Consider the following 57671-nt stretch of genomic DNA (forward strand, 5'->3'; position numbering starts at 1 on the left):
AGGATCAAACTCTCCATAATAGAGAACTTAAAAAGCTCATTTTGTTTTGCTGGCATCATCATTAAATGATGTCAAAAATTGTTTTGCGTCAATACAACCGAAGTTGTTTGATGCTATATGTCTTAACGTTTTGCATGTTCAGTTTTCAATGTTCATGTGTTTTTTTCGTCTTGTTTTGACGACTTCTCTATATTATCAAGGTTTCAAAGATAAGTCAACACTTTAATCAAATAAAACTTAAAACTATTTTAAGAAAGAGATATTCTTTAAATAGTTTTAAGTTTTTAGTCATGTTTCCTAATGAATCTATATAATTATCGACTACTTTTATAATGCTTGGTAAGTCTTTCTGGTTCTCAAAGTTTTACTTCTATACTTACATATAGATAACTCTAAAAAGATTATTAATCAATTATACTTTCTATATGTAAAGATCGTTTAGCTGCTAAGTCTAAGATTTGGCCAGTTTCAGACAATCGTATCATAGGTCTCATCGGAGAATCTCTATGGATAAAGATAATCTCTCCTAGCTCTCCATCTGATAATCTCACTCGAGTGGATATTGGTAAATCGCATACAAGAGAGATGAGTGCATTAACTGCTTCAATATTGTATTTTCCAAACTCTTCTTCCTTAATCATTTCCAATACTTTAAAAGAAGAGGCTCTTGCTCGATATATTCTCTCAGAGGTCATTGCATGGTATACATCTGCGACTGCAATTATTTGAGCAACCAAAGAGATATTTTCCATTTTTTCTCCCTTAGGATAACCACTACCGTCTAGACGTTCATGGTGTTGGAAGATTCCTAATTTTGTCTCTGGCTTTAACAGCGGACTATCTTTGATAGCTTGAAAGCTAAAAATAGTATGTTTTTTAATTTCTGAGAATTCATTTTCTGTAAGAGGAGTCTTCTTTTCTCTAATCTTCTGATCAATCTTAGCCATTCCTACATCAGCTAAAAGGCCTGCGGTAGCTATTTGATTGATTTGTCCAGAAGTGTATTGAAGTTTCCTGGCAATTGCTCCAGATAGCATCCCCACTGCCAACGAATGATGTGCTATGTATTTATCAATGGATGAATAACTATTTAGAAGAGAAAATATTTGTTTTTCTTGCATCGCTCGATCTATTAAAGGCATTACTATATGCCTTAACTTTGCAACATCCACCTTCACTCCAGCTTCCCAGGAAGAAAATTCTTTATAGAAGTTACTTACAGATTCATTATATAACGTTTTAAAGTTAGTTTTATTAAGGGATAGAGAATTACTTTTTTCTACAATAACACGTTCCTTGTTATTAAGTTCTAGAATTTCTTCTTCTGACCTATTAAAGATATTTTCAATTGACACAGGTACTTTAGTAACGTTGAAGGCTCTTAGTACTTCTAAATGCTCTCTTGTCAGCCTTGTATCTTTACGCATAATTGGGTATTTAGTGTTCACAAAAAGATCTTCGGCAACGATACTACCAATTCTAATTTCATCTAAATTTTGTAAAGTATATTCCATTTTATACCCTGCTTTTCTTTTATTTTCCTTAATTATACTAAATTTTTTTCAATTTTGTATATGTAAAAAAATCACCCTTAAACTAAGTTTAAGGGTGATTTAGTAATTATTCTTCTATTGAGGTAGAATCATCTTCATTGTTAGAAGCTACTTCTTCTACAATTTCATCGTCTGTTTCTTCTTCCTCATCTTCTTTTGCAACTTTAGCAACGGTAGCTATTAACTCATTATTTGATAATCTCATCAGGCGCACTCCTTGAGTGCTTCTTCCTGTAATTGAAATGTCATTAACATCCATACGGATTAACATTCCATTTATCGTGATTAACATTAAGTCTTCTAAACCTTCCACTGCCTTCACAGCACATAAAGGTCCATTTTTCTCAGTGATTTGGCATGTTTTCACACCCATCCCACCTCTAGTTTGTAATCGATATTCTGATTCTGGGGTACGTTTTCCATATCCCTTCTCAGTTACTACTAGGATTTCTTGACCAGGTTCAATAATTTCCATACCGACAACGTAATCGTCATCCTTCAAGCGAATTCCTCTTACTCCACCAGCTGTACGACCCATAGAACGAATATCAGTTTCTTCAAATCTTACAAGCTTGCCTTGTCGTGTACCAATTATAATTTGTTTTTTACCGTCTGTTAAACGAACTGCAATGAGTTCGTCCTCATCACGTAAAGAGATAGCTATTAAGCCATTAGCACGAATATGAGCAAAACCTGACACTGGTGTACGTTTTGTTACACCATGCTTAGTTGTGAAGATAAAATAGCTATCTTCCTCAAACGTTGCCATTGGAATCATAGCAGTAACATGCTCGTCTTTTTCAATTCCTAATAGATTAATGAGTGGTAGACCTTTAGCTGTGCGTCCATACTCTGGTATCTCAAATCCTCTTGCACGATAAACCTTACCTTTATTAGTAAAGAATAGAATTGTGTCATGAGTTGATGTATTCAATAAATGTTCTACGAAGTCATTTTCATTGGTGCCCATTCCTTGAACTCCACGACCACCACGTTTTTGACTCTTGTACGTATTTGCAGGCAAACGTTTAATATACCCTTTATTTGTTAAAGTAAGCACAGAGTTTTCAACCGGTATTAAATCTTCGTCCTCAAATACCTCTACTCCACCAGCTACAATTTCTGTTCTACGATCATCAGAGTATCGATCTCTAATTTCAGTAATTTCTTCACGAATAATTTCTATCACTCGATATTCATTAGCTAAAATGAATTTAAGTTCTTCAATTAGTTCTACTAAAGCTTTATATTCTTCCTCAATCTTATCGCGTTCTAATCCTGTCAAACGTTGTAAACGCATATCTAGAATAGCTTGTGCTTGGCGTTCTGATAAATTAAATTGTTCAGTTAAGCCTCTTTTAGCTTCCTCACCTGTTTGAGATGAACGGATCAATTTAATAATTTCATCGATATGATCTAAAGCAATACGTAAACCTTCTAAGATATGTGCTCGATCTTCCGCTTTATTCAATTCAAATTGTGTACGTCGGCGAATAACCACTTTTTGATGTTCTAAGTAATAGTAAAGCATTTCTTTAATGTTAAGTACTTTAGGTTGGTTATCTACTAAAGCTAACATATTGATACCAAAGCTGGATTGAAGAGCTGTTTGTTTATATAAGTTGTTAAGTAAAACGTGAGAGTTAGCGTCTTTGCGTACCTCAATTACAATACGCATACCATTACGATCTGACTCGTCGGCCAAATGAGTAATTCCATCAATCTTTTTATCGCGTACTAGTTCAGCGATTTTCTCTATTAAACGAGCTTTGTTAACTTGATAAGGTATTTCTTTAACAATGATAACTTCTTTTCCACTAGGTTTTTGCTCAATTTCCACTTTTGCTCGGATTAAAATAGAGCCCTTACCAGTTTCATAAGCACGACGAATACCGCTTCGACCCAAAATAATCCCGCCCGTTGGGAAATCAGGACCAGGAATAATATTCATCAATTCCTCTATAGTAATAGCAGGATTTTCAGATAAGGCTAAAACACCATTAATAACTTCTCCCAAATTGTGAGAAGGAATATTTGTAGCCATTCCTACTGCAATACCTGAAGCACCGTTTACTAGTAAATTAGGATATCTACTTGGTAAGACAACAGGCTCTCTTTCTTGTCCATCATAATTGTCTTTATAATCAATTGTATTTTTATTTATATCTCTCAATAACTCTAAAGCAATTTTGGACATACGCGATTCCGTATAACGCATCGCAGCTGCTCCATCTCCATCTACGGATCCAAAGTTACCATGACCATCTACGAGCATATAACGATAACTAAAATCTTGTGCCATACGTACCATTGCTTCGTATATAGATGAGTCACCATGAGGATGGTATTTCCCCATAACATCCCCAACGATACGAGCAGATTTCTTATGAGGCTTATCTGGTGTATTTCCTAACTCTTGCATCCCATATAAAATTCGACGATGTACGGGCTTTAATCCATCACGAACATCTGGTAAAGCACGGGACACAATTACACTCATCGCATAGTCAAGAAAGGATGTTCTCATTTCTGTACTAATATTGATCCCTTTGACACCTTTATTCGGTATTTCTGACATCCTAAAGACCTCCAGTTAAACACATTCTTAAATATCTAAATTTTTCACATAAACAGCATTATCTTCAATAAATTGACGTCTTGGCTCTACTTCTTCCCCCATTAATTGTGTGAAGACTTCGTCTGCCTCCATCGCATTGTCAAGGTTTACCTGAAGTAATGTACGATTGTCAGGATCCATAGTAGTTTCCCATAATTGAGTAGCATCCATTTCTCCTAGACCTTTATATCGTTGAATATTTGGTTTTGAAGTTTTCGGCAATCTATCTATAATTTCTTTCAATTGCTCATCATTATAACAATACTCCACATGTTTACCTTGTTTCACTTGGTATAGAGGCGGCTGTGCAGCATATACATAACCTGCTTCAATCAATGGTCTCATAAATCGGAAGAAAAATGTAAGTAATAATGTTCGGATGTGTGCTCCGTCTACATCGGCATCCGTCATGATTATAATTTTATGATAACGTGCTTTTTCCAATATAAATTCTTCACCGATACCTGTACCAAGCGCTGTTATCATTGTACGGATTTCTGCATTACCTAGGATTCTATCTAATCTAGCTTTTTCTACATTTAGGATTTTACCTCTTAAAGGTAGAATGGCTTGGAAATGTCGATCACGACCAGACTTAGCAGAGCCTCCTGCAGAGTCACCCTCTACAATATATAATTCACTTTCAGCTGGAACTCGGGAAGAACAGTCCGCTAGTTTACCAGGTAGACTTGAAACCTCTAGTGCAGATTTGCGACGGGTTAACTCACGTGCTTTTTTCGCAGCAACACGAGCACGTGCAGCCATCAGCCCCTTGTCGACAATTTTTCGAGCAATTTGAGGATTTTCTAATAAAAATCTATCGAAACCTTCAGCAAATAAACTATTTGTTATAGTACTTACCTCTGAGTTACCTAGCTTCGTTTTTGTTTGGCCTTCAAATTGAGGATCTGGATGTTTTACCGATACGATAGCTGTTAAACCTTCTCGTACATCATCTCCAGATAAATTAGTATCTGCCTCTTTTAGCAATCCATTTTTTCTTGCATAGTCATTGATAACGCGTGTAAGCGCAGTTTTAAAGCCAGACTCATGTGTTCCGCCTTCATACGTATTAATATTATTTGCGAAAGAAAGAATATTAGATGAATATCCGCCATTGTATTGCATAGCAATTTCTATAGATATTCCATCTTTTTCTCCCTCTACAAATATTGCTTCTTCCGTAATAGGCTCTTTTGATTTATTTAAATCTTCTACGTAAGACTTAATACCGCCTTCATATAGATACTTAACTGATTTTTCTTGGCCATCTCTTTCATCTGCAATCGTAATAGATAATCCTCGGTTCAAATAAGCCAATTCTCTTACACGGTGAGCTAGAATATCATACTCATACACTGTAGTTTCAGTAAAAATCTCTGGGTCTGCTTTAAATCTTGTAGTAGTTCCTGTTTCTGATGCATCTCCAATGATTTCAAGAGAAGAAACAACAGCACCACGTTCAAATTTAATACTATGCATTTTTCCATCACGTTTTACATATACTTCTGTATGTTCGGACAAGGCATTTACAACTGAAGCACCAACACCATGAAGTCCTCCTGAGACTTTATAGCCTCCGCCGCCAAATTTACCGCCGGCATGGAGCACTGTCATGATTACTTCAACTGCTGGTTTTCCCATTTTTTCTTGATTGTCTACTGGGATACCACGGCCATTGTCTTCTACTCGAATCCAATTTTCTTTTTCAATCGTCACTATAATGTGATCACAATACCCAGCAAGAGCTTCGTCAATACTATTATCAACAATTTCCCATACAAGATGGTGAAGACCCTTAGAGCTAGTAGTACCTATATACATCCCTGGACGTTTTCTTACTGCCTCTAAACCTTCTAATACTTGTATCTGATCAGCATCATAAGATGGTTGTAATTCTTTTTCTTCCATTGCCAACTTGCTCACCCACTCTTTCATCACTTCAATAATGGTGAATCTTTACTTTATAACTGCTCCTTGCTCCACGTGGAACATTCTCGCCTGTTGAATAGTATCATGGGCAATTCCTTCTACACTTGTAGTCGTAACAAAGGTTTGAACATCGCCATGAATAGTCGTCAATAGATGAGATTGTCTGTAGTCATCTAATTCCGATAATACGTCATCCAGCAATAAAACAGGAGCTTCACCTACCTCCTGTTTTATCAATTCGATTTCAGCTAATTTAAGAGATAAAGCCGTGGTTCGTTGTTGTCCCTGTGATCCGTATGTTTGGACATCATAGTTATTCACAAAAAATTGGAGGTCATCACGATGTGGTCCATATAATGTAACTCCCCGATCTAACTCTCTTTTTTGACTATCAAATAACTTCTTTTCCATGCTGGCCTTCATAGCATCTTCAGACCAATCCGCTTTGATACCTATAGTAGAGTCATATACAACTGTGAGTTTTTCTAACCCTCTAGAAATACCGAAATGTATCGGTTCCGCCCACTTTTGAAGCAAATCCATAAATTGAAATCTTTTTTGGATAACTTTTACCGCTGCATCTATATATTGTTCTGTATATACGTCGAACATGACATCCGTTAACTTAGGTTTTCCTTGATTTTGTTTTAATATATGGTTTCTTTGTTTCAATATCTTTTGGAATTGAAGCAAATCATGTAAATATCTTGGAGATATTTGTCCAATTTCCATATCTAAAAATCGTCTTCTAACTAGCGGACTTCCTTTTACTAAAAATAAATCTTCTGGAGCAAACATCACTACGTTCAATTGACCAATATAGTCACTGAGTCTGCTTTGTTCTAAATGATTAACTTTAGCCTTTTTACCTTTTTTAGACAAGATCAATTCCAAAGGGATTCGCCCATATTTTTTTTGAATATCACCTTTTATTTTACCATACTCTGCTTCCCAACGTATCAATTCTTTGTCATTGGAAGTTCTATGAGATTTTGCCATAGATAAAACGTAAAGGGATTCCATTAAATTCGTCTTTCCTTGAGCATTTTCTCCAATAAGAACATTAATCTTCGAGGAAAAATCCAGCTCGATTGAATCGTAGTTACGGAAGTCATTTAATTCGAGTCGTTCAATATACATATTACTCTCCGTTCTCAGGTCCAATCATTAGAAATTTTCCTACTCCTGGAATATTCACTACGTCTTTGTTTCTTAATTTTCTTCCTCTTCTTTGATCTACTTCTCCATTTATATATACTGGATTTTCGCTCAAAAACCATTTGGCCATTCCACCTGAATCTATAGCGTCTGTCATTTTAAGTAATTGACCAAGCGTAATATATTCCGAGTCAAATCGAATCTCTTCCACTAATCATCCAACCTCTTCTCATTTTCTTTATCCCTTCATTTTACTCTAATAAAGTAAATAAGTAAAAAAGATAGCCACAATTAGTGACTATCTCTGCTTATATTGTTTTTTTAAAGATAAAAAAGTTTTCTCTTATCGGAGCAAACAAGGGTGCTTACATGTTTCTTAGTAAGTTCTTACCGGTAATATCAGTTGTAAAATAGAATCGTCATGGACAGACTTCAATACAAATGGTCTCATTGCGCCTGAGAATAGAATTTTTACGTCTTGTCCATCGATTGCCTTTAAAGCATCCATCATATATTTAGCACTGAAAGATATTTTAAGTTCTTCACCATCAATTGTTTCTGCTTGAATTTCTTCTTCAACTTTACCTATTTCGGGAGAGTTGAAAGAAACTTCTACTGAGCTTTGATCGATTGTGGAAAAGCGAACTACGTTGTTTCTTTCTTCACGAGCCAACAATGAAGCTCGGTCAATTGCTTGTAACAATGATTTACTATTTACGACAATGGTGGTTTTATATTCACTTGGGATTAAACGAGATGTGTCAGGATAATTTCCTTCTAACAATCTAGAATAGAACAATACATCTTCAGTTTTAAATAAGATTTGTTGTTGTGTCATAACAATAGCTACTTCTGAAGAAGTTTCTTCTAAAATTTTGTTCAGTTCATTTAAGCTTTTCCCTGGAATAACCACACTGTATGCTTCTTCAGGTAAATCTTTTAAAGCTGTTTTTCTTTTAGCAAGGCGATGGCTGTCTGTTGCAACACAGTGTAATTCTCCATCGTTAACCTGCCAGTTTACACCGGTTAAAACAGGACGGTTCTCAGATGTGGAAACGGCAAAAACAGTTTCTTTAATTATTGACTTTAACAAATCAGACGGAATAAAGAATTGATGTTCCTCTTCTAATTGTGGAAGCAAAGGATATTCACTAGCGTCTAGACCAATTAAGTTAAATTCTGATTTACCTGAGCGAATATATGTTTGAAATTGATTTGTTACTTCAATTTCAACATCATTGGTAGGTAATTTACGTACAATCTCATTAAATACTCTAGCTTGTAATACAATAGATCCTATTTCTATTACTTTTATTATTTGTTCTCCGTTTTTCTCCACTGGTATGAAAGTTTGAATTGTAATATCTGAGTCACTACCAGTTATATATAATCCTTCTTTTGTTACTTCTAATTTTAGGCCAGTTAATATTGGAATAGTTGTTTTAGAACTAACTGCTTTCATAACATCATTTAGTCCATTCAATAAACTATCTCTCATTACATCGAATTTCATTTTTATACCTCACTTATATAATTATTATTTATTAAAAGATTAATAGATATAGTAATAGGGCCTGTGGATATGTTGATAACTACATATTTCGCTATAATCCGCCACATATCCCCATGTGTATAAGTTGTTCTTAAGTATAGCACCTAAAATACAACTTATCCACAATGTGATTATCTTCCGAGGATAGATTTAATTTGCTTTACATCGTCCTGCAAATTCATATCTACCTTTAGCATTGTGGAAATCTTCTCATGAGCATGGATCACAGTTGTGTGATCTCTTCCCCCAAATTCTTCTCCAATTTTAGGTAAAGAGAAGTCGGTTAATTCTCTAGAGAGATACATTGCTACTTGACGAGGAAAAGCTATAGATTTTGTACGCTTTTTAGCAGTAAAATCCTCTAAGCGAATATGGAAATGTTCTCCTACAACCTTTTGAATATCTAATATAGTAATGATTCTTGGACGTGCGTTTGGCAATATATCTTTTAATGCTTCAGCAGCTAAATCTATATTTATATCTTTATTGACAAGTGAAGAATAGGCCACCACACGTATTAGGGCGCCTTCTAGTTCACGTATATTTGAGTCTATCTGATTTGCAATGTAGGCCATTACTTCATCGGAAATATCTAAGCCGTCCGCGCGGGCTTTTTTACGTAAAATTGCAATTCTCGTTTCTAGATCTGGAGGAGCTATATCAGTTATTAATCCCCACTCAAAACGAGATCGCAAACGGTCCTCTAATGTCGGTATTTCTTTTGGTGGACGGTCACTTGAAATAACAATTTGCTTCGATTCTTCATGTAAAGCGTTAAAAGTATGGAAAAATTCTTCCTGAGTTGATTCTTTTCCTGCAAGGAATTGAATATCATCTATAAGAAGCACGTCGACATTTCGGTATTTGTTACGGAAATCAACTGCTTTGTTATCTCTAATGGAGTTGATAAATTCATTTGTAAACTTTTCAGAAGATAAATAAACCACTTTTGCATTCGGATTGTGTTCTTGAACATAATGTCCAATCGCATGCATTAAGTGGGTTTTTCCTAATCCTACCCCTCCATATATAAAAAGAGGATTATATGCTTTTGCTGGTGCCTCTGCGACTGCCAAAGAAGCTGCATGGGCAAAACGGTTGCCGGAACCAATGACAAAGGTATCAAAGGTGTTCTTGGAGTTAAGCATCCCAGGTGAAAAGTCAGGTTGATTGTCTGGAGGTACCGGTGTTTTTGGCTTTGGTACATCAAAATCTTCAAAGTCTTGTCCTTTTGGAACTACAAAAGAAATAAGTAGTTCATTGCCAGTCAACTCTGTGAGAATACCAGCAATTAGGTGAACATAATGATTCTCTAGCCAATCCCTTGCAAAGGAATTTGGCGCAGCTATGGTCACAGTCTCTCCTTTGTAAGAAAGCATCTTAGTAGATTTTAACCACGTTTCAAAGCTTGGTTTGGATGTTTTCTTTTCAACTTCAGAGAGAACCTTAGCCCAAAGTTCTTCTAAGTGTTCCAATAACATAAACTCCTTTTCTATAGATTAATAAGAGATAAATTCTCTCTTACCTTTTACGAGCATTATTTTTCCAATAAAGAAAATGAATAATTTTACTTTATATTTATATGTATAATTTAGGTTATATACACAAATCCACGACCTGTGGATAAACTTTATAAACGTATGGGGAAAAACTTGTCCACAGATTACTAACAGTTGTGGATAATAAAAAATCGCATATTTCGTTTGAAAAAGTAAAACACAGATATCGTATCAAAAAAACGTAGTGATTACAAGATATTTTAAAGTTATCCACAATATTAAAATAATTAACAGTTAGAGTTGTCCACAGCATAGGAGTATGTTAAAAACATGTTCATAAGCTATGTGGATAATTTTTCTGTCGAAAATTGTTATTCACAGGAGTTTGGGAAAAAGCTATAAAGAATGTGGATAAGAATAAGAGAGAGGTTAGACTTGCGGTGTCTAAATAAATATTGACAAATATAGTATAGTTTTTATATAATATCGGAGACTGTCTAAGGAACATTTTAAAGATGATCACTCAGGAGGTGTCATATAGATGAAACGTACATTCCAACCAAATAGCCGTAAAAGAGCAAAAAATCACGGTTTCCGCGCACGTATGAGTACTAAGAACGGTCGCCGCGTAATAGCAGCACGTCGTGCAAAAGGAAGAAAAGTATTATCAGCATAATCATAAGTCCACTGACCAATTCAGTGGTCTTTTTTTTCTTTCAAAACGATTAGTTGGAGCAGGTGAATGGATGAATAAGAAACAACGTATTAAAAAAAATGCTGAATTCCAGCAAATTTTTAAAAAAGGCAAATCATTTGCGAACAGACAATTTGTTGTTTATAAGCTAGAAAACGAACATGACTTTTTTCGTATAGGGTTATCTGTCAGTAAAAAAGTTGGTAACGCAGTAGTTCGTAATCGTATTAAACGGTATATTCGCCAATCTTTTTTAGAGTTGAATGATTCAGTAGATACAAGCAAAGACTATATTATTATCGCCCGAAACTCGGCGGCCACATTAGATTTTCATGAAACGAAAAAGAGTCTGGAGCATGTTTTGAAAGTAGCAAAGGTTATAAAAAAGAAAAGCTAATGAAGTCTTTTCATTGAAGTGTTAAGATAGTGAGAGATAGAATGTATATTAATAGGGGGAAGAAGGTTGAAAAGAAAATTACCTTTACTATTATTATTAATAGTAATGACTGCTTTACTAGCGGGTTGTACGGAATTCAATGAGCCGATCTATAATACTTCGGAAGGCTTCTGGAATGAATACATCGTTTGGCCATTAGTGTCAGCCATAACGTTTTTTAAAGGAATTTTAGGAACGTATGGTTTGGGCATTATTGCTGTTACGATTATTATTCGATTAGTAATCTTACCATTAATGATCAAGCAAACAAAAAACTCTAAAGCAATGCAAGAGATACAGCCAGAGATGCTTAAGCTGAAAGAAAAATACAGTTCAAAAGATGCTGTAACACAACAAAAGTTCCAACAGGAAATGATGGCTTTATACAAAGATAGAAAGATTAACCCTGCTGCAGGATGTCTACCAGTCTTTATACAAATGCCAATCTTAATCGGTTTCTACCACGCAATTAGCCGAATGAATAATACTCCTGAGATTAATCTGGGAGATTTCTTAGGCTTTGCTTTAGCAGAACCGAGTATAATTCTTGCAGTATTAGCTGGTATTATGCAATTAATAGTGTTAAGAACTGGTCCAGCGATGGACAATCCTCAAATGAAGATCATGATGTATATAATGCCATTTATGATTATGGGATTTGGTATCGTATTACCGGCCGCATTAACATTGTATTGGGTAATCGGTAATATCATTTCTATAATCCAAAATTTATTCATTTATAAACCTTGGAACAAAGAAAAGAAAGTACCTGTTAAAGTAAAAACGGGAGGGGCCAAAAAATGAAGCAGATTACACAGACTGCACCTACGAAAGAGGAAGCTATAAACGTTGCACTAAAAAAACTTGAAGTATCGAGAGAAGATGTGTCAATTACCGTAGTGGAAGAAGGTAAAAAGGGCTTTTTAGGATTTGGAGCAAAGCCTGCAGTTGTTGAAGTAACTGTTTTAATAAAAGAAGAGCCTTCTAAGGAAGTTATAATTGAGGAACATGTAAAAGAGTCAATAACTGAAAAGACATTTCCGGATGAATCCTCTTTAAAAGAAGATATGAAGGAAATGATAGAATCAAGTGAGACACCAAGTAACGAAGAAGCGGTAGCAGAAACTATCCAATATATCAAAACTATCGCTAAGGAAATGGAAATAGAGGATTTAGTCATTACAGAAAAAAGAGAAGGCAAATTTATTTATCTCCACTTAAATAGTGAGAAAGCAGCATTGTTAATAGGGAAACGAGGACAAACATTAAATGCTTTAGAAAAACTATCCCAATTAGTTGCTAACAAATTTTCTCAATCATTTATCCTTATAAAGCTAGATGTTGGTAATTACCGTGAAAGAAGACAAGAATCTTTAGAACAATTAGCTGAGCGTATGGCAGATAAAGCAGTACGTACAGGGCAACCAGTTGAATTTGAGCCTATGTCCTCATCGGAGAGAAAGATTATTCACAATGCTTTATCTTCGAGAGTAGATATAGAAACTTACTCAGTGGGAACTGAGCCAAACAGATATTTAGTTATAGAATCAATAAAATAAGCAAAACGGGTTTTAGCTTAATTACAAGCTGAAATCCGTTTTCTTCTTTTGAGTGCACGCTTTGTTCTTGAATACAACTCGGCAAAAGCTCTATACTTTAAAGTCAAACTTTTATATAAAGCGTAAAGGAAACCAATATGGAGGGATGTACTTTTGAATTTCATAGAGCGTCCATAATTTTTGTTAAATATGTATATAGTGAAGCGTAAACTCAAGTATGTTGGGCAAAATATAATTTTAATAGGAAAAATAATAAAATTTCTTGGAGTTAACAAATAATTACTTGGAAGCGTGCTATTTTTGTTCACATAATTAAAAGTAACTATGCTTCTGATTTAGGCTAAAATATGTTATTGTTATATGTTAGATAGTCATGTTCGTTTTAGTTATTCACATGTGGATAACTAAATGTGCAAGGAGGTGTACGTTGATGGAATTTGATACAATAGCTGCAATTTCTACTCCATTAGGAGAAGGAGCAATAGCTATAGTTAGACTTAGTGGGACAGAGGCGATTTCAATAGCAAATAAGGTTTTCCGTTCGCCAAATGGAAAAAACTTAGCAGAGCAGCCCTCACATACCATTCATTATGGACACTTAGTCGATCCAAAGACCAATGATGTAGTAGAAGAAGTCATGATCTCTCTTATGAAAGGTCCAAAGACGTTTACGAGAGAAGACGTAGTAGAGATAAATTGTCACGGTGGACTAGTTACAGTTAATAGAGTCCTCCAGTTAATACTTATAAATGGTGCACGGCTTGCGGAACCTGGTGAGTTTACAAAACGTGCTTTTTTAAATGGACGAATAGATTTGTCACAAGCTGAAGCAGTAATGGATTTAATAAGGGCGAAAACGGACAAAGCGATGAATGTGGCTTTAGGTCAAATGGACGGTCGTTTATCAAGGCTTATTAAGACATTAAGACAAGCCCTCCTTGAGACTTTAGCTCAAGTTGAGGTGAACATTGATTATCCAGAATATGATGATGTTGAAGAGATGACGCTTCCTATGATGATTGAAAAAGGAACCTGGGTGAAGGAAGAGATTGAAAAGCTATTAATTACTTCTTCCCAAGGGAAAATCCTAAGAGAAGGTCTTTCCACTGCTATTGTTGGAAGACCGAATGTAGGAAAATCATCTCTTTTAAATAGTTTAATTCAAGAAAATAAGGCAATTGTTACAGAAATAGCAGGAACTACAAGAGATATTATAGAAGAATATGTAAATGTACGTGGAGTCCCTTTGAAGTTGGTTGACACAGCGGGTATTCGGGAAACAGAGGATATAGTGGAACGGATTGGTGTAGAAAAATCACGCCAAGTTTTGAAAGAAGCAGATTTAATATTGCTTGTTTTAAATAACGCTGAACATCTATCCGACGAGGATAAAAGAATATTCGAGACTATTAAAGGAATGGATTATATTGTCATTATTAATAAGACAGATCTTCCTAACAAACTAAATTATGATGAAGTGAAGCAACTGGCAGGTGACAAGCGAGTAGTAACTACTTCTTTATTAAAAGAAGAGGGAATTGACGAGCTAGAAGAGTCAATATCCTCCTTGTTCTTTGAAGGAAATATTGAAGTATCGGACATCACCTATGTATCTAACGCTCGCCATATTGCTTTGTTGAATTTAGCTAAATCGACGATTACCGATGCTATAGAAGCAGCTCATAATCATGTGCCGGTAGACATGATACAAATAGATGTCACTAGAACATGGGAAATATTAGGAGAGATAATTGGGGATACAGTTGAAGAAAGTTTGATTGACCAATTATTTGCTCAATTTTGTTTAGGAAAATAAAAAACGAGAGGAAGTTACGAACATGCCAAACTTTGAAGCAGGCAAGTTCGATGTGATTGTTGTTGGAGCAGGGCATGCCGGTGTTGAAGCCGCTTTAGCCGCTGCCAAAATGGGTGCAAAAACGCTTGTTTTAACAATAAATCTTGATATGATTGCATTTATGCCATGTAATCCATCCATCGGAGGCCCTGCAAAAGGAATTGTTGTGCGTGAAATTGACGCATTAGGCGGCGCCATGGGTAAAGTGATTGATAGAACTCACATTCAAATGAGAATGTTGAATACAGGAAAGGGGCCAGCTGTTCGTGCACTTAGAGCACAAGCAGATAAGGTTCTATACCAAAATGAAATGAAAAGACTGCTTGAGGAACAAGATAATCTTACAGTCCATCAAGCAGTTGTCGAAGAACTTCTAGTAGAAGATGAAAAAATTGTTGGCCTAATTACACAAGTAGGAGCAGTTTATCGTTCTGAAACTGTTGTAATTACTACTGGGACGTTTTTACGCGGTGAAATCATTATTGGGGATCTTAAATATTCTAGCGGACCAAATAACCAACAGCCGTCCATTAAACTAGCAGATAGCATTCGTGATTTAGGCTTTGATCTAGTACGTTTTAAAACGGGAACTCCACCGCGTGTAAATAGTAAAACAATAGATTATAGTAAAACAGAGATTCAGCCAGGAGATGATGTTCCTAGAGCATTCAGCTTTGAAACTACTGAATTTATTATGGATCAATTACCATGTTGGTTAACTTATACGAGCTCAGAAACACATCAAATTATTAACGATAACTTACATTTGTCTCCAATGTATTCTGGTATGATTAAAGGAACCGGTCCAAGATACTGTCCTTCCATTGAAGATAAAATTGTAAGATTTAATGATAAACCACGTCATCAAATTTTTCTTGAGCCTGAGGGACGAAACACGAGAGAGGTTTATGTGCAAGGTCTTTCAACAAGTCTTCCAGAGCACGTGCAGCGTAGACTTTTGGCTTCAATCCCAGGGTTAGAACATGCAGAAATGATGCGCGCAGGTTATGCAATTGAATATGATGCAATGGTACCAACGCAGCTATGGCCTACATTAGAAACGAAAAAAGTGAAAAACTTATATACAGCTGGACAAATTAATGGAACTTCCGGATATGAAGAAGCAGCAGCGCAAGGTTTAATGGCAGGAATTAACGCTGCGCTTAGAGTATTTAATAAGGAAGAGAGAGTACTTAGCCGCTCGGATGCCTATATTGGAGTTCTTATAGATGATTTAGTTACAAAAGGTACTAATGAGCCTTATCGTTTATTGACTTCAAGAGCGGAATATCGCTTATTGTTACGCCATGACAATGCAGATTTAAGATTGTTAGAAATTGGATATAATATTGGCTTAGTGCCAGAAGAGCGGTATAATAAATTCTTAGAGAAAAAGAAAAGAATTGAAGAAGAACTTAAACGTTTACGTTCGATTATTATAAAACCAAATGAGGATACTCAAGAGGTTATTCGTAATGCTGGTGGAAGTGAGCTAAAAGATGGTATTCGAGCTTCCGATTTACTAAAAAGAACAGAAATGAATTATGACTTAGTTGCACAGCTTGTTCCCCTAGAAGTAGAGCTTAACGAAGAAGAAAAGGAACAAATTGAAATACAAGTTAAATACGAAGGTTATATAGAAAAATCTCTTCAACAAGTAGAAAAGCTTAAAAAAATGGAGAATAAAAAAATCCCTGATCAAATTGATTACAATGCAATCTCCGGACTAGCAACTGAAGCAAAACAAAAGTTAATGCAAGTTAGACCACTATCAATTGCACAAGCATCTCGTATTTCAGGAGTAAACCCAGCGGATATTTCTATTCTACTTATTTACATTGAGCAAGGTAAAATAGCTAAAATTACTGGATAGTCTTAAACAATGAGGAGAACAACATGAACGAAGAACAATTTAAAAAAGCCCTCTCTGAAAAGGGATTTGAGCTAACGGAAGTACAGTTAGGACAATTTAGAAAATACTTTGAATTACTTGTGGAATGGAACGAGAAAATGAATTTAACAGCTATTACAGATGAACCATCTGTATATTTAAAACATTTTTTTGATTCTATAAGTGCTTCTTTTTATGAGGATTTTAATGGTTCCTTTACTGTATGTGATGTTGGAGCAGGGGCAGGGTTTCCAAGTATTCCATTGAAAATTTGTTTTCCAAATCTTAAAGTGACAATTGTTGATTCCTTAAATAAGAGAATTCAATTTTTAACTCATTTAAGCAAGGAATTAAATTTAAAGGATGTACATTTTGTTCATGCTCGTGCTGAGGAATTTGGACAAAATAAGGATTATAGAGAGCAATATGATCTTGTTACTGCTAGAGCGGTAGCAAGACTCTCTGTACTTTCAGAGCTATGTATTCCACTTGTAAAAGTTGGAGGAAAATTTATAGCAATGAAAGCTGCAAGTGCATTAGATGAATTAAATGATGCACAAAGAGCTATTAATATATTAGGCTCTGAAAAAAGTGCGGAGTATTCTTTTCTATTACCGATAGAAAATAGTGAGAGAACGTTATATGTCTTTTCTAAAATTAAAAGCACACCGAAAAGATACCCTCGAAAACCAGGTATACCAAATAAGACTCCTATTATTTAATGAGGAACGTTCCACGTGAAACATTATTAAATTATTTTCTTTATCGAGAACATAAGTAAAGAGTATCTAAAAGGTGGTGCTAGTTAGATGAAAAGTCCTTTCTCACGTTTTTTCGGAGGTTCTGAAAAGCAAGGACAAGATCCAGTCGTTGAGGCTACGCAGACTAATAACGAAGAAGTAGTACATGTAGCCATAGAGAAGATAGTTCCTAATAGGTTTCAACCTAGGACTGTTTTTGATGATGCAAAAATAGAAGAGCTGGCACGTACAATTCATACACACGGAGTAATTCAACCTATTGTCATTCGAAAAATGGAAGATAATAAGTATGAAATAATAGCAGGTGAACGCCGTTTCCGTGCGATGTCCAAGTTGAAATGGACAGAGGTACCTGCCATTGTACGTAATTTAAGTGATAAAGAGACAGCATCTATTGCATTGATTGAAAACCTTCAAAGAGAAGAACTGACTGCAATAGAAGAAGCTGTGGCATATCAGAAACTATTAAAGCTACATGAGTTAACGCAAGAGGCGCTAGCTCAAAGGTTAGGCAAGGGTCAATCTACCGTTGCCAATAAATTGCGCTTGCTAAAATTACCTAAAGAGATCCAACAAGCAATAATGGATAAAAGGTTATCTGAAAGACATGCTAGGTCCCTCATGCAAGTGAAGGATGAAGAAGTACAAATCAAGTTAATGAACGAATCTATTGAACAGCAATGGAACGTGAAGCAACTAGAAGAAAAAGTGAATGAAATTGTTAATCCTCCTGTAAAAGAGGAAAAGAATGCTTCAAAGCCTAAAAGAAAAGCGATTAGTAAAGACGTGCGTATTGCTTTAAATACAATTAAGCAATCACTTAGTATGGTGACTAAAAGCGGAATCAATTTAAAAACAGAAGAAGAAGACACGGAAGATTTTTATCAAATTACAGTAAGAATTCCTAAGAAGAAATCATAAATAGAAATTATACTATATTTATTTTTATATTAAACTCTCACTATTTTGTGAGAGTTTTTCTTTTAATACAATAATAACATTCATTTTTCTGTAAAATTTGATAGAATGGTAGAGAGTTGTTTTTATTTTTATGAAAGTAGGTGCAAGAGTGGGAAGAATTATTGCAATAGCCAACCAAAAAGGTGGTGTAGGTAAGACTACTACATCAGTGAACCTCAGTGCCTGCCTTGCATACTTGGGCAAGAAGGTTTTGTTGGTGGACATTGATCCTCAAGGAAATGCTTCTAGTGGAGTTGGAGTTAATAAAGGCGATGTAAATCAATGTATTTATGATGTGTTAATAGATGATGTAAGTGTGAAAGATACTATTTTAGAAACGAAAGTAGAGAATTTACATATAGTTCCTGCTACCATTTCTTTAGCTGGTGCAGAAATAGAACTAGTATCTACCATTTCCAGAGAAGTACGATTAAAAAAAGCGCTTCAGGAAGTACAAGCTGACTATGATTTTATTATTATAGATTGTCCTCCTTCACTTGGTCTATTAACAATTAATTCGCTTACTGCTGCTGATGCTATTATTATTCCAGTACAGTGTGAATTTTACGCATTAGAAGGATTAAGTCAGTTATTAAGTACCATTAGATTGGTTCAAAAACATTTAAACAAAACTCTAGCAATTGATGGAGTATTATTAACAATGTTTGATGCAAGAACTAATTTAGGTATACAAGTTATTGAAGAAGTTAAAAAATATTTTCAAGATAAAGTTTATAAATCTATTATTCCAAGAAATGTTCGTTTAAGTGAAGCGCCAAGTCATGGGGAGCCAATTATTATTTATGATCCAAAGTCAAGAGGGGCAGAAGTGTATTTAGAACTTGCGAAGGAAGTGATTCGTCATGGCTAAAGGGCTAGGAAAGGGAATTAACGCTCTTTTTCCCGGAGAAGATACTAAACCAGAAGAAAAGGTAGAGCAGATCACTATAGCTGATATTAGACCGAACCCATATCAACCTAGAAAAATATTTGATGATGAAGCATTAATAGAGTTATCTGAATCTATTAAAGAACATGGTGTCCTGCAACCTATTATAGTTAGAAAAAAGGGTTCTAAGTTTGAGATAGTGGTTGGTGAACGTAGATTTAGAGCCTCAAAGAAAGTTCATTTAGAAGAAATTCCGGCTGTTATTAGAGACTTTAACGATCAACAAATGATGGAGCTTGCGATTCTAGAAAACCTACAAAGAGAAGATTTGACTCCGATAGAAGAAGCAGAGGCTTATCAAAATCTAATGGAAAACCTAGGATTAACCCAAGAACAATTAGCCTTTAGACTAGGGAAAAGTAGACCGCACATCGCAAATCATATTCGTTTACTTTCTTTACCTGAAATAGTTAGAAATGCGGTTTCCGAAGGTAAGCTTTCCATGGGACATGGTAAAGCATTATTAGGTTTAAAAAAGAAAAAAAATATACCTTTAATTATGCAAAAGACTATTAAAGAGAATCTCAATGTAAGGCAGCTAGAAGCGTTAGTCCAAAGATTAAATGAAAATGTTCCACGTGAAACAAAAAAGGTAGAAAAGGATATTTTTACTTTGGAAAAGGAATCTGAACTAAGAGATTTTTTTGGAACAGCAGTAAAGATTACGAAGAATGAAGAAAAAGAAAAGGGTAAAATAGAAATTGAATTTTACTCTAAAGATGATTTAGAAAGAATTTTGAAACTGCTTGAGGATTAAAAATGACCTATTTCTGGGGCAACCTGGAGATAGGTTATATTTTTAGGATGAAAAGAGGATAAGTAATGGTATTATTCGGGGCATTGATCAATGCATTACTAATTATAATTGGTTCACTAATTGGTCGACTTTTAAAGGGAATTCCAGAAAATATGAAACAGACCGTTATGTATGCTATTGGTATAGTTGTTATAGTAATGGGTGTTCAAATGGGATTGGAAAGTAGTAATTTCGTCATTATCATTATCTGTATCGTCCTTGGAGCAGTAGTTGGAGAATGGATTGACATAGATAAGTGGATTAACAGGCTCGGCCAAATGATAGAACTAAAATTTGGTTCTAAAAAACAGGATGGAAGTATTGCCCAAGGATTTGTTACAAGTACTTTAATCTTTGTTATCGGAGCTATGGGAGTTTTAGGCGCTTTAAATAGTGGTCTGCAAAATGATCATGATTTGTTAGTAAGTAAAGGAATCATAGATGGTTTTACCGCAGTTATTCTTTCTGCAACTTTAGGAATAGGAGTTATACTGTCATCAATTCCCGTTGTAGTATATCAAGGAGCAATCGCGTTGTTAGCTACTCAAATAACAAGATTAGTACCAGAAGCTGCACTTGAAATGTTTCTTCAGGAAATGACAGCTGCTGGTGGAATTATGATTATAGGAATTGGGACGAATTTATTAGGACTGACTAAAATTAGAGTCGCAAATCTATTGCCTTGTTTAGTTTTTGTTGGTATTGTAGTTGCTATTATTTTTTAAATTATATCTATGCCAAGCAAGGAGGAGGGAACGAGAAATTACTTTTCCCATCTCAAAAGTAAGGTTTAGACGTGTGCTTTGCAATACATTATATTCCATGAAACCACCTATGTTAACAATTGCTTTAATAGAAATTTCTCCAATGGGAGGTAAGTCTTTTTTTACAGCTTTACCTGGATAAAGAGGTCCGGGGTGGATAATTATTTCACCGATGTTATTCGCATTTCCTAAGCAGGCATCAATTGCAACGATAAAAGGCTTATCCGGTGAGTTATAAAGGGTATTGGTAGTTTCCTCTAAATTCAATGCATGAAGGGGATTATCCAATGTCCCTACAATTTCAAAAGGAAAAGAAACGAGCTGAGTTAAAAAAGACCCGGTCATTGGCCCCAAGGCATCTCCAGTAGAGCGATCTGTACCAATACAACAAAAAACAAGATTTGTATGATCAAAAGGAATATATTCTAAAAAGTAATTGCTTAATCGCCAAATAACGCCAGTTTCTTTATAATAGATAGTGGAGACTTGAGGGATCGAGTTGAGTTGAGAAGTCATATATATATAAACTCGCTTTCTTTTTTTAAATTAGTATATGCCTTGAAGAAAATATTTATTCAATGAGGTGGAGATTACAATGACTGCAATGTATCAACGAGTAGAAGCATACATACTAGATGAGAAAAATTGGATAGATTTAGGGCTAATATGTATTAAAATATTTTTTATTCTAATTCTTGCAACAGTCGTTATTAGAATTGGTAAAACGGTTATTAATAGAGTTTTTACAGTAAGACAAAGAAGCCCTTTAAGATATTCAGAAAGAAGACAAAATACACTAATAAAATTATTAGAAAATATTTTAACTTATGCAGTATATTTCACAGCAATTCTAGCAATTTTATCTACTTTTCATATTGATGTAAGGGGGTTAATTGCAGGAGCGGGAGTGATAGGCTTAGCGATAGGATTTGGCGCACAAAGCTTAGTAAAGGATGTTATTACTGGTTTTTTCATTGTATTTGAGGATCAGTTTGCCGTAGGAGATGAGGTACAAATCGGAACCTCCAGAGGTATAGTAGAAGAAATAGGTTTAAGGACAACTAAAGTCAAAAGCCCAATTGGGGAGCTTTTTATCATACCGAATGGGACAATATCTAACGTAGTTAACTATTCCGTTTTCAATACCATTGTTCTGATTGATATAAAGGTATCTTATGAATCAGATATTCAGGCAGTAGAGAAAATGTTGAGGGGTTTTTTGGGAAGTTTAAATACTAAGTATGAAGAGCTTGTGAAAGTTCCAGAGATATTAGGGGTGCAGGAAATATCATCAGATGATTTAGTGCTTAGAATTGGAGTAGAGACCATCCCAATAATGCAGGATGACATTGCAAGAAAAATTAGAAGAGACCTTAAGGAATTTTTAGAGCAATCTGGTGTAGATATTCCATATCCAATTGTCGTACGCAATGCAAAAAATGATGAGTAGGTGAGGTTAATGGAGAGAAAACAATTTCAATTGAATGACATTGTGGAGATGAAGAAACAACATCCATGTGGAACTAATCGCTGGAAGGTCATTCGATTAGGTGCAGACATTCGTATAAAATGTGAAGGATGCCAGCATAGCGTTATGATTCCGCGTGTAGAGTTTGAAAAGAAAATGAAAAAAGTGCTAGTTAAAGCAGAAGCAGAGTAAAGATAGACTTTTACCTTTAAAATAACTATAATAGACAGGTTAAAAGGAATCCGGTTAGTAAGAAAATTGAAGGGTTGTGACATATATGGCATTAACAGCAGGGATTGTCGGTTTACCAAATGTAGGGAAATCTACATTATTTAATGCAATAACAAAAGCAGGGGCTTTAGCTGCAAATTATCCGTTTGCGACAATTGATCCAAATGTGGGGATCGTTGAAGTACCAGATGCTCGTTTAGATAAATTAACAGAGTTAGTAGTTCCAAAGAAAACAGTACCGACTGCATTTGAATTTACAGATATTGCAGGTATTGTAGCAGGGGCTAGTAAAGGAGAAGGACTTGGAAACAAGTTTTTAGCACATATCCGTGAAGTAGATGCAATTTGTCAAGTTGTTCGTTGTTTTCAAGACGACAATATTACGCATGTTGCGGGCAAAGTAGATCCAATCTCTGACATAGAGGTTATTAATTTGGAATTAATCTTAGCGGATTTAGAAAGTGTGGATAAACGCTTATCTCGAGTAGCTAAGATGGCGAAACAAAAAGATAAAGAAGCAATGGTTGAAGAGCCAATTTTAACTCGTTTAAAAGAAGCATTTGAAGAAGGTAAGTCTGGTCGCTCAGTAGATTTTTCAGAGGATGAGTTGCGAGTTGTAAAAGGCCTTCACTTATTAACGATAAAACCAATGCTTTATGTAGCAAATGTATCTGAGGATGACATTATGGAATCAGAAGATAATGAGTATGTACAAAAAGTACGTGCATTTGCAGCAGAAGAGGGAGCTCAAGTTATCGTAGTATGTGCGAAAATTGAGGAAGAGATGGCAGCTTTAGAGGACGATGAGAAACAAATGTTCTTAGAAGAGCTAGGTATTCAAGAGTCTGGTTTAGATCAGCTTATTAAAGCTTCTTATTCTTTACTTGGACTGGCTACTTACTTTACAGCAGGAGTCCAAGAGGTACGTGCTTGGACATTCCGTAAGGGTATGAAGGCACCACAATGTGCTGGAGTAATTCACTCTGACTTTGAAAAAGGCTTCATTCGTGCAGAAACAGTTGCATACGATGATTTGGTTGACGCTGGTTCAATGTCCGCTGCTAAAGAAGCAGGGAAGGTTCGTTTAGAGGGTAAAGAGTATATTGTACAAGATGGGGACGTAATGTTATTCCGTTTCAACGTTTAAGTTGTATTGTATAAGCTTAATAGCAACTAAATTCTAAAGTAAAAACCGGTCTGCTTATGCGGACCGGTTTTCTTCTATAACGTATAGGATTGGTAGAGCAGGATCATCTTTAATAAGAATATCATTAGGATATTTTCTCAATTTTCTATACATAGCAAAGTCGCCAGCAGCACCGGCTACTAACCATGCACCTAAAAGCACAAGGAGAGGAGATTCAATACCATAACCAAATAACATAGGGATAATTCCTGTTGTCCAAAAGGGAAGTAAGAGAGCTTTTTTCATCGATTTATTAGGAATGGGAATAGAGGTAGTTGCATAGGCAACCCCTAATTTAAGATTGACACCATAATCCATCTTGTTCCAGGGTACCTTTCCAAAGGCCCAAAACCCGATTAAATGGAATGCTTCATGTAACACAATTAACAGGAGATATCCTATAAGAAATAAGAAGATTCCTAAGAGACTAAAATTAATCTCAAATTCTTTATAAACTAAAATATATATTATTAAGCCTAATAAGGAAAAGACTATGGTCATCCATAAACTTTGCCAAGCTACCTTTTTAATATCAATCTCTATTATTGTTAGAATAGAATCTTTTTTCTCCAATACAATTCCCCCTTTTATACAAATATACATTAATAAATAAAATAAGAACAATCTCTCCTTGAAAAAAATAACAGCTTGTGGTACAATAAGTTGATGTGAGTAATATCATTACTTGCTCCTTGTCGGCTGGTGACAGTTCGACCAAAGACCATAGGGAGGTGTAAATAGATGAGAAAATACGAATTAATGTACATTATCCAACCAGCAATCGAAGAAGATGCAAAGAAGGCTTTAGTTGAGCGTTTCAATGAAATCTTAACTTCAAATGGTGCTGAGATCATCGAAGCTAAAGAGTGGGGTAAACGCCGCTTAGCTTACGAAATCAATGACTTACGTGAAGGTTTCTACCAAATCGTTAAAGTAAACGCTGATTCTAGAGCAATCGATGAATACATTCGTTTAGCTAACATCAATGAAGACATTATCCGTCACATTGCTGTTCGTATCGACGATAAATAAGAAAATCGACTATCATGCTGAACGAGGGAGGTTATTAACTGATGATTAACCGTGTCGTATTAGTTGGAAGACTAACAAAAGATCCGGAACTTCGATATACGCCAAGTGGTGTTGCAATGGCTAGATTTACACTTGCTGTAAATCGTACATTCTCTAACCAACAAGGCGAAAGAGAAGCTGATTTTATCAACTGTGTCGTTTGGAGAAAACAAGCGGAAAACACAGCCAATTTCTTGAAAAAAGGAAGCTTGGCAGGTGTAGAAGGGCGTATTCAAACGGGTAGTTATGAAGGACAAGATGGGAAACGTGTTTATACGACAGACGTTGTCGCAGACAGCGTTCAGTTCTTAGAACCACGCGGTAGCTCTGGTGATCGTGGCCAAGGTGGACAATCATATGGCGGCGGACAACAACAGAACTCTTATCCGACATATCAGCAAAACCAACCAATGAATCAGCAAAACTATACACGTGTAGATGAAGATCCATTTGGAAATAGTAGTGGTCCGATTGAAGTATCTGATGACGACCTACCATTCTAAAATCTTATTGCACGTTTTACTTTAATCGAAAAGGAGGCAACCTATTATGGCACCACGTCGCGGAGGCAAAAGACGCCGTAAAGTTTGTTACTTCACTGCTAACAACATCACACACATCGATTATAAAGATGTAGATTTGTTGAAAAAATTCGTGTCAGAACGTGGGAAAATTCTTCCACGTCGTGTGACAGGAACTAGCGCGAAGTACCAACGTAAGTTAACACGAGCTATCAAAGTATCTCGTATCATGGCTTTACTTCCATTCTCTTCTGAAGAGAGATAAGTATATAAATCGAAGACCGGGAAACCGGTCTTTTTTTGTTCTCTTTTTTAAAGGATAGGAACTATCATTTAACCTTTTGGATTTAATAATTTATTGTCTATACCCTATTAATGTATTGTTACTGGTTTTAACACCTTGAGACAAATTTAGCGGAACAGATTAAACAATTGTGAACAATGGGTGATGGCTTAAGGAAAGCAACCATACGTGATTCATAAACTATAAGAGAATAGGTATGTAGTATAAGAAACTATCTTTATATGGAGTCACATAGGCTTTTCATATCATGTAATTTTAGTTGTACTTGAAAATCTGTTACAATGGATAGATGATTATAATAAAGGAAGGTCGATCATGCAAAAGAATCAGTCAAGCTATTTAACGTTTGGATCTTTAATGATTGCACTATTTGCTATTCTCATAGCAATGTCTGTGTATGTTCCGATTCTAACAATTATCACATCCTTAATAGCACCCTTACCGTTAGCTTGGTATAGTGCAAAATTTGAAAGAAAAGAATCGCTACTTGTTATGGTTGTAGCAATATTTATATCTTTTATTATTGGAGGTATAGTAGGTTTAACACTTGGATTAGTTGTAGGGCCAGTTGGTTTTATAATAGGAGATTCTTTACGAAAAAAGCAGTCCAAGCTATACATGCTAATGGCTGCAGGAATATTCGTACTACTCATGACTGCTGTGCAATACATAATTTCTATTTTAGTTTTAAATATGAATCTGATAGAGCAATTTTTAGAGGGTACTAAAATATACTACGAGCAAGCGGGAAAAATACTGGAGACAGCTGGCCAAAAACCAAAGAACTACGATGAGATGGTTAAACAAATTATAATAGCATTCGAAGCAATGTTGCCAACGCTCTTTATTTTAATGGCGTTTTTCCAGGCATTTGTTTATGTATCTATTCTTTTACCCATCCTAAAGAAGTTAAAAGTACCAGTTCCAAAATTTCCTAAATATATGTATTTTAAATTACCAAAAGCAGTGTTGTGGTATTATTTAGTTGTAGCAATCATCTCCTTAGTCACTACATTTGAGGTAGGGACCTTTAGCTATATGCTAATCATAAATGCGACCTTCCTTTTAAGAGCATTACTGTTGTTACAAGGGATTTCGATTATTCAATATTATTTTCATGTACAGGGTTGGCCAAAGTGGAGTGCTATTTTAGCCACTTTTTTAGCAATTCCCCTAAATTCATTTGTAATAATCCTAGGTGTTTTAGATTTAGGATTTAATTTGCGAGCATATTTAAAAGACAGATTTAAGAAATAAGGAGCTGATCCAGTGGCGTCTTTTTTTAGAAAACGACCAATACGATATCCACTAATATTGTTTATGCTTCTCAGTGGAGTTGCATCTTATTTGCTTCTGTCTAACAACCTTTTAGTTGGATTACTATTTGCTCTCTTGGTTGTGGGAGTTTTTATATACGCTTGGGTAATTGAAAAGCGTGTTTATGAAGAGACAGAAAGGCATATAGAGACTCTTTCTTACCGTATGAAAAAGGTAGGGGAAGAGGCATTGCTTGAAATGCCAATAGGAATTATTTTGATAAATGACCAGCATATAATCGAATGGGCAAATCCCTATATGACTCAAAAGTTACCATTTGATACGATTATAGGGGAGGAGTTACTTTCCATATCTTCTGACTTTCAGCAGCTACTCAAGCAGGATGATTCAAAGGAAATGGTCATTTCTCTAGATGAACATGACTATAAGGTATTTTACAAGGCAGAGGAAAAGCTTCTATATTTCTTTGATATCACTGAGCAAGTTGAAATGGAATCACTTTACTATGGAGATCGAACTGTGATTGGTGTATTATTTATCGATAATTATGATGAGATATCGCAAGGCATGGACGATCAAACAAGAGGCCAATTAAACAGTATTGTTACTTCTACTGTAAATAATTGGGGAGCTAAACATGGGATATACGTTAAAAGAATATCGTCTGATCGTTTTTTAGCAGTTTTCAATGAATCCATTTTGTTGGAAGTGGAAAAAAGCAAATTCTCCATTTTGGATGATATCAGGGAAACTACCTCTAAGTTTGGATTCTCTTTAACACTTAGCGTTGGGGTGGGTGCAGGATCTACCTCTCTTGTAGAATTAGGAGAGCTTGCACAATCGAGTCTAGATTTAGTGCTTGGCCGTGGAGGTGACCAGGTTGCTATTAAGCACCCTAATGGAAAAGTGAAGTTCTATGGAGGCAAAACTAATCCAGTAGAGAAACGTACACGTGTTAGAGCAAGGGTGATCTCACATGCAATGAGAGATTTGATACAGGACAGCGATCAGGTACTCGTAATGGGTCATAAGTTCCCGGATATGGATGCGATTGGCTCAGCCGTAGGTGTAAGAAAGATGGTTGAGATGAACAAGATAGATGGCTACGTCGTGATTGATTTTAACGAGTTGGATAAAAGTGTACTTCGTCTAATGGACGAAATTAAAGAAAAACCTGATTTATATAAACGTTTTATTAGCCCTGAAGAGGCTATCAATAAAATGACTGAAAAGACTTTATTAGTTGTAGTAGATACCCATAAACCAAGTATGGTTATTGATGAAAAATTACTTCAAAAAGCTGAAAAAGTTGTAGTAATCGATCATCATCGTCGTGGAGAAGAGTTTATAACGAATACCATGCTTGTCTATATGGAGCCATATGCATCATCTACTTCAGAGTTGGTCACTGAGCTAATCGAATACCAACCGAAAAACGAAAAAATCACTATGCTAGAGGCTACATCTATGCTAGCAGGTATAATTGTTGATACGAAAAGTTTCACGCTTCGTACAGGGGCTAGAACGTTTGAGGCGGCCTCTTATCTTAGAACCCATGGAGCAGATACCATTTTGGTCCAACGCCTCTTAAAAGAGGATTTAGACACGTATATCGAACGCTCCAAAATTGTGCAGAACGTTGAATTCTTTAGAGAAGGAATTGCTATAGCACATGGAGATGAAGACACTAACTATAGCCAAGTGCTGCTTGCCCAGACTGCAGATATACTTTTAGCAATGAATAACGTATCAGCTTCCTTTGTAATAGGTCATAGAAGTGATTCTTCCGTAGCAATAAGTGCAAGGTCACTTGGTGAAGTAAATGTTCAAATAGTGATGGAAAAATTAAATGGTGGAGGGCATCTAACTAATGCCGCTACCCAACTAACAGATATAACAGTTCCAGAGGCTATTAATCAATTAAAACTAGCTATAATGGAAACAATCGAAGGAGGAAACGCAGAATGAAAGTAGTATTTTTAAAAGATGTTAAAGGTAAAGGTAAAAAAGGCGAGATTAAGAATGTAGCAGATGGTTATGCACACAATTTTTTGATCAAAAATAAACTTGCTGTGGAAGCAAATACAGCTGCAATTAGCGCTTTGGAGGGACAAAAGAAAAAGTCTGAAAAAGAAGCAGCAGAAGAATTAGCCGAAGCAAAAAAATTAAAAGAAAAGTTAGAACAGCTAACAGTTGAACTAAAAGCAAAATCAGGTAATGATGGCAGACTATTTGGTTCTGTTACTACTAAACAGGTTGCTGCACAATTAGATAAAGTTCATGGGATTAAAATAGATAAACGTAAAATGGAATTAGATGATGCAATTCGTGCTTTAGGATACACAAATGTACCTGTTAAGTTACACCACGAGGTAGTAGCAACATTAAAGGTGCATGTATCTGAAGAAGCGTAAGGAGAGAATTTTATGAGCGATCCATTATTGGACCGTGTCCCCCCACATAATCAAGAAGCTGAACAATCGGTCCTTGGAGCAATATTTTTAGAACCACAAGCTTTAATAACTGCAGCAGAGATCGTTATGCCAGAAGATTTTTATCGGGTAGCTCATCAAAAAATATTCCAAACGATGCTTCGCCTGAGTGATCAAGGGAAAGCAATTGATGTAGTAACGGTCACAGAAGAATTATCTTCTAAGAAGGAACTTGAAGATGTAGGAGGCATTTCCTACATCAGTGAAATAGCAAATGCTGTTCCTACTGCCGCTAATATAGGCCACTATGCAAAAATTGTGGAGGAAAAGTCAATTCTTCGCCGTCTTATACGAGTGGCTACGACCATAGTAGAAGATGGGTTTACGCGAGAAGACGAGGTAGAGGCGCTTTTATCCGAAGCAGAAAGAAAAATGATGGAGGTTGCCAATCGAAAGAATGCTGGTGACTTTAAACATATTAAAGATGTATTGGTAGAAACCTATGACAATATTGAAAAACTGCATACTAGAAAAGGTGACGTAACTGGTATTCCTACTGGTTTCCGTGATTTAGATCGTATTACGGCAGGGTTTCAACGTAACGATCTTATCATTGTAGCGGCACGTCCTTCTGTAGGAAAAACAGCTTTCGCGTTGAATGTAGCCCAAAACGTGGCTACGAAAACTGACGAGAACGTTGCAATCTTTAGTTTGGAGATGGGTGCTGAACAGCTTGTAATGCGTATGCTTTGTGCAGAGGGCAATATTGATGCTCAGGTGCTTAGAACAGGGGCCCTTACTACAGAGGATTGGCGCAAACTTACGATGGCGATGGGTAGTCTATCAAATGCTGGGATCTATATAGATGATACACCTGGTATAAGAGTAAATGAAATAAGAGCAAAGTGTAGACGACTGAAGCAGGAATCAGGTTTGGGAATGATTTTAATTGATTATTTGCAGCTTATTCAAGGAAGTGGCGGAAGCCAGGCGAATCGTCAACAAGAGGTTTCTGAAATCTCTCGTTCCTTAAAGGGTCTTGCTCGTGAGCTAAAAGTTCCTGTTATTGCCTTGTCTCAGCTGTCCCGTGGTGTAGAGCAACGACAAGATAAGAGACCAATGATGTCCGATTTACGTGAATCTGGATCGATTGAGCAAGATGCGGATATCGTTTCTTTCTTATATCGTGAGGATTATTACGATAAGGAAACAGAAAACCAGAACATGATTGAGATTATAATTGCTAAACAACGTAATGGTCCAACTGGAACCGTCACTTTAGCATTCGTGAAGGAATTCAATAAATTTGTTAATATTGATTGGAGCCAACACCAAGCTCCACCAGCATAAAGCAAACACGAACGAATTGATGAAGTAATTGTCAATTCGTTCGTGTTTTTTCGTTAAATTGGTTGACTATGGTAAAGATGATTGGTACAATAACACTGATTTTTAAACAGGACATGATGTCTGACGGAGGTGTTGGCAATGCCATCAGTAGTTGTAGTAGGAACCCAATGGGGAGACGAAGGAAAAGGCAAAATTACTGACTTTTTATCGGAACACTCAGAAGTAATCGCACGTTACCAAGGTGGAAATAATGCAGGTCATACAATTATTTTCGGAGGAGAGACTTATAAGTTACATTTAATTCCTTCCGGTATTTTTTATAAGGATAAAATCTCGGTGATCGGGAATGGAATGGTAGTCGATCCACGAGCGTTGGTAAAAGAATTAAAAGGATTGCATGATCGAGGAGTAACTACTGAAAATTTACGTATTTCTAATCGTGCCCATGTGATACTTCCTTATCATATAAAACAAGATGAAGTAGAGGAAGCACGTAGAGGTGCTAACAAAATAGGTACAACTGGTAAAGGTATTGGCCCTGCATATATGGACAAAGCTGCCAGAGTAGGGATTCGTATAGCAGACCTTCTGGACTATGGAGTGTTTAAAGAAAAGCTAGAACGTAATTTAGAAGAAAAAAATAGAATGTTTGAGAAATTCTATGAAACAAAAGGCTTTACTGTAGAAGAAATATTAGAAGAGTTTTATAGCTATGGACAAGAGATTGAAAAGTATGTAACCGATACTTCCAAAGTATTGAATGATGCACTCGACGAAGGCAGACGAGTACTTTTTGAAGGAGCACAAGGAGTCATGCTTGATATTGATCAAGGAACTTATCCTTTTGTTACTTCTTCTAATCCTGTTGCTGGTGGAGTAACAATTGGAGCAGGTGTGGGGCCAACAAAAATTTCTCATGTGGTAGGAGTTTGTAAAGCTTATACATCTCGTGTAGGAGATGGACCGTTCCCCACAGAGCTTTTTGATGAAGTGGGCAACCAAATAAGAGAAGTAGGAAAAGAATATGGAACGACAACAGGAAGACCACGCCGTATCGGTTGGTTTGACACAGTTGTAATCCGCCATGCTCAAAGGGTAAGTGGTTTAACGGATTTAACGGTAAATTCAATTGATGTACTAACCGGATTAGAAACCGTGAAAATCTGCACAGCCTATAAATTTAAGGATGAGCTTATTACGGAATATCCAGCAAATTTACGAATTCTTTCGGAATGCGAGCCAGTCTATGAGGAAATGCCAGGCTGGAATGAGGATATTACAAAATGTAAGACACTTGATGAACTTCCAGAAACAGCAAGACATTACCTAGAACGCATTTCTCAGTTAACAGGAGTTCCTATTTCTATCTTCTCTGTAGGACCAGATCGCACACAAACGAATATTATTTCTAGTGTTTGGAAATAAGTTTCTAAAAAAAACCGTCAAAAAGAAAATTTTGACGGTTTTTTTGTTGATTTTTGTAAGAATTTTTATTTATAAATCTATTAATGTGACAAATATAACAAAGATTCCAGTAGTATTATGTATGAGAAAGAAATTAATGGAGAAAAAGTAAAGAATATTAGAAAAAGAAACTAGAAAAAAGATTAATATTACCAATATAAAAGAAAAAATAGAAAATAATGGGTGTTAAAATACAATTTCTTTACAAGATTAAATATTGCTACACTTCCCTATTTCAAATATGTTAAATTAAAATAGTGTAAAAATGGAATAAAGGTTTTTAAATAGTTTGGAAGGAGCTTTATCATGTTTTGGAATAGAAAGAATGAGGAGCAGAAGAATAAATCACTTGCTGTTCTTTCAAACAGAAAATCAAATGTGGTTAAAAAAGCTACTATAACGGTTTTACTAACATCATCACTAACCTTTAATATGGCATTTGCCAATGAAGGAAACGACAAAGCACTAAAAGAAATTTATCATATATACTCAGAAGGTCAGTACATAGGAGCACTTTCCGATAAAAAAGAAATGGAAAATTTATTGGAACAAAAAGTTCAAGAGAGTAGCTCACAGTATGGCGCTCTTCCTTTAAAAGCAGGATCTAACTTGAAGGTAGTAGCCGAACAAGTATTTACTCCCGCCACGGATGACGAAACAACACTTCAAAAACTCAATGAGATAGTTAAAGTAGAAGCAACAGCATTTGCTTTGTCAGTCAATGACGAGATGGCCGTCTACGTCAAAGACATTGAAGCCTACCATGAAGCGATAAAAAAATTAAAGCTACAGTTTATCTCGGAAGAAGAGTTAGCTATACTGGAAGCTAAAAAAAGTGTTACTGAAAATCTACCCGAATTACAAGTAAATGAAACACGAATCGCAGATATAATATTAAAACAAGAAGTCTCAGGTGTAACTGCTAATGTAGCACCAGAAAAGATTGTCTCTGCTGATGAAGCTGTGAAGTTGCTTTTAGAAGGCACACTAGAACAGGAAACATATAAAGTTCAATCTGGTGATGTGTTAGGTACTATCGCTAATAAACACAATTTAACCTCAGCAGAACTTTTAGCTATTAACCCTGAACTTACAGATTCAAGTGTATTACAGATCGGTCAAGAGATTAATGTCACAGTATTAAAGCCACTTATAAATATAGAAGTAGTTTATGAGAAAAAAGTAGAGGAAGTAATTCCTCATACTAAAAAAGTCAAAGAAACAGATGAAATGTATAAGGGCGATACAAAGGTAAAGCAAGAGGGGTCCGATGGGAAAAGAGTAGCTACTTATTTGGTTCGTGAGGAAAACGGTGTACAAGTTGACCAGTCCGTTACAGAAGAAACTGTACTCGAACAACCAAAAGACAGTATAGTACTTAAAGGAACAAAGGTTATCCCTTCTCGAGGATCAGGAGAATTTGCGTGGCCAGCCGAAGGGGGATACATTTCTAGCAAAATGGGATATCGTTGGGGTCGAAAGCATGAAGGTATAGACATTGCTCGTCCTAATGGATTTAACATAAAGGCTGCTGATAACGGAATTGTGGAAGCTGCTGGCTGGGATGGAACGTACGGAAATCGTGTAATTATTAATCATCAAAATGGCTACAAAACAACCTATGCACATCTTTCCTCTATTAGCGTGAGCGTTGGAGATGTGTTGCCACAAGGTTCAAAACTTGGCGTAATGGGAAGTACAGGACGCTCTACTGGAACTCACTTGCACTTTGAAGTGGAGAAGAATGGAGTAACGATTGATCCATTATCTATGTTAAACTAAATAATAAGTTAGAGACAGTCGCTAGCCGGCTGTCTTTTTATATATGATATCCTTCTAGATTTGTGCCAAGGTAAATGAGGAATAACATTGGGCGTTGGGTAGTCAATATTTTCTCTTTACTTCTTAGGAAAGGCATAGACACTTGTATTTTTTTCTGACTTTGCAAGACGGCAGTTAGAAGGAAATTTATTTCATAAAAATTTCCTGGGAAATATTTCGACAAAGCTCGACTTCTCATATACTACATCCTTCCTAGGATCTTTTCTTTAAGGATGCATGGAGAGAAAAAGAATGATAGAGTAATGATATATTAATTGTTTAAAATAATGTATTTGATTAAAATATAGCAGAAAAGGGCGAAAGGGGTTTAACAAGTGAGTAAGAAGATTTTAGTAGTAGATGATGAAAAACCAATTGCAGACATACTTCAATTTAATTTAAAAAAAGAAGGCTATCAGGTTTTCTGTGCGTATGATGGGGACGAGGCTTTGAAAAAAGTAGACGAGATTCAACCTGATCTTATGCTTTTAGACATAATGTTACCTAATAGGGATGGAATGGAAGTTTGTAGAGAAATTCGCAAACGCTTTAGCTTTCCTATTATTATGCTAACTGCGAAAGATTCAGAGATAGATAAGGTATTAGGGTTAGAGCTAGGTGCGGATGATTATGTGACAAAGCCATTTAGCACAAGGGAGTTAATAGCCCGAGTAAAAGCTAATATGAGAAGACATCAAACCATTCAAGAAGATAATGAAGTAGTGACTAATGATATTACTATTGGTCCTCTAACTATTCAACCGGATGCTTATTTGGTATTGAAAAGAGACGAAACAATTGAATTGACTCATCGTGAATTTGAACTCTTACATTATCTTTCCAAGCATATAGGACAAGTAATGACAAGAGAGCATTTATTACAGACGGTGTGGGGATATGACTATTTTGGAGATGTTCGTACAGTCGACGTTACAATCAGACGGCTACGCGAAAAAATCGAAGATAATCCGAGTCACCCAAATTGGATTGTGACTAGACGAGGTGTTGGTTACTATTTAAGAAGCCCTGAACAGGAGTAAAACGATGCATAAGGTTGGTTACTTTAAATCAGTTCATGTTAAAGTAGTGATGATTTATGTATTATTAATCATTATTGCTATGCAAATCATCGGCTTATATTTTGTTAAAGAGTTAGAGGAGAGACTTAAAGAGAACTTTGAAGAATCCGTTAAAGATCGAGTAGGGATATTAGAATTTAGTGCGCGCGAGGAAATTATTAAAATACGGGCAGAAGAAGACCAAACACTAGAACAAAGTTTACGTTCTATCCTGTCTGGTCTTAATTCGGATGACCTAAAAGAGGTTCGGATTATTGATGCTAAATATCAAATAAGAGCCACCTCAGATTCAAACAATCAATCGATAGTTGGTCAAAAGTCCATGGACGAGCTAGTTCATAAATCCATTAGTGCGGAGGATACGTTTGATAGTATCGTCCTAGATTCCAACAAACGTATTTGGATATTAGTTACACCGATAATTCATAATGGTTCAGTGGTTGGAACTGTTTATATTGAATCGAATATTGAAAATGTATTTAGTCAAATGAACGAAATCAATCAAATCCTAGCAGTAGGTACCGCGGTGGCACTCGTGATTACGATAGTACTAGGGATTTTAATAGCACAAACGATTACAAGACCTATATCTGAGATGAGAAAACAAGCCCAAGCGATGTCAAAGGGTAATTTCTCTCGAAAGGTAAGAGTTTATGGAAATGATGAAATTGGTCAATTAGCGCATGCTTTTAATCATTTAACCAATAGGCTACAGGAAGCCCAGTCGACTACAGAGGCAGAACGTAGAAAGCTTGCCTCTGTTCTAACAAACATGACAGATGGGGTAATAGCTACCGATCGAAAAGGAAGAGTCATTTTGATAAATGATCCTGCAGTAAGGCTATTACGCATACCAAGAGAGATGGTTTTGAATAGACCCATTATTTCGGTGCTTGGCATTGATAGCGTTCACTCCTTTGAGGATTTAATCCATTCTAAGGAATCGATGAATTTAGATTTTAGTACACAGGACCGTCCATTTATACTCCGTGCTAATTTTTCAGTTATCCAAAAGGAGACCGGGTTTGTGAACGGTTTGATAGCCGTTTTACATGATAATACAGAGCAAGAAAAGATAGATATGGAAAGAAGAGAGTTTGTAGCAAATGTATCACACGAGCTTCGAACCCCTTTAACTACTATGAGCAGTTATTTGGAGGCTCTAGCAGATGGAGCATGGAAGGATGACGAGATAGCACCTTCGTTTTTGAAGGTCACTCAAACAGAGACACAGAGAATGATTCGTTTGGTGAATGACTTACTTCAATTATCTAAGATGGATAGTCGGGACTATGATCTTAACAAAGAAATCGTTAACTTTAACAAGTTTTTTAATAGGATTATTGATCGATTTGAGCTGTCTAAATCTCAGAATGTTACATTTCAACGTATGCTACCGGAAGTTCCTTACTACGTAGATATCGACACAGATAAACTGACTCAAGTAATTGATAATATTATTTCTAATGCCCTAAAATACTCCCCTGACGGAGGAAATATTCGATTTGGTATTATAGTTAAAAATGATTTACTACAAGTTATGGTTTCAGATGATGGCATGGGTATACCATCAGAAAATGTAAATCGAATTTTTGATCGATTTTATCGGGTAGACCGAGCACGAGCACGCTCTATGGGAGGGACAGGCCTTGGTCTCGCAATTGCCCGGGAAATGATAGAAGCCCATGGCGGAAAGATTTGGGCCGAAAGTGAAGAGGGCCGTGGGACAACTATATTCTTTACATTAGAGATACTGTTAGATGAGGAAGGTGAGTGGGATTGAAGTATATAGAACCAGTAAAATCGATTATTTTACTCATACTCATCCTGCTAAGTCTTACACTTACCTTTACAATTTGGACTTATTCACCTAACTATCCAGAAACAGATACTCCAGTAGTTGATATTTCAATTGCAGAGAAAAAGAAAATGGAAGAGGTAGTCAGACCATATCGTCTACTAATTAGTCAGCCTGATAATCTGAAAGGCTCTAATTCTCTCGTAGATATCAATAGCGTTATTAATTCTATGAAAAACTGGGAAATTGGAACGGTTAAGCTCTTTAGTAACAATACCAATGTTCAGCAGGTGAACGAGTTAATAAATCAACCATATGCAAGTACCTTATTCTTTCAAGCGGATGTCCCTATTGAGTCATATGGTTCCATTTTAAAATTTGTCGATCCTATTTTTCCTAATACCTCCTTCAACCGTTTAGTTATAGATTGGAACTCTTCCGACGCTGAAGGTACGGAGGGTGAAAAGAATTCAAGTCAGGGCTTAACCCTATACTTTATCAGTACTACTCAAAACAAAATTTACTCAGCAGATGTGTCAAAGGAAGATATCAATAGTTTTTCTGAACATATGATTAAAACCGCAAATGCTATGCAGGTGTACACTGAAATAGCTAGAGGTGGTAAATATTCTATATTTACTACTGGTAATCCAGAAAAGATTGTTCAGTATTCTTATCTGATAGAAGATATTGATATTAATAGATTTAAGGATGCCCTTTTTAACATACCAAGTCTGGTCGTACGCCGAAGTAATCCAGTAGGATCTGGCGAACAGTATACGGATGATAATGCTTTAATGACGGTAGACCCTATGTCAATGCGATTAAATTATGTACTTCCTTCTGCAGAAGGTCAATTCCTCGGTAAGTCGTCAGAGCTTCTATATAATAGCTTGAGTTTTGTGAATGAGCATGACGGCTGGACAGATGATTTTCGTTTTAGTAGGATGAATAAGGAATCCAATCAAGTAAATTTTCAGCTTTATTTTGAGGGATTACCTGTTTTCAGTCATATTATGTCCACAGAAATTATGCAATCTTGGGGAAGTAATCGAGTATATCGATATAATAGACCGTATTTTACATTAAATGATCAGCCGTTCTCCTCTAAAGATATAGAGTTGCTTTCGGGACGAGAAGCATATGAGTTATTAAGCTTAGTTCCAAATCAACAAGTTTCTATGATAGAAGAAATGGTACAAGGTTATTATCTCTCTAGAGACGCAGACCAGCCTTTGTTTACACTTGTGCCATCCTGGTATTACTTAGTGAATGGTGTATGGATAAGACTATCTCCAGAAGATTTAGGAGGTGGTACCTTTGGATTGGAGTAAAACAAAGACTATTTTTATCATAGTGTTTTCCATATTAAACGTCTTTTTGTTTACATTATATTTGAACCGATATACTGAGGGTCAGAACATAGAAGTTTTAAGCTCAACAACTGTAGAGGAACGTTTGGCAATAGACAATATTAATGTTTCCAAAGCTTCTAGTGTTATGGTGGAAGATGCCTATTATGTTTCTGGTAGTGTGCATAAATTTGAATCACAGGAAATAGAAAAACTAGAAAATCAAACGATTGAGTTTAAGCCGGAATCCCAAATTGTCGGTACGTTTATTAAACCACTTCCAATTACGGAGGAGAACAAGCTTGAAAAACTTGTGCAAGACAATATAATAAAGGGTTCATCATATGGATTATGGAAAATAGATGAGGAAAATCGAAATGCTACTTTTTTTCAAAAGGTAAACGACCGTCTTGTGTATTATAATCAAAAAGCAAGATTGGTAGTCTATTGGAATGAGGAAAATGAGCTTGTAAGATATGAACAAACCATGTTAGATAATCTGGAAGATTATAGCGAGTCCAAAAACCTTTTACCTACCATTCAAGCAATGTCCAATTTATATTCCAAAGGCTTGTTAGTTGCAAACTCAACAGTAACAGATATTAGCTTAGGGTATTCTACATTGGTACAACAAGCTGATACGCAAGTATTTGCACCAACGTGGCGAATACTAGTTGAGCGTGAGGATGGAAAAATTGATGAGCATTTTGTAAATGCGGTAGAAGGAAGAATTATTGAAATACCAACAGAAGAAGATTCATCAGCAGTAAAATAAGGAGTTTTGATGATGAAGTTTAGTGTACTAGCTAGTGGAAGCAGCGGAAATGCAGTCTATGTCGAAAATGAGCAACATTCCTTTTTAGTAGATGTAGGGCTAAGCGGTAAGAAAATGGATGAGCTCTTTAGAGGAATCGGAAGAGATATAAAAAATCTTTCTGGAATTTTCATCACCCATGAGCATAGCGACCATATTAAGGGACTCGGAGTAGTTGCCAGAAAATATGGCGTGCCGATTTATGCCAATGAAAAAACATGGGGAGCAATGGATTCACTTGTTGGAAAAGTGCCATTAGAGCAGCGTTTTCAATTTGATATGGAAACTGTGAAGTCATTTGGCTCCATGGATATCCAATCCTTTGCCGTTTCCCATGATGCTGCAGATCCAATGTTTTATATATTCCATGAAAATGGGCGAAAGCTTGTTTTAATAACCGATACAGGGTATGTGAGTGATCGCATGAAGGGACATATTAAAGGAGCAGATGCTTTTGTCTTTGAAAGCAATCATGATGTCAGTATGCTACAGATGGGCCGTTATCCATGGTCAGTCAAACGCCGAATTTTAAGCGACGTGGGTCACGTGTCTAACGAGGATGCTGCAGTTGCTATGAGTGAGGTAATTGATATTAAACCAACTAATGTGTACCTATCTCACTTAAGTAAAGACAACAACATGAAGGATCTGGCAAGAATGAGTGTGACCCAGACCTTGCAATCCTGCGGTATTATTGCCGGTGAGTTCGTTCACTTACATGATACAGATGCCAATCAGCCAACTGAATTAGTTTTAGTATAACTACAAGTTCCAAGAGCCTATAAGCTTTTGGAGCTTTTTTATATGGAATTCCTATTATTATTATTGTTTTCCACTTTAGATGGAAGCGTTCCGATTTGGCAAGCTATAAGTCATCGCCGACTGCCAGACCGAATGTTATTTATAAAATTACCAATAGCAATTCTCTCCTTTTTGGTAGGATCAGACGTCAAGGTTTGGTTTCGTCTCGCAAACTTCTGGGCTCTCTGCAAGGTTCTGCGTCATCTCTGCAAGGTTTATGCTCATCTCCGCAAGGATTCCCGCAGTTTCCGCAACGTCCGCCACCCTCTTTAAGGTTTATTAACAAACCATTCTCTATTTGCTATTGCTATTTGTGTTTTTTATATAACTTTTAGTTAATTTTCATTTAATTTTAATGTTTAATGGGTAAATTAAAAACACAAACATATTGTTTAATGAAAGGGAGAGTGCAAATGGGTTACTATAATTCATATGGTCCTGAACAAGAACCACCAAAAGTAAGAAATAAAGCAAAGAAAAAAGGGGTTGCAGGATATTTCTTCAGTGGTTTGGCAGGTGTATTAGTCGGAGCACTTCTTGTTTGGTTTATAACCCCTTCCGTCGTAAACAATTTACCAGCACAAACAGAAAGTGAAACGGCAACAAATAAGGCAGCTAAAACAGAACAACTAAGTGTTGATATAACGACAGATGTAACAGGAGCCGTCGAAAAAGCCTCGGATGCAGTTGTCGGTATCTCCAATATCCAATCGGCAAGAAATTTTTGGAGTCAAAATTCCTCCGAACAGGAGGCAGGTACTGGATCAGGAGTTATCTATAAAAAAGAAGGCGGAAAAGCATATATTGTAACTAATCACCATGTAATAGCGGGAGCCGAAGCTTTGGAGGTAACTTTAAAGGATGGAGTTAAGGCTGAAGCTAAGCTAGTAGGTAGCGATATGTGGACAGATCTTGCAGTTCTAGAAATAGACGATAAAGGTATTGAAACAGTACTTGAATTCGGAGATTCAGATACGTTGAAACAAGGAGAGACTGTTATTGCTATAGGTAATCCCCTTGGTTTAGACTTCTATGGATCAGTTACAACTGGAGTAGTTTCTGGTACTGACCGTGCAATACCGGTAGATATTAATGAAGATGGTGTTGAAGACTGGCAAGCAGAAGTTCTACAAACAGATGCTGCGATAAATCCCGGAAACAGTGGAGGAGCATTAATCAACTTAGCTGGCCAGCTGATAGGAATTAACTCTATGAAAATCTCCGAATCGACCATAGAAGGAATCGGCTTAGCAATTCCGGTGAATTCAGCTTTACCAATCATTGAGGACTTAGAGAGAAATGGAAAAGTTATAAGACCGTCTATGGGTATTACATTAATGGATTTAACAAATGTTCCCGCATTCCATCAACGCGATACTTTAAAATTGCCAGCAGAAGTAACTACCGGAGTTGTAGTAGACGAAGTGTATGAAGGAACTCCAGCTGCTAATGCGGGGATGAAAACATATGATGTTATCGTAGAGATGGATGGGGAGAAAGTCGAGAACTCGATTGACTTGAGAAAGCATCTATACAACGAAACAGAAATTGGAGATAATTTAAAGGTTAAGGTTTATAGACAAGGTGAAATAGTAGAATTAACTTTAACATTAAAAGATTCCACTGACTTATAAAGATGTGGATAACTAAAATTTATTAACAAAAGTTTTACACAACGAGTAGTGAAAGAAAAGCTTGTCTTTCCTACTCGTTTTTTCTTTGTTAAAATAGACTGTGGATAACAATGGATGAATTGTGTATAACTATGTTGAATAATTTAAATGAGAAGAGGAGATAAATAGTGAGAATATTCAGTTGCGAAACCCATATAAATCAAGCTTTAGACATGTTTGTAGCAGAGGAAAAAACATTTCCAATGATGGAGAAATTAAACGACGAAGAAATGTTATCCACAAGTTGTACCTATTGTAACATTTCTGCAATATATCTTGTGGCTCATGAAAATGATAACACAAGATGTAGATAACTATTGTGGATATGTGGATAAGTCATGTTAATAACTTGTTTGTAAATGAAATGTAAAGGTGGATAACCTGTGAATATACAAATTATATCTGTAGGAAAGTTAAAAGAAAAATATTTGAAAATGGGGATAGAAGAGTATACAAAAAGACTTGGAAGCTACGCTAAAATGGAGTTAATAGAAGTAGCAGATGAGAAAGCCCCTGAAAACCTAAGCGATGCAGATATGGAAATCGTTAAGAAAAAAGAAGGAGACCGTATCCTAGCAAAAATCGGAGCAGACACATACGTGATAGCCCTAGCAATCGAAGGAAAAATGAAATCCTCCGAGCAGCTAGCTACAGATATCGAGTCATTGATGACCTATGGAAAAAGCAAAATCGCCTTTGTAATAGGTGGATCACTAGGTTTGCATGAGGAAGTAATGAAGCGCAGTGACGAAAAGCTCTCCTTCTCCAAAATGACCCTCCCACACCAGCTCATGAAGCTTGTATTGGTGGAGCAGATTTATCGAGCTTTTAGGATAATGAAGGGTGAACCGTACCACAAATAGCTCGGTTTTATTGGTAGGGAGATCAGGTTAAGTGACCAATCTAGGTGAATAATGAATAGATGGACAAGTTCCGCTTATTTCACTTTCGCTAGTTTCTTAATTAAGAAACAGATATCCTATTGAAAATAATTGAGGTGGACAGGTAATTCTGTTTTTATCTCAAAAAAGTCTAAGAAAACCTTATTTAGGTACGTCTCATGGTGGAACGTATCACAAGTAGGAGTGTTTTTTGTAAGATTCCATATGAGCAAACAACGGTCATTTGACTTAAAATATAAAAAAGAAAGGGGGCGACCTTTATTCACTCTATACATAAAATAGGTAATAGTTTTTGGTATATCACTCCTACATCGTTGTCCGACCGTCCGATTCTAGGAATGGTGATTGGCACTAAAAAGATATTAATGATTGATGCAGGTAACTCGGAAGAGCATGTAAATTATTTTCTGAAAGAACTTAAAAAAAGGGAAATCCCCAATCCAGATATAGTTGTACTAACACATTGGCATTGGGATCATATTCTTGGTCTTTCCGCATTAACTGATACAGTTTCAATTGCCTCTAAAGAGACTGAAAGAGAAATGGAGAAGCTTATTCCATTTTCATGGTCAGATGAAGCCATTGATGCACGAGTAAAAGAAGGCGTAGAAATTGAATTTTGTGCCAAAGCAATTAAAGAAGAATACACGAATCATCGTGATATTATGATTACTTTGCCAGATATTACGATTGAAAGAAGAGCAGAAATAAATCTTGGTGGAGTGACTTGTATTGTACAACATGTTGGAGGGGACCATGCTGCAGATTCTGTCATTGTGTATATTAAAGAAGAGAAGATTCTCTTCCTTGGGGACTGCATTTATCCAAGAATGTATGCCAAAAAAGTACACTATACAATAAATGAAACCTTAAGATTATTAGATGAATTAGAATCATTTGATGCAGAAACATATATACCTTCGCATCAACAACCAATTTCAAAAGAGACATTTGAAATGGAAGTTGCTAAGCTTCGGACCATTGCGAAATATACAGATATTTGTAATGGTGATAAGCTGAAAATAATGAAGGAATACGAAAACTACGTAAAAAGGGAACTTACCGAAGATGAAATGGAGACAATCTCCAATTTTGCAAATGGTTATTAAATTATCGCTGCGTTATCGATGAATTTAAAATATTACGGAGAACCCTACCATAAATAAGTGTGGATATTAATTAGATAAAAAAAATGTCGATTTTCTAAGTTATAGAAAATCGACATTTTTACAAATCTTATATAGATGGTTTCATGTAGTACTCTTATTGTGCAGTTAATCCGCCATCGATAACGAATTCTGAACCTGTTGAGTAGCTAGACTCTTCAGAAGCTAAGAATAGTACCATATTAGATACTTCTTCTGGCTGTGCTACGCGTTTTAATGGAATATGTTTAGCGAATTCTTCAACAGCTGCTTTTGTATCTTCTTGTACAACCATTGGAGTAGCGATTACGCCAGGGTGTACAGAGTTTACGCGAATGCCCATTGGCGCTAAGTTGATTGCCGCTGCTTTCGTCATACCACGAACTGCGAATTTTGTATCAGTATAACCTACAGCACCAGCAACTAAGCCATTCATTGAAGAAATGTTGACGATTGAACCGCCTCCTGCTTTCATCATTGAAGCTGCTACTGTTTTCATGCCTAAGAATACTGACACTTGGTTAATGTCTACGATACGACGGTATTCTTCTACTGTAATATCAAGCATGTTTTTCGCCATTGTAATACCGGCGTTATTTACTAATACGTTTACTGGACCGAATGCTTCTTCTGCTTTAGCAATAACTGTTGCCCAATCTTCTTCAGATGTTACGTTTTGTTTAACAAAAAGGGCATTTTCCCCTAATTCAGCTGCGAATGCATTTCCTTTTTCCTCATTCAAATCTGTTAAAACAACTTTTGCACCGTGTTCGATAAATAATTTTGCATGTGCTGCACCCATACCTTGTGCTGCACCTGTAATAATTGCGATTTTACCTGATAAACGACTCATGTAAATGGCCCCCTAAAGTAGATTCATATAAAGTGATAGTTGACTATCATCTTTATTAGTAAACAACTTTCTTGATCGAATGTCAATTCATATGACCGTTACTTATTATGGTTGAATATAGCGTAAAAATACATCCTTCATCATCAAAAGCTGCTTGTCCGCAGAAAGTAGCGTTGAAAGATTCGTATCATGCTTTGTTAGGCTTGATTTGTAAGTAAATATGCTAAAATTTTGCACCATTGTCATGACAAAAACATCCAAATCAATACCTGGTCTTAACGAGCCGTCCTGCTTACCCTGCTCACTTATTTTTAATAAAACACGGGCTAAGTTGCTTCGTGCTGATAAATATTCAGCATATTGCTCTGGGGATTCTTCAGCTGTTTTTTCATACAAATCAAAGGAGTCGAAATACTTCGCTAAACGTAGTTGTGGGTCCTTCATTATGCCCATATAATACTCTAAAATTTGTTCGATTTTTTCATATGCCGTTATACTCTGCTCGATAATCTGCCCAATATCCGTGGCCATTTCATCTGTGATCGCATTCGTTGCCGCAATCATTAAATACTCTTTTTTAGGAAAATAGCGGAATAAAGTCGCAATCCCAATGCCAGATGCTGTCGCGACATCTTGCATTTGTACTGTTTGTACGCCTTGCTCCAAAAATAAATCCTTTGCAATCTGGATAATGTTTTGGCGGCGTTGTTGTTTTTGTTGTTCTCGTTTACTCAATTTTCGTCACTCCAACTGTTCTACATCTACATGCATTAATTGTAACATGTTTAGAGGTATCAACTTGTATTCAATTCATATGGGGCGTCACGATACTTGTTATTTATTTTTATTAAGTTATTCATTAAAATAATGGGGTTGTTGGATAAAGGGTATAAAATGACATCAATTCAGGCATTTTTTCATACAATATTTAGGGGTGAAAAAATGGCAAGAGTTAAATACCGAGATAAAGACATTGATCTAATGGCAAGGATGATGAGAGCAGAAGCCGAGGGTGAAGGAAAACAAGGGATGTTATATGTTGGAAATGTAATTGTAAATCGAACTAAAGCAGATTGCTTAGACTTTCAAGATGTAAGAACTATTGAGCAAGTCATTTTTCAGGTACAAGGAGGAAATTATTCTTTTGAAGCTGTTCAAAAAGGTAATTTATTCTATGAAAGAGCGAGAACTTCTGAAAAAAGGTTAGCAAAGCAAACTTTGGACTATTGGAGAGAACACCCAGCGAAGTATGCACTTTGGTATTTTAATCCCTACGCTCCGTGTCCTCCGACATGGTACGGACAGCCTTTTTCTGGTCAGTATAAAAATCATTGTTATTATGAACCGGCAGCTGGAACATGTGAAAGTGTTTATATAGGATAGGTTAAATAAGGGAGCTTAATTAAATCTGAAGTTTTAGTAAATCTTGTTTAATGCTAGCTTAGCATCCTAGAAATAGATTCGAGAATAATATTTCCAGTTCCATATAAAAACATCATTTAGATACATCACAATAAATGAAGTTAAAATGATAAGTACTTCAACAACCTCATATATTATTAATCATTAGTTAGGCATATTCAGATAAAATGAATATGTCTATTTTTTTTTGCAAAATCTTGTAACGTTTTAATATTTCGCTAGTTATTTAGTTAAAGGAGGGGAGACAATGGACTTTGAGGAAATTTATCAAGCATATTTTCATGACGTTTATTTGTATACGAGATCACTGGCGATAGATGAAAATATAGCAGAAGAAATTACACAGGAAACATTTTTTAAGGCACTGAGGTCTATGCACCAATTTGATGGCAAAAAAGATATACGAGCCTGGCTTTTTACAATCGCTAAAAATACATATTTTACCCATTACAATAAAAAGCAACGCGAAGTCAATCAGGTGGAAGTATCAGTGCCAGATGATGTTCGAGTCGTAGAGTATTTAGTGAATGAAGAACAAGCTTTTGAAATTCATCATTTTTTGCACACAATGGAAGAGCCTTATAAAGAAGTCTTCTCCCTTCGTACGTTTGGTGAGCTGTCATTTGAGAAAATAGGTCAGTTGTTTGGAAAAAGTGATGGCTGGGCCAGAGTAACGTTTTACCGTGCGAAAAAGAAAATATTAGCGTATATGGAGGCGAAACGAGATGAAGGAAGTTAAATGTACAATTATTCAAGATTTGTTACCGCTTTATGTAGATGACGTCGTAAGTGAAGATACAAAAGAGCTGGTAGAACAACACTTACAAACCTGTCAAGCTTGCCAAAAGGAGTACGAGCAAATGACGGAAACATTGTATGTACCGATCGAAAATAAAGTGACATTGTTCGAAAAGCTTAATAAAAAATGGAATCGAAAAAAAATGATACTTATTGGTGGATCGGTTTTAATGACTACATTATTGTGTTTTACTGTATTCTCATACGTGTTTCACTATCAAAAACTTATTCCTTATTCAAAGGACTTATTTGTGATTGAAGAGAAAGAAGATGGGACACTTGTTTCTAATTATTTTGGGGAAAGTCACGCGGGGACTTATATGACGCACCCGATGAAAGTTGAAATAGATGGAGAAACAAAATATATCAGCCTAATCAGTTATGTTGAAACAATGGCAAATTCACCTACGAGCAATTTTTTCCGAGAGGATAAAAGAATAGGTCCTGAGCAATCTACGTTACCGGATAGTAAAACTGTAGATGCTGTATATTACGGGGACTTCGATTTGGAAAAAGTAATCATTACAAAAGAGCAATCATGGAAAGAACTTTTGCAAGAGATGACGTTAATTTGGGAGAGATAGAGGGAGTTAGCTAACAAAGGTTTTAATATTGCCGGTTGTTTTAATATAAATAATAATAAGGTACAAACAAGGTAATAGATGAAAGTATTTAAATTAAAGTTTATAGAGAACATGGACTTTACTAAGGAGAAGCAACTATAGCTTCTCCTTTTTTGTAGATAAGAGACCATAAGAGCAAGATAGAGGACGAAATCAACGTCAGTTACTTGTTAAGATTAGTCCGACAAACATTAGGGGGATTTAAAATGAACATGATTCAAGAATTCAAAGAGCTGCATTTTTCAAACGAATTATTATTTCTAGGCAATGCATGGGATATATTTTCAGCCTTAACACTTGAAAAAACAGGATTCAAAGCTATAGGTACAACAAGTTGGGGTATTGCAAACTCATTAGGATTTTCAGATGGAGAATTGATTAATTTTGATAGACATTTAGAAATAATCAAAAACATAGTAGAAAATGTGAAAATTCCTGTCTCTGCAGATATTGAGGCAGGGTATAGTGAAGACATTAACGTGATTGTCGATAATGTCTTAAGGACGGCAGATGTTGGAGTAGCGGGAATCAATATTGAAGATTCATTAAAAAGGTCAAATGGATTAAGAGAGATTTCAGGGCACTGTAACCTTTTAGAGAAAATAAGGATAACATTAGACCATAATGGATTTAAAGATTTTTATATTAACGCAAGAACTGACACGTATTTCCAAAAGGAAACCCCTTTAATAGAAACAATAGAACGGGCAAAGGCTTATGTGGAGAGTGGTGCTAGTGGAATTTTTGTTCCAGGTATGAAAGAAGATGATGATATTAAAGAAATCATCATAAACATAGATGCACCACTAAATGTATTATCTTTACCAGGGCTAACCAATTGTAATCAGCTTAGAGAATTAGGCGTGAGAAGATTTAGTTTTGGAAATGCCTTGTCGGATAAAGTGAATGCTCATTTAGAAAAGAACGTAGAGAAATTACTGACATTTCGGGATACTAGCCATTTGTATGAGAACTAATAAATACAATTGTTATAAGGGTAGCAAACTAAATGAGCAATAAAATCATCAAATATTAAAAATTAAAACTATCACAAGTAAAGGTTCCATCGATTTTAATCGATGGAACCTTTATTGTGTACATAACTCAACTAATAAAATAGTTTTTCCTGAAGAACATCAAGGGCGTGTTCAATTTTCTTTAAATCCTCTTTAGTAGAATTTTGTATTCGAGCTAGAAACCGGGATTCTATGTTTTCAAAGGCTTCTCTCATTATGTCTTCTCCCACGCTTGAAAGACGTACATATTGTTTACGTCGATCCTCGTTGTCATTTATCTTTTCAATTAGATTTTTTTCACTCAATTTTTTTAGCTCACGACTTGTATTCGGCATAGAGACATGAAGACAATCACTAATTTCACTTGGCGTCACTGGTTGACTAACCGTGATATATTCCAAAATGTTGTATTGTACAGGTGTAATAAGATCTGACTTAGCGTTTTGTGTTAATTCATGTGTCACTCGATGAACTGAAGTTGTAAATAATACTAGCTTATTAAAAAGGGTTGTTTTGTCCATATCGCTCACCTCTTAGAAAACAACATAACAAAAAAGTTATCATATTACAATTATCATTTGACAACTAAAATTAACGAGTGTTATTATTTACTTATCAAATGATAAGTAAAAGGGGTGCAAGATGAAAGCGTTAGTAATTTATACTTATCCTAATCATACAAGCTTAAATTATGCGTTTTTACAAAAGGTCATTAAAGGCTGTCAAGAAAATCTAAATATAAAGGAGCTACAAGTACTAGATTTGTATAAAGAGAATTTTAATCCAGTTCTTGTGTTCAATGAGTATAAACGAAGACGAGATATGCACGTAGATAGTTCTATTCAAAAGTATAGAGAACAAATTACATGGGCTGATAAGATAATTTTTGTTTATCCAATTTGGTGGGGAAGACCCCCAGCAATGCTTATAGGATACATAGACCAATTATTTGCTTCCAATTTTGCTTATAGGGATAAGAAAGGTCTTTTCCCAGAAGGATTATTAAAAGGAAAATCGGTTGTATGTGTATCTACCATGAAGGGCCCTACACATTATCCATTAATCTGGTTGAACAACTCGCATAAAATATTGATGAAAAAAGCTTTATTTAGTTTTGTAGGAATAAAAAAAGTAAAGTTTTTTGAATTTGGTAATATGGAAAGTCCGACAGGGAATCAAGAAAAAAAGTTGGAGAAAGTTTACCAATATTTTAAGAGAGTAGGATATTAAAAAGATATCTTATATAATTACAATCGAAATCTTCAATTTCCACAAATTCAAATGCACCTAATTTATAAGAAAGAAGGAATGTTATTTACATTCCTGCTTAAAGTATCTTTTTAATACTATTTATGTTTTCCTAATGCAAGGTCATTAATAGAGTGTTTACTCAAGATTTCTTTTATTTTCTGTTGTGATTCTAGCACTATTTCTAAGATAAATTGGTCCATATCATCAATTTCTTTTGCTACTTGTCTGCTATTGTTCTCCGTCTCAAGTTCAATTATAATAACGATTGCTGTTGGGCTTTTTGGTTTCATCTCTTCCTCTATAGGAACGTTGGCACCAGCCCTAACATCGAGTTTATTTGGCAACAAAGAATATAGCCAAATTTATTCAAATGCTTCTTTGGGATTAGCTATCTCTTCGGTAGTTGCATTACCGGCATATGGTTATATATTCGATTTTACTGGAAGCTACGATGTAGTTTTATATTCAATCATCATTATGTTAATAGTTAATATTATATGCGTAATAGCTGCTTTTAGAGGGAAGAAGAAGCTAGAGCAAGCTGGCTTTTGGAAGTAATCCTTAATAGTTAGGCACGAGTGATGGCTAATAAGCCTATCACTTGTGCTTTTTTATTTTTCAAATTAAGTGTAAATCTCCAGAAGGAGTCCACGTCTAATGCTACAACCAACGAGACAGTGTCCAAAGCTAAGATGATGGCTTATCGCTCATCCCGCGGAACGCGTCAGCTATAGCTTATTCAAAACAGAGACTTTTTTCAATAAAATACAAACTGGAATGGCTACAAGAATCCCAACTACATTTTGAACTATGTTCCCTGGAATTGAAGCCAGTGGTATAACCCAGCTACCAAATAAGACCCTTTCGCAAATATAATAAACCCCTAACATAACTGGTATTGAAGTAAAAATGGCTAGTAAATTGAAAGTAATACTATTACCTTTACGACCGAGCGACCATGCTATTTTCCCAACGATATATCCTTGCAAACCACGTGCTACCACTGTGAAGGGTGCCCACAAAGTCCAACCAGATATTAAGTCAAACAAACCCATACCTATAGCTCCAGCAAGTGCCCCTTTTTTAGGGCCGAATAAGATGGATGCGATAAATAGCATAGCTGTTCCAAGATGAACTAACCCACCATTAGCTGCGATAGGTAGTTTAATATTTAATGTAAGAGTTGCAACAAATACGAGTGCGATTAACATTGCGGATAAGATTAAATCAAAAGTATTTGTTTTTGAATAGCTTGTTGTTTTTTGCATAGTTCTAAACCGTCCTTTTTTTTAGAGGTATTATAAATAATTGCAGAGATTGCCTTTAAAAAGTTTTCCTATTTCAAGCTAAACTTAGCAAATGATTGATCTTTTTAAAAGTATCAATTTTGCAAAAAACGTAGTGGTCAGTTTGGTAAGTAATGATAGAAATAGTTGTTTATACATGTCTTAAACCACTCTAAGTGGAAAAGAATGCAGTTGATGATATAGTTGATAAAATAGACGGATATCCGCAATAAAAAGGAGTGTTAGTTCATGGAAAGAGTAAAGAATAAAGTGGCTATAGTAACAGGAGGAGCATCAGGTATTGGATTATCTGCAGCATCATTATTGGCAAAAGAGGGAGCAAAAGTAGTCATTGCTGATTTCAATGTGGAAGGCGCAAAGCAGGCAGCTGAAAATATAAAGAAATATGGTGGGGAGGCTGTAGGAATATTCCTTGATGCAGGAGATGAAAATTCCATAAAGGAAGCTATCGAATATACAGTTCAACATTTTGGTACAGTATCCATACTATTTAACAATGTTGGATTAACTAATCTTCAGAAGGATCTAGATGTTGTAAATCTGGATTTAGATGAGTGGGACCGACTGATGAATATCAATATTAAGAGTGTGTTGCTTGGTAGTAGATTTGCTATCCCGCATATGGTGGAAGCTGGTGGTGGTTCGATTATCAATACAGCATCTATGGCTGGATTTACAGGAGATGCTGTACGTTCTGCATACGGTGCATCGAAAGCGGCTGTTGTCAATCTCACGAAATATATTGCTGCACAATATGGCAAAGATAAAATCCGCTGTAATGCAATAGCACCAGGATTGATTTTAACACCTGCAGCTGAGAATAATATGAGCTCTGAGGTATTGGATATTTTCGCTAAGTATAATGCTTTGCCATACCATGGTGAGCCTGACGATATAGGACATACAGTAGTATTCCTAGCTTCCGATGAGTCCAAGTTTATAACGGGGCAAACAATTCAAGTAGAAGGCGGACATTATATAGCAAATCCAAGTGTTCCAGATTTTAAGGACTTAATGAATAAGGCACAAAAATAAATTTTCCGTGTTCAAATTATGTAAGATGAGTTTAGCTCATAATGATTTTCTCTATTCAAGTGTATGTGTAGTTACTACATTTGAATAGAAGTCATTATGGGCTTTTTTTATTTCATTAGATTATTTTCTACATTCCAATTGGCGAGTTTATCTTTGGATTCTATTTCTGTTATTCAAATAAAACATCCATATCATTTTTATTGGGAGTATTTTTATAAAGAATGAATTTCGTTTTCTTAACCTGAGATAAAAAAGTTTTAAACACTAAATAATGGTGTTAATTTCATTAATATCACAGTACCAACTAAACGCGAACATCTCATATTTATTGATTGTAGCGACAGGCGGCGACTCCGGCGGGATGAGTGAGACAGATAAGCCAACACAAGCGAGGCGCAAGCCACGGTGATGGCTTATCGCTCCCCCCGCGGAACGCGTCCGCCTAGAGTGGAAATCAATTAAATTATATTCTTAGAAAACTTTTATATCTCATTATTTCCTCTTCTTTTGAACGCATAAAAAGAAATTATGAAATTGATTCATTTAATTCTTTATTCGGAGAAAACTATTTAGTAAAGAAAATGATTATATGTTCAACTTTTTAGGCTATGTATCCGTCTATCTTATGTATACACTAACAAATACTGAAAAAGGAGCTCTTAGAGATGAAGCATCAACATGTTGAACAAGTATTTGTGACTTTCATCCGGGCAAATAAAGAGAGATTTTATTTGCTTGCATATAGCTATATGAAAAATGAACAAGATGCACTAGATATAGTACAAGATAGCATTCAAAAAGCATTGCAGTCTCTACACACATTAAAAGACGAACAGCAACTGAAAAGTTGGTTTTATAAAATTGTCGTAAGAACAGCTATTGACTTCCTACGAAAAAACAAGCGCATACAAGTTATGAATGACGAACAATTAGAGTTTCTAACGCCACACCAAAATGATACATATGAAAATATGGATTTGAATGAGGCACTGGAAAGTTTACCTTCTACTTTAAGAGAGGTCATTGTTCTTCGCTACTTTGAGGATTTAAAAATAGAGGATGTTGCGTACATATTGGATGTAAATATCAATACTGTTAAATCGAGAATCTACAAAGCATTGAAGCTACTTAAAATCGAATTGACGGAAAAGGAGTTGACATGATGGACAAGCTGAAAAAGTTAGAAGAAAAATACAAAAATATACCTATCCCAGAAAATTTGGATGCTGTAGTAGAAGCCAGTTTGAAGAAGAATCGTAAGAGACAAATGCCAAAATGGTTTCTGGGTATGACGGCTGCAGCTGCTCTATTTATAGCAAGCCTTAATATGAGTCCTACCATGGCTAAGGCATTAGGAGAGTTGCCGGTACTTGGAGATGTTGTCCATGTACTGACCTTTGTCCATTACGAAAAGCAAGAGGATACGTATTCAGCTAATATTGACGTTCCGCTAATCTCAGGAAACTCAGATGCGATTAATGCCCTTAACGAAAAATACGCAAAAGAAGGAAAGGCGCTATATGAGCAATTTGAAAAGGAGATGGAAGGGATGCAACAGGTTGAGGGAGGACATTTAGGAGTAGACAGTGGCTACATTGTAGCAACAGATACAGAAAAATTATTATCGATTGGACGTTATGTAGTCAATACCGTAGGATCATCTTCTACAGTGATGCAGTACGATACAATCGATAAGCAAAAAGAAATTGTACTGACTCTTCCAAGCTTATTTAAAGATGATAGTTATATCTCAATAATTAGTGACTATATTAAGGAGAAAATGCAAGAAGAGATGCTAGCAACGAATCAGGAAAAAGTGTATTGGGTAGAGGGTGCAGGTTTAGCAGATGAAGATTTAGTAGATACCTTTACTTCCATCCGTCCGGAACAAAATTTTTATATTACTGCTAAGAACAAGCTCGTAATAGTCTTTGACAAGTATGAGGTGGCACCTGGCTATATGGGTGTCATTGAATTCGAAATTCCAACGGAGCTAATAAAAGATACTCGCATGAATGATGAATACATCCAGTAAATAGCTTACTAACACAAATCATAAAATGTTAGAAGAGGAGATGCACGCTAGATGCAAACATCTCCTCTCTTTTGTACGAATAGCTACACTTTACGACTATAAAGACGATAATAATAATTCAATTGTATAAATAGGGTGGTTTAACATGAGTAAGACAGGAAGGAAAACATATGAAGAGGAAGGAAGGGTACCGTCAACTTCGTACTCTCACAGAAAAAATGAACAGGTCAAAGTTAAAAGAAAAATTAGAAAAAAACCAGTGTTTGTTTTTTTATTATTATTACTTTTTCTTGTTTTGTTTTTTACTATAGAAATATCGGATACTTCTTTTTCATCTAATGAAGCAGTGAAAGCACAAGTGAGTACTCAAGAAACTGAATATGAAGGTATTCAAATTAAAACGGAAACAGTTGAAAATGAAGTATATGAATATACGGTTAAATATCTGTCTACAGATAACGATGCGGATAAGTTTATAGAAAAGTTTGTCCAAAAGAAAAGAGATACGTTTATAGAAGCAGCTATCGCTAAAGAAAACAAAGATAAAAATTTTATTAAGGATATATTTAAGAAAGATACGAATAAAAAAGTCCCTACTTTAAACATAGATTTATCTATAAAATATGTCTCTAAAGAGTTATTATCAGTGATTATTCATGCCGATGTTGTTGGAGAAAACGGGAAAAAAGAAACAATCTCATTAAATATAGACCGAAGTACAGGAGAGGCCCTAAGCCTACAAGATATAATGGTTAATGAAGGTTCTATCCAATACTTAAAAGAAAGCCTGGAAAGAGTACTTCAAAAAAATGAGGATCAAAATTATACACCAGAAGAAGTAACCCTAGTTAAAGAAATATCTGCTACTGAAGAAAACTACAAAGTTTTTTACTTTACAGATCGAGGATTCCAAATTGAGTTTAGTGAAGGGGTATTGGATGACAGTATTTTAGAACCTTTTCATGTATCCATACCATATAGTCTATTAACGGGAATTGTTCAAGATTCATTTTTACGTTCCATTTATTCTGATGCTTTTAATGGTTCGACTATGGTTGAAAGAAATACCCAATCTATAAAACCTTTAGATCCGAACAAAAAATACATAGCATTAACATTTGATGATGGTCCAAATAAATCAAGCACATCTGCTATTTTAGACATATTAAACAAACACAAGATTAAAGCTACTTTTTTTGTATTAGGTAATAGAGTAGAAAAGTATCCTGATATTATTAAGAGAGAGTATGAAGAAGGACATGAAATTGGTATCCACACATGGAGCCATCCTATTTTGACAAAGCTATCGATGAAAGAAATAGAAAAAGAGATTTTAAGTACTTCCAATGAACTTATTAAAATAACAGGAGAAGCTCCTAGTCTGGTTCGCCCACCATATGGAGCATATAATCAGGATGTGAAAGCTGCAGTTAATAATCCTCTTGTTTTATGGTCAGTAGATACACTTGATTGGAAAACAAAAAATCCAGCTAGTATTTTGCAAATGGTTAAAAAGTCTACTTGCGATGGAAGTATTATTTTAATGCATGATATTTATGAAACGACAGCAGCTTCTTTAGAGAGGGTCATAAACTACTTAACGAAACAGGGTTATGAGTTTGTAACCGTCAGCGAATTATTGAATTTAAATGCGCCAGGTATCCATTATGCTGGACAGGTTTATACGAATAGAGATTCACTTTAATGAGGTTTTATAAAAAAACTAGCCGATCTAAGATTTAATCTTAAATCGGCTTTTTTTAATGGAGTATCTATCTTTTCTTATTCCTCTGGGACATTACATCTGGCTCGTGAGAATTATCATTATATTATAGGTTAGCGATTATGCTTTTCCTCATCTCGTTCTTTTTTTATTTCCTCCATTTGCTCCATCTGTTCATGATACTCTTCCTCTACATCTGAAGTAGCTGGAAGGAAGGACTCATCGTTAAAATCGACTCTTTTTCCATAACGAATCATTTCATAGATAATCATTCCGTTATTAGGCTTACCGTTGATAGTTGTCATGGGTACTACATCGAATACCACGTAATAAAAAGCATAAAAAACAAAGCGATCCCAAAAAGTTTTGTATTCCTCTGCCCATCCGTTGGCAATTAAAAAATTAATGAGGAGGGCAATAAACAAATTTATCAATATTGGCCCTGAATAAATACAAACGTAAGCAAACTTACTTTTACGCTTTAAGTCATCGTATGAAAACCAGCTATACAGATGATAATACTTGCGTATATCAATCATTCCAAGTTTAATAAGCCTGGGCCCAGAACCAATTGTTAGCCTTGGCTTAACAACGCCAAATAACCAGCTGACGATTAAATAGCCAGACTCTCGCAGAAATACTACGACAGGTAAGATAATAAATGCTGAAATAATCAATGACAAGAGATCCGATAGTCCAAACATAAAAGTATCACTTCCTAACGAATAGCTCGTAAGTCTTATAGATACCCCGAATAAATTATTTAAATCCTCCAAACAGGTGGTTGCAAAAACATACCCAACGAGGAAAACATATCCATAACTGAAGGGTACTACAAATTACTAGGTTAAAGCTATTGAGATGGGATAAATTCTGCAAAGAAGAAATGAGCAATATTTCTAAGCCCTTATATTATTGAAATCCTGTTTCAACGAAATAAACTTCTCCTGTCCATGCATCAATATAATGAATATGTCCTTTAGTCGGAGAACTTGGATAATCAATCAAGTAAACGAAGGAATATACAATTGAATCTATGTGTTGCCGTTCAAGTGCTAAATCTACATCTACTAATCGTTGAGCAATGGCATTAGCCTCTTTATAGCTAATGGATGGTTTTCTTAAATTTTTGAATTTTTCATAAGGGATGAGAGAATGATTTATTGACTGAATATTGTTTGTTTCTGTATTAACAATTACTTCGGTTGCTAGAAAGTCTAAAGAGATATTATTATTCACATACACAAAACGATACGATTTAAATAAGTCATTTTCTATTTCAATTCCTAGAGCCTTATGTAAATTGGGTGTTTTTTCTAAGTAAAATCGGTTATATTCATCTCCAACAATTGTTCTTAAAGCGATACATGCCTTTTCCAAAGGATTACCAGCCACAGCTTTCTCCTCTTCATCACTAAAAATCTCCCAACTCTTCATATCCTCCGTTTCATAGACATCAAGTGTTGCATTACGTCCCGCTATTAAAAATACTTTCAAATCTGCCACTGCTTCTACGGTTGGCAATGGTTCAAAGCAAGCGCCTTCCATTTCGGGCATATCAGTCATATAACGGACTTTACCGTCTGTTTCTACTCCAACTAGATTAAAGTCAGGAGCATATACATAATGCCAGCCAATATCTGGGCGTATAGTCAACGTCATTAATTGTTGTTGCTGAATAATTACTTTCGCTTGGTCCTTTGAAATGAGTTTTTCTGGATATGCAAAGTGCACTTGTTCATTTGAAAAAGATACTTCTTCTAATGTCCCGTTTTTTCCAATCGTTAAATTCATTCCAGTTGAATGGACTGGAATATTATATCTCGGCTCTCTCAAAGTAAGAAGCACCATGTAATGAGAGTCGAAGTCTATTATTTCGTCTAAAACTAAATGTTCTCTTTCAAATACTTTTTGTACATAGCTCAGGAAATGTTGTTTTTCT

Annotated in this window: 58 protein-coding genes (1 of these 58 running past the window's edge); 42 read left to right on the forward strand and 16 right to left on the reverse strand. The window is 35.7% G+C overall.

What is annotated here, in order from left to right; genetic code table 11:
- Positions 1-404 precede the first annotated feature (404 nt).
- The 7 genes from H9650_RS12130 to dnaA all read right to left on the reverse strand — a co-directional run bounded on the left by H9650_RS12130 (position 405) and on the right by dnaA (position 10293).
- Positions 405-1514 carry an HD-GYP domain-containing protein gene (locus tag H9650_RS12130; RefSeq protein ID WP_151111899.1) on the reverse strand — a complete coding sequence of 370 codons (1110 nt, stop codon included), beginning with the start codon at positions 1512-1514 and terminating at the stop codon, positions 405-407.
- Positions 1515-1620: 106 nt separating this feature from the next.
- Positions 1621-4131 carry a DNA gyrase subunit A gene (gene gyrA, locus H9650_RS12135; RefSeq protein WP_144540306.1) on the reverse strand — a complete coding sequence of 837 codons (2511 nt, stop codon included), beginning with the start codon at positions 4129-4131 and terminating at the stop codon, positions 1621-1623.
- Positions 4132-4158: 27 nt separating this feature from the next.
- On the reverse strand, positions 4159-6081 hold the full coding sequence (gyrB, locus tag H9650_RS12140; protein WP_144540335.1) for a DNA topoisomerase (ATP-hydrolyzing) subunit B: 1923 nt from the start codon (positions 6079-6081) through the stop codon (positions 4159-4161).
- A gap of 48 nt (positions 6082-6129) precedes the next feature.
- Positions 6130-7242 (reverse strand): DNA replication/repair protein RecF, encoded by a 1113-nt coding sequence (gene recF, locus H9650_RS12145; RefSeq protein ID WP_144540304.1) that lies wholly within the window; start codon positions 7240-7242, stop codon positions 6130-6132.
- A gap of 1 nt (position 7243) precedes the next feature.
- On the reverse strand, positions 7244-7471 hold the full coding sequence (yaaA, locus tag H9650_RS12150; protein ID WP_144540301.1) for a S4 domain-containing protein YaaA: 228 nt from the start codon (positions 7469-7471) through the stop codon (positions 7244-7246).
- Between the two features lie 165 nt (positions 7472-7636).
- Positions 7637-8773 (reverse strand): DNA polymerase III subunit beta, encoded by a 1137-nt coding sequence (gene dnaN, locus H9650_RS12155; RefSeq protein WP_144540300.1) that lies wholly within the window; start codon positions 8771-8773, stop codon positions 7637-7639.
- A gap of 170 nt (positions 8774-8943) precedes the next feature.
- Positions 8944-10293 (reverse strand): chromosomal replication initiator protein DnaA, encoded by a 1350-nt coding sequence (gene dnaA / locus H9650_RS12160; RefSeq protein ID WP_370455696.1) that lies wholly within the window; start codon positions 10291-10293, stop codon positions 8944-8946.
- Positions 10294-10852: 559 nt separating this feature from the next.
- On the opposite strand from dnaA, the gene rpmH reads away from it, so the two are divergent.
- The 11 genes from rpmH to H9650_RS12215 all read left to right on the forward strand — a co-directional run bounded on the left by rpmH (position 10853) and on the right by H9650_RS12215 (position 20937).
- Complete coding sequence (rpmH, locus tag H9650_RS12165; RefSeq protein ID WP_144540295.1) at positions 10853-10987, forward strand: 50S ribosomal protein L34; 135 nt, start codon at positions 10853-10855, stop codon at positions 10985-10987.
- Between the two features lie 70 nt (positions 10988-11057).
- On the forward strand, positions 11058-11402 hold the full coding sequence (rnpA, locus tag H9650_RS12170; protein ID WP_144540293.1) for a ribonuclease P protein component: 345 nt from the start codon (positions 11058-11060) through the stop codon (positions 11400-11402).
- 66 nt (positions 11403-11468) lie between these two features.
- On the forward strand, positions 11469-12245 hold the full coding sequence (gene yidC / locus H9650_RS12175) for a membrane protein insertase YidC (RefSeq protein ID WP_154311980.1): 777 nt from the start codon (positions 11469-11471) through the stop codon (positions 12243-12245).
- Positions 12242-13000 carry an RNA-binding cell elongation regulator Jag/EloR gene (gene jag, locus H9650_RS12180; RefSeq protein WP_191697339.1) on the forward strand — a complete coding sequence of 253 codons (759 nt, stop codon included), beginning with the start codon at positions 12242-12244 and terminating at the stop codon, positions 12998-13000. Before yidC ends, jag begins: the two co-directional genes overlap by 4 nt.
- Positions 13001-13430: 430 nt before the next feature.
- A complete protein-coding gene (gene mnmE / locus H9650_RS12185; protein ID WP_144540287.1) occupies positions 13431-14816 on the forward strand; it encodes a tRNA uridine-5-carboxymethylaminomethyl(34) synthesis GTPase MnmE in 1386 nt (461 codons plus the stop codon).
- A 22-nt stretch (positions 14817-14838) separates the two neighbouring features.
- Entirely contained in the window at positions 14839-16728 is a 1890-nt protein-coding gene (gene mnmG, locus H9650_RS12190) for a tRNA uridine-5-carboxymethylaminomethyl(34) synthesis enzyme MnmG (protein ID WP_151111901.1), read from the forward strand.
- A 23-nt stretch (positions 16729-16751) separates the two neighbouring features.
- Positions 16752-17468 (forward strand): 16S rRNA (guanine(527)-N(7))-methyltransferase RsmG, encoded by a 717-nt coding sequence (gene rsmG / locus H9650_RS12195; protein ID WP_151111902.1) that lies wholly within the window; start codon positions 16752-16754, stop codon positions 17466-17468.
- An 87-nt stretch (positions 17469-17555) separates the two neighbouring features.
- Entirely contained in the window at positions 17556-18428 is an 873-nt protein-coding gene (gene noc, locus H9650_RS12200) for a nucleoid occlusion protein (protein ID WP_144540281.1), read from the forward strand.
- A 148-nt stretch (positions 18429-18576) separates the two neighbouring features.
- Entirely contained in the window at positions 18577-19338 is a 762-nt protein-coding gene (locus H9650_RS12205; protein WP_144540333.1) for a ParA family protein, read from the forward strand.
- Positions 19331-20173 (forward strand): ParB/RepB/Spo0J family partition protein, encoded by an 843-nt coding sequence (locus tag H9650_RS12210; protein ID WP_151111904.1) that lies wholly within the window; start codon positions 19331-19333, stop codon positions 20171-20173. Before H9650_RS12205 ends, H9650_RS12210 begins: the two co-directional genes overlap by 8 nt.
- A gap of 65 nt (positions 20174-20238) precedes the next feature.
- A complete protein-coding gene (locus tag H9650_RS12215) occupies positions 20239-20937 on the forward strand; it encodes a DUF554 domain-containing protein (protein WP_144540277.1) in 699 nt (232 codons plus the stop codon).
- On the opposite strand, the gene yyaC is transcribed toward H9650_RS12215, so the two are convergent.
- Complete coding sequence (yyaC, locus tag H9650_RS12220) at positions 20899-21492, reverse strand: spore protease YyaC (protein ID WP_144540275.1); 594 nt, start codon at positions 21490-21492, stop codon at positions 20899-20901. The genes H9650_RS12215 and yyaC overlap by 39 nt on opposite strands.
- Positions 21493-21571: 79 nt before the next feature.
- Between yyaC and H9650_RS12225 the strand changes: the two genes are divergently transcribed.
- From H9650_RS12225 to ychF, 3 genes are all read left to right on the forward strand, one after another.
- Positions 21572-22426: a mechanosensitive ion channel family protein gene (locus tag H9650_RS12225; RefSeq protein ID WP_144540273.1), complete on the forward strand. Its 855-nt coding sequence runs from the start codon at positions 21572-21574 to the stop codon at positions 22424-22426.
- A gap of 9 nt (positions 22427-22435) precedes the next feature.
- Positions 22436-22636, forward strand: a complete 201-nt coding sequence (locus H9650_RS12230; RefSeq protein ID WP_144540271.1) for a DUF951 domain-containing protein — start codon at positions 22436-22438, stop codon at positions 22634-22636.
- A gap of 85 nt (positions 22637-22721) precedes the next feature.
- Positions 22722-23822 carry a redox-regulated ATPase YchF gene (ychF, locus tag H9650_RS12235; RefSeq protein ID WP_144540269.1) on the forward strand — a complete coding sequence of 367 codons (1101 nt, stop codon included), beginning with the start codon at positions 22722-22724 and terminating at the stop codon, positions 23820-23822.
- 54 nt (positions 23823-23876) lie between these two features.
- Here ychF and H9650_RS12240 read toward each other — a convergent pair whose 3' ends face one another.
- Positions 23877-24434 carry a DUF3267 domain-containing protein gene (locus H9650_RS12240; RefSeq protein ID WP_225216057.1) on the reverse strand — a complete coding sequence of 186 codons (558 nt, stop codon included), beginning with the start codon at positions 24432-24434 and terminating at the stop codon, positions 23877-23879.
- 168 nt (positions 24435-24602) lie between these two features.
- Between H9650_RS12240 and rpsF the strand changes: the two genes are divergently transcribed.
- The 18 genes from rpsF to H9650_RS12330 all read left to right on the forward strand — a co-directional run bounded on the left by rpsF (position 24603) and on the right by H9650_RS12330 (position 43630).
- A complete protein-coding gene (gene rpsF, locus H9650_RS12245; RefSeq protein ID WP_144540267.1) occupies positions 24603-24893 on the forward strand; it encodes a 30S ribosomal protein S6 in 291 nt (96 codons plus the stop codon).
- Positions 24894-24934: 41 nt separating this feature from the next.
- Positions 24935-25435: a single-stranded DNA-binding protein gene (gene ssb, locus H9650_RS12250; protein ID WP_144540265.1), complete on the forward strand. Its 501-nt coding sequence runs from the start codon at positions 24935-24937 to the stop codon at positions 25433-25435.
- Between the two features lie 46 nt (positions 25436-25481).
- Positions 25482-25718: a 30S ribosomal protein S18 gene (gene rpsR, locus H9650_RS12255; protein ID WP_142540806.1), complete on the forward strand. Its 237-nt coding sequence runs from the start codon at positions 25482-25484 to the stop codon at positions 25716-25718.
- Positions 25719-26072: 354 nt separating this feature from the next.
- Positions 26073-27014, forward strand: coding sequence for a YybS family protein (locus H9650_RS12260; protein WP_144540263.1), 942 nt, complete (start codon positions 26073-26075; stop codon positions 27012-27014).
- A 12-nt stretch (positions 27015-27026) separates the two neighbouring features.
- A complete protein-coding gene (locus tag H9650_RS12265; RefSeq protein WP_151111906.1) occupies positions 27027-29003 on the forward strand; it encodes a DHH family phosphoesterase in 1977 nt (658 codons plus the stop codon).
- Positions 29000-29449, forward strand: a complete 450-nt coding sequence (gene rplI, locus H9650_RS12270; RefSeq protein WP_144540261.1) for a 50S ribosomal protein L9 — start codon at positions 29000-29002, stop codon at positions 29447-29449. Before H9650_RS12265 ends, rplI begins: the two co-directional genes overlap by 4 nt.
- 12 nt (positions 29450-29461) lie before the next feature.
- Positions 29462-30817: a replicative DNA helicase gene (gene dnaB, locus H9650_RS12275; RefSeq protein WP_144540259.1), complete on the forward strand. Its 1356-nt coding sequence runs from the start codon at positions 29462-29464 to the stop codon at positions 30815-30817.
- A gap of 138 nt (positions 30818-30955) precedes the next feature.
- Positions 30956-32242 carry an adenylosuccinate synthase gene (locus H9650_RS12280; RefSeq protein ID WP_151111908.1) on the forward strand — a complete coding sequence of 429 codons (1287 nt, stop codon included), beginning with the start codon at positions 30956-30958 and terminating at the stop codon, positions 32240-32242.
- 345 nt (positions 32243-32587) lie between these two features.
- Positions 32588-34063 (forward strand): M23 family metallopeptidase, encoded by a 1476-nt coding sequence (locus tag H9650_RS12285; protein WP_144540255.1) that lies wholly within the window; start codon positions 32588-32590, stop codon positions 34061-34063.
- 374 nt (positions 34064-34437) lie between these two features.
- Positions 34438-35142 (forward strand): response regulator YycF, encoded by a 705-nt coding sequence (gene yycF, locus H9650_RS12290; protein ID WP_144540253.1) that lies wholly within the window; start codon positions 34438-34440, stop codon positions 35140-35142.
- Positions 35143-35146: 4 nt separating this feature from the next.
- Entirely contained in the window at positions 35147-36964 is a 1818-nt protein-coding gene (gene walK / locus H9650_RS12295; protein ID WP_191697340.1) for a cell wall metabolism sensor histidine kinase WalK, read from the forward strand.
- The gene (locus H9650_RS12300) at positions 36961-38313 is read left to right on the forward strand and encodes a YycH family regulatory protein (protein WP_186318237.1); all 1353 of its coding nucleotides are present in this window, start codon (positions 36961-36963) and stop codon (positions 38311-38313) included. Before walK ends, H9650_RS12300 begins: the two co-directional genes overlap by 4 nt.
- On the forward strand, positions 38291-39106 hold the full coding sequence (locus H9650_RS12305; RefSeq protein ID WP_404814890.1) for a two-component system regulatory protein YycI: 816 nt from the start codon (positions 38291-38293) through the stop codon (positions 39104-39106). The genes H9650_RS12300 and H9650_RS12305 overlap by 23 nt, the downstream gene beginning before the upstream one ends.
- A 12-nt stretch (positions 39107-39118) precedes the next feature.
- On the forward strand, positions 39119-39907 hold the full coding sequence (locus H9650_RS12310; RefSeq protein ID WP_144540245.1) for an MBL fold metallo-hydrolase: 789 nt from the start codon (positions 39119-39121) through the stop codon (positions 39905-39907).
- A 452-nt stretch (positions 39908-40359) separates the two neighbouring features.
- Entirely contained in the window at positions 40360-41580 is a 1221-nt protein-coding gene (locus tag H9650_RS12315) for a S1C family serine protease (protein WP_151111912.1), read from the forward strand.
- A 167-nt stretch (positions 41581-41747) separates the two neighbouring features.
- Positions 41748-41933 (forward strand): CxxH/CxxC protein, encoded by a 186-nt coding sequence (locus tag H9650_RS12320; RefSeq protein ID WP_151111914.1) that lies wholly within the window; start codon positions 41748-41750, stop codon positions 41931-41933.
- Between the two features lie 69 nt (positions 41934-42002).
- Positions 42003-42482: a 23S rRNA (pseudouridine(1915)-N(3))-methyltransferase RlmH gene (rlmH, locus tag H9650_RS12325; RefSeq protein ID WP_144540239.1), complete on the forward strand. Its 480-nt coding sequence runs from the start codon at positions 42003-42005 to the stop codon at positions 42480-42482.
- 299 nt (positions 42483-42781) lie between these two features.
- Positions 42782-43630, forward strand: coding sequence for an MBL fold metallo-hydrolase (locus H9650_RS12330; protein WP_144540201.1), 849 nt, complete (start codon positions 42782-42784; stop codon positions 43628-43630).
- A 154-nt stretch (positions 43631-43784) separates the two neighbouring features.
- Here H9650_RS12330 and H9650_RS12335 read toward each other — a convergent pair whose 3' ends face one another.
- Positions 43785-44519, reverse strand: a complete 735-nt coding sequence (locus H9650_RS12335) for a glucose 1-dehydrogenase (protein ID WP_144540199.1) — start codon at positions 44517-44519, stop codon at positions 43785-43787.
- Positions 44520-44624: 105 nt separating this feature from the next.
- Positions 44625-45254 carry a TetR/AcrR family transcriptional regulator gene (locus tag H9650_RS12340; RefSeq protein ID WP_154312012.1) on the reverse strand — a complete coding sequence of 210 codons (630 nt, stop codon included), beginning with the start codon at positions 45252-45254 and terminating at the stop codon, positions 44625-44627.
- A gap of 207 nt (positions 45255-45461) precedes the next feature.
- Here H9650_RS12340 and H9650_RS12345 point away from each other — a divergent pair, with 207 nt between their 5' ends.
- The 4 genes from H9650_RS12345 to H9650_RS12360 all read left to right on the forward strand — a co-directional run bounded on the left by H9650_RS12345 (position 45462) and on the right by H9650_RS12360 (position 48339).
- The gene (locus H9650_RS12345) at positions 45462-45902 is read left to right on the forward strand and encodes a cell wall hydrolase (RefSeq protein WP_154312013.1); all 441 of its coding nucleotides are present in this window, start codon (positions 45462-45464) and stop codon (positions 45900-45902) included.
- A 286-nt stretch (positions 45903-46188) separates the two neighbouring features.
- A complete protein-coding gene (locus H9650_RS12350; RefSeq protein WP_191697342.1) occupies positions 46189-46680 on the forward strand; it encodes an RNA polymerase sigma factor in 492 nt (163 codons plus the stop codon).
- Positions 46667-47323, forward strand: coding sequence for a zf-HC2 domain-containing protein (locus H9650_RS12355; RefSeq protein WP_191697343.1), 657 nt, complete (start codon positions 46667-46669; stop codon positions 47321-47323). The genes H9650_RS12350 and H9650_RS12355 overlap by 14 nt, the downstream gene beginning before the upstream one ends.
- A gap of 245 nt (positions 47324-47568) precedes the next feature.
- Positions 47569-48339 (forward strand): isocitrate lyase/PEP mutase family protein, encoded by a 771-nt coding sequence (locus H9650_RS12360; protein ID WP_191697344.1) that lies wholly within the window; start codon positions 47569-47571, stop codon positions 48337-48339.
- 131 nt (positions 48340-48470) lie between these two features.
- On the opposite strand, the gene H9650_RS12365 is transcribed toward H9650_RS12360, so the two are convergent.
- Positions 48471-48899 (reverse strand): MarR family winged helix-turn-helix transcriptional regulator, encoded by a 429-nt coding sequence (locus H9650_RS12365; RefSeq protein WP_191697345.1) that lies wholly within the window; start codon positions 48897-48899, stop codon positions 48471-48473.
- 121 nt (positions 48900-49020) lie between these two features.
- Here H9650_RS12365 and H9650_RS12370 point away from each other — a divergent pair, with 121 nt between their 5' ends.
- Complete coding sequence (locus tag H9650_RS12370) at positions 49021-49608, forward strand: NAD(P)H-dependent oxidoreductase (protein ID WP_191697346.1); 588 nt, start codon at positions 49021-49023, stop codon at positions 49606-49608.
- Positions 49609-49724: 116 nt separating this feature from the next.
- Here the strand turns inward: H9650_RS12370 and H9650_RS12375 are convergent, their stop codons facing one another.
- Positions 49725-49919 carry a hypothetical protein gene (locus H9650_RS12375; RefSeq protein WP_191697347.1) on the reverse strand — a complete coding sequence of 65 codons (195 nt, stop codon included), beginning with the start codon at positions 49917-49919 and terminating at the stop codon, positions 49725-49727.
- Positions 49920-49938: 19 nt separating this feature from the next.
- Here H9650_RS12375 and H9650_RS12380 point away from each other — a divergent pair, with 19 nt between their 5' ends.
- Complete coding sequence (locus H9650_RS12380; RefSeq protein WP_225216059.1) at positions 49939-50187, forward strand: hypothetical protein; 249 nt, start codon at positions 49939-49941, stop codon at positions 50185-50187.
- A gap of 170 nt (positions 50188-50357) precedes the next feature.
- On the opposite strand, the gene H9650_RS12385 is transcribed toward H9650_RS12380, so the two are convergent.
- On the reverse strand, positions 50358-50897 hold the full coding sequence (locus H9650_RS12385) for an ECF transporter S component (RefSeq protein ID WP_191697348.1): 540 nt from the start codon (positions 50895-50897) through the stop codon (positions 50358-50360).
- A 267-nt stretch (positions 50898-51164) separates the two neighbouring features.
- Here H9650_RS12385 and H9650_RS12390 point away from each other — a divergent pair, with 267 nt between their 5' ends.
- The 4 genes from H9650_RS12390 (at position 51165) to H9650_RS20800 (ending at position 55711) form a co-directional block, all read left to right on the forward strand.
- The gene (locus H9650_RS12390; RefSeq protein ID WP_191697349.1) at positions 51165-51971 is read left to right on the forward strand and encodes an SDR family NAD(P)-dependent oxidoreductase; all 807 of its coding nucleotides are present in this window, start codon (positions 51165-51167) and stop codon (positions 51969-51971) included.
- A gap of 665 nt (positions 51972-52636) precedes the next feature.
- Positions 52637-53134: an RNA polymerase sigma factor gene (locus H9650_RS12395; protein ID WP_144540175.1), complete on the forward strand. Its 498-nt coding sequence runs from the start codon at positions 52637-52639 to the stop codon at positions 53132-53134.
- The gene (locus H9650_RS12400) at positions 53134-54006 is read left to right on the forward strand and encodes an RsiV family protein (RefSeq protein ID WP_313955913.1); all 873 of its coding nucleotides are present in this window, start codon (positions 53134-53136) and stop codon (positions 54004-54006) included. The genes H9650_RS12395 and H9650_RS12400 overlap by 1 nt, the downstream gene beginning before the upstream one ends.
- A gap of 259 nt (positions 54007-54265) precedes the next feature.
- Positions 54266-55711 carry a polysaccharide deacetylase family protein gene (locus H9650_RS20800; RefSeq protein WP_191697350.1) on the forward strand — a complete coding sequence of 482 codons (1446 nt, stop codon included), beginning with the start codon at positions 54266-54268 and terminating at the stop codon, positions 55709-55711.
- A gap of 131 nt (positions 55712-55842) precedes the next feature.
- Here H9650_RS20800 and H9650_RS12410 read toward each other — a convergent pair whose 3' ends face one another.
- Both H9650_RS12410 and H9650_RS12415 read right to left on the reverse strand, forming a co-directional pair.
- Positions 55843-56433: a hypothetical protein gene (locus H9650_RS12410; protein ID WP_191697351.1), complete on the reverse strand. Its 591-nt coding sequence runs from the start codon at positions 56431-56433 to the stop codon at positions 55843-55845.
- A 208-nt stretch (positions 56434-56641) separates the two neighbouring features.
- Positions 56642-57671, reverse strand: partial view of a hypothetical protein gene (locus H9650_RS12415; protein ID WP_191697352.1) — the 3' portion only. 170 nt of this gene lie beyond the right edge of the window; only the last 1030 of its 1200 coding nucleotides appear in the window; its start codon lies off the right edge, out of view — the gene reads right to left on this strand; it ends in the stop codon at positions 56642-56644.

It is taken from the genome of Psychrobacillus faecigallinarum (genome assembly GCF_014836595.1).
GTDB classification, from domain to species: domain Bacteria; phylum Bacillota; class Bacilli; order Bacillales_A; family Planococcaceae; genus Psychrobacillus; species Psychrobacillus faecigallinarum.

Bases quoted from the DNA above. Each gene is read 5' to 3' on its own strand.
- H9650_RS12130 (WP_151111899.1), bottom strand. From the start codon at position 1,514: ATGGAATATACTTTACAAAATTTAGATGAAATTAGAATTGGTAGTATC.
- gyrA (WP_144540306.1), bottom strand. From the start codon at position 4,131: ATGTCAGAAATACCGAATAAAGGTGTCAAAGGGATCAATATTAGTACA.
- gyrB (WP_144540335.1), bottom strand. From the start codon at position 6,081: ATGGAAGAAAAAGAATTACAACCATCTTATGATGCTGATCAGATACAA.
- recF (WP_144540304.1), bottom strand. From the start codon at position 7,242: ATGTATATTGAACGACTCGAATTAAATGACTTCCGTAACTACGATTCA.
- dnaN (WP_144540300.1), bottom strand. From the start codon at position 8,773: ATGAAATTCGATGTAATGAGAGATAGTTTATTGAATGGACTAAATGAT.
- dnaA (WP_370455696.1), bottom strand. From the start codon at position 10,293: ATGTTATTGGAACACTTAGAAGAACTTTGGGCTAAGGTTCTCTCTGAA.
- rpmH (WP_144540295.1), top strand. From the start codon at position 10,853: ATGAAACGTACATTCCAACCAAATAGCCGTAAAAGAGCAAAAAATCAC.
- rnpA (WP_144540293.1), top strand. From the start codon at position 11,058: ATGAATAAGAAACAACGTATTAAAAAAAATGCTGAATTCCAGCAAATT.
- jag (WP_191697339.1), top strand. From the start codon at position 12,242: ATGAAGCAGATTACACAGACTGCACCTACGAAAGAGGAAGCTATAAAC.
- mnmE (WP_144540287.1), top strand. From the start codon at position 13,431: ATGGAATTTGATACAATAGCTGCAATTTCTACTCCATTAGGAGAAGGA.
- mnmG (WP_151111901.1), top strand. From the start codon at position 14,839: ATGCCAAACTTTGAAGCAGGCAAGTTCGATGTGATTGTTGTTGGAGCA.
- rsmG (WP_151111902.1), top strand. From the start codon at position 16,752: ATGAACGAAGAACAATTTAAAAAAGCCCTCTCTGAAAAGGGATTTGAG.
- noc (WP_144540281.1), top strand. From the start codon at position 17,556: ATGAAAAGTCCTTTCTCACGTTTTTTCGGAGGTTCTGAAAAGCAAGGA.
- H9650_RS12210 (WP_151111904.1), top strand. From the start codon at position 19,331: ATGGCTAAAGGGCTAGGAAAGGGAATTAACGCTCTTTTTCCCGGAGAA.
- H9650_RS12215 (WP_144540277.1), top strand. From the start codon at position 20,239: ATGGTATTATTCGGGGCATTGATCAATGCATTACTAATTATAATTGGT.
- yyaC (WP_144540275.1), bottom strand. From the start codon at position 21,492: ATGACTTCTCAACTCAACTCGATCCCTCAAGTCTCCACTATCTATTAT.
- H9650_RS12225 (WP_144540273.1), top strand. From the start codon at position 21,572: ATGACTGCAATGTATCAACGAGTAGAAGCATACATACTAGATGAGAAA.
- H9650_RS12230 (WP_144540271.1), top strand. From the start codon at position 22,436: ATGGAGAGAAAACAATTTCAATTGAATGACATTGTGGAGATGAAGAAA.
- ychF (WP_144540269.1), top strand. From the start codon at position 22,722: ATGGCATTAACAGCAGGGATTGTCGGTTTACCAAATGTAGGGAAATCT.
- rpsF (WP_144540267.1), top strand. From the start codon at position 24,603: ATGAGAAAATACGAATTAATGTACATTATCCAACCAGCAATCGAAGAA.
- ssb (WP_144540265.1), top strand. From the start codon at position 24,935: ATGATTAACCGTGTCGTATTAGTTGGAAGACTAACAAAAGATCCGGAA.
- rpsR (WP_142540806.1), top strand. From the start codon at position 25,482: ATGGCACCACGTCGCGGAGGCAAAAGACGCCGTAAAGTTTGTTACTTC.
- H9650_RS12260 (WP_144540263.1), top strand. From the start codon at position 26,073: ATGCAAAAGAATCAGTCAAGCTATTTAACGTTTGGATCTTTAATGATT.
- rplI (WP_144540261.1), top strand. From the start codon at position 29,000: ATGAAAGTAGTATTTTTAAAAGATGTTAAAGGTAAAGGTAAAAAAGGC.
- dnaB (WP_144540259.1), top strand. From the start codon at position 29,462: ATGAGCGATCCATTATTGGACCGTGTCCCCCCACATAATCAAGAAGCT.
- H9650_RS12280 (WP_151111908.1), top strand. From the start codon at position 30,956: ATGCCATCAGTAGTTGTAGTAGGAACCCAATGGGGAGACGAAGGAAAA.
- H9650_RS12285 (WP_144540255.1), top strand. From the start codon at position 32,588: ATGTTTTGGAATAGAAAGAATGAGGAGCAGAAGAATAAATCACTTGCT.
- walK (WP_191697340.1), top strand. From the start codon at position 35,147: ATGCATAAGGTTGGTTACTTTAAATCAGTTCATGTTAAAGTAGTGATG.
- H9650_RS12310 (WP_144540245.1), top strand. From the start codon at position 39,119: ATGAAGTTTAGTGTACTAGCTAGTGGAAGCAGCGGAAATGCAGTCTAT.
- H9650_RS12315 (WP_151111912.1), top strand. From the start codon at position 40,360: ATGGGTTACTATAATTCATATGGTCCTGAACAAGAACCACCAAAAGTA.
- H9650_RS12335 (WP_144540199.1), bottom strand. From the start codon at position 44,519: ATGAGTCGTTTATCAGGTAAAATCGCAATTATTACAGGTGCAGCACAA.
- H9650_RS12345 (WP_154312013.1), top strand. From the start codon at position 45,462: ATGGCAAGAGTTAAATACCGAGATAAAGACATTGATCTAATGGCAAGG.
- H9650_RS12350 (WP_191697342.1), top strand. From the start codon at position 46,189: ATGGACTTTGAGGAAATTTATCAAGCATATTTTCATGACGTTTATTTG.
- H9650_RS12355 (WP_191697343.1), top strand. From the start codon at position 46,667: ATGAAGGAAGTTAAATGTACAATTATTCAAGATTTGTTACCGCTTTAT.
- H9650_RS12360 (WP_191697344.1), top strand. From the start codon at position 47,569: ATGAACATGATTCAAGAATTCAAAGAGCTGCATTTTTCAAACGAATTA.
- H9650_RS12365 (WP_191697345.1), bottom strand. From the start codon at position 48,899: ATGGACAAAACAACCCTTTTTAATAAGCTAGTATTATTTACAACTTCA.
- H9650_RS12370 (WP_191697346.1), top strand. From the start codon at position 49,021: ATGAAAGCGTTAGTAATTTATACTTATCCTAATCATACAAGCTTAAAT.
- H9650_RS12375 (WP_191697347.1), bottom strand. From the start codon at position 49,919: ATGAAACCAAAAAGCCCAACAGCAATCGTTATTATAATTGAACTTGAG.
- H9650_RS12385 (WP_191697348.1), bottom strand. From the start codon at position 50,897: ATGCAAAAAACAACAAGCTATTCAAAAACAAATACTTTTGATTTAATC.
- H9650_RS12390 (WP_191697349.1), top strand. From the start codon at position 51,165: ATGGAAAGAGTAAAGAATAAAGTGGCTATAGTAACAGGAGGAGCATCA.
- H9650_RS12395 (WP_144540175.1), top strand. From the start codon at position 52,637: ATGAAGCATCAACATGTTGAACAAGTATTTGTGACTTTCATCCGGGCA.
- H9650_RS12400 (WP_313955913.1), top strand. From the start codon at position 53,134: ATGGACAAGCTGAAAAAGTTAGAAGAAAAATACAAAAATATACCTATC.
- H9650_RS12410 (WP_191697351.1), bottom strand. From the start codon at position 56,433: ATGTTTGGACTATCGGATCTCTTGTCATTGATTATTTCAGCATTTATT.